Origin of the sequence: Fibrobacter sp. UWR3, from assembly GCF_900143055.1 — a bacterium.
In the GTDB taxonomy this organism is placed as follows: Bacteria; Fibrobacterota; Fibrobacteria; order Fibrobacterales; family Fibrobacteraceae; genus Fibrobacter.
Window position 1 is genome coordinate 286,944 of the sequence record NZ_FRCW01000002.1, and the last position, 56,096, is coordinate 343,039.

Consider the following 56,096-nt stretch of genomic DNA (forward strand, 5'->3'; position numbering starts at 1 on the left):
CGACTCCTCCATGAACGGTAAGGAATTGCGCCTCAAGCAGCAGTACTTCCTGTGCTCTGCCTCCCTGCAGGACATCATCCGCCGCTTCAAGAAGCTCCACGAAGGTGACTGGAAGAAGTTCCCCGAAAAGGTCGCAATCCAGCTGAACGACACGCACCCGGCAATCTCCATCGCCGAAATGATGCGCATTCTCCTCGACATCGAGAACATGGAATGGGACGAAGCCTGGGACATCGTCACCAAGACGTTCGCTTACACGAACCACACCCTGATGCCCGAAGCCCTCGAGAAGTGGCCGGTCAGCCTCTTCGAGAAGCTCCTCCCGCGTCACCTCCAGATCATTTACGAAATCAACGCACGCTTCCTGCGCATGGTCAGCATGAAGTGGCCCGGCGACAATGCACGCCTCGCCCGCATGAGCCTCATCGAGGAAGGCGGCTGCAAGATGGTCCGCATGGCCTACCTCTCCATCGTGGGTTCGTTCGCCGTGAACGGCGTGGCCGCACTCCACTCCGACCTCCTGAAGACAACGCTCTTCAAGGACTTCTACGAACTGTGGCCCGAAAAGTTCAACAACAAGACGAACGGCGTGACGCCGCGTCGCTGGGTCCGCAAGGCCAACCCCGCCATGTCCGAACTCATCACCAAGAAGATTGGCGAAAGCTGGGTCAAGGACCTCGACGACCTGAAGAAGCTCGAGAAGTTCGCCAAGGACGCCGCATTCCAGAAGGAATTCATGGCCGTCAAGAAGCAGAACAAGGAACGCCTCGCCAAGTACCTCAAGGCAACGCAGGGCGTCGATGTCGATACCGACACGTTCTTCGACGTGCAGGTGAAGCGCATCCACGAATACAAGCGCCAGCTGCTGAACATCCTCCACGCCATCCACCTGTACATCCAGGTGAAGGACGGCAAGGAAATCATGCCGCGCACCATCATGATCGGTGGTAAGTCCGCTCCGGGCTACTGGATGGCCAAGCAGATCATCCGCCTTGCCAACGCCGTCGCCGCCATCATCGACGCCGACCCGGTCTGCAAGGGCAAGCTCAAGATGGTGTTCCTCGAGAACTACCGCGTCTCCTTCGCCGAGAAGATTATCCCGGCGGCTGACCTCTCCGAACAGATTTCTACCGCGGGCACCGAAGCCTCGGGTACCGGCAACATGAAGTTCGCCCTCAACGGCGCGCTCACCATCGGAACGCTCGACGGCGCCAACGTGGAAATGAAGGAAGAAGTCGGCGACGAGAACATCTTCATCTTCGGCCTCACCGTGGAAGAAGTCACCGACCTGCTCGCCAAGGGCTACCGTCCGCGCGACTTCTACGAGAAGGACGACGACCTGCGCCGCGTGATTGACCTCATCGGTTCCGGCTTCTTCAGCCCCGACCGTCCGGACCTCTTCAAGCACATTGCAGACAAACTCCTCACCCACGACCCGTACATGCTCTGCGCCGACTTCCGCAGTTACGTGGACATGCAGGCCAAGGTGGCGAAGGAATACCAGAACAAGAAGGCATGGGCCGAAAAGGCTATCCTCAACGTGGCACGCATGGGCAAGTTCAGTTCCGACCGTACCATCAAGCAGTACGCCGAGGAAATCTGGCACGCCAAGCCCTGCAGCATCAAGCTGTAATCGGCCCGTTTGTCATCCCCGGCTTGACCGGGGATCTAAGATGTTCGCCTGCGCGAACATGACGATTGTAGAAAGTCCCGCGAGAAATCGCGGGATTTTTTTTTCTTTTTTTTTGCAAGCGCAAGATTCGTCCTTATTATAAAAACGAAGCTATGCGAAGCAAATGGAAAAATTACTTATTGCCGGGAGGCGATTTTCACGCAGTCCGCCGCAATCCGGGCAATGCGCTTGCCCCAGTCACCGCAGGCTCCGTCCAATAGCTTGAGGAAGAACCTGTGTTCGTTCTCGAGCGAATCCGGGATGTGGGCGATTTCGCCGTTGTCGAGATATCGCGCGAGACTCACGGTGTAATCAGAGCCGGGAGAGCCTCCCTGCCGGCCATAGCTCACGGAAATCGTGCGTACATCTACGTCGCTGTCGCGGTTCACGTAAAAATCCGCAGTCACGCCCTTGTAGGGCCCGCGCGCAACCTTCAAATACAGCCTTGCCCTATCGCGGGATTCGGCAGATGTCTTGAACGAGATATCGACATCTTCATACCGGAACAGGGTGAAGAACAGCCCGAGATCGTGAACCAGCAAATCGAGGGAAACGTCTACATCGCGGCAGCGTTCAGAATACTTGTGCTCGCGCCGGAATTCCAGGCGCACGTTGCCCGCGGGCAGATTATCGCCAGCAACAAACATATCGCCAGCAACAAACATATCGCCGGCACCTAATTGTTTATCGCCGGCATCGTATTGTTTATCGCCCGCACCAAGACGCGCGTTCAGTTCCGCAAGGAAATGCTTGCGAAAGTTCAGGAAAATCGGATTGAAGCATTCCGACTGCGCGACAAAAAGGAGCGTATCGTTTTTCGCAGCCAGGTCTACAAGTTCCTGCGCCTCCTCGCCGGAGATGGCAAGAGGTTTTTCGACAAGCACGGGAATCTTACGTTCCAGAAAGAACTTCGCGTAGGCATAGTGCGTCGATGCCGGCGACGCGATTACCGCAAAGTCTGCGGGCAATCCACCTGCAGTCTCGCACGTTAATTTATCAGTAATCTCGTTAAATTCTTCTTGATTGTCCGCAGCAGCGATAAACTTCACACCGCACGCTTCAAAACGTGCGCGATGCCGCCCGCCCATGGTGCCGTTCCCGACAAGGATTGCATTATACGGTTTCATCGTGCAACCTCGTTGAACGACGCTTTCCCATCAGGCAAGTTCGTTTCATCAACCCGCACACTTCCCGCAAGGTCAACATCTCGACAAACCACCCGATGTCCCTCGGGCATAGCCTTCAAGCAATACGCATGGCAGTAGCGGTCTCCTTCCGTCAGCTGGCAGGCAGGCAATTCAAAGAACCTGTATTCCGGTCGCGGGCCTTCGTGATCGAGCAATATGCCATCGGGCGTCACAGAAAGCGTGAACTTGTCCGGCGAAAGCGCCATCCCGCGCCCGGTCACCTTCATGTAGCATTCCTTCAGCGTCCAGAGCCTGCAAAAAGCAATATCCTGCGCATCGCCTTCCGGGAAAGAACGTATCCACGCATTCTCGGATTCCTTGAAGAAACGCTCCGCAAGGCGGGAACGCCCCGGACGCACGCGCTCCACGTCGCAACCCGCCTCGTAGGGCGAAATAACGCACATCACGCGCGTCTTGGAATGCGAGAGGTTGAAGTGCACCTCCGGCTCATCGCGAAAAGCGGGCTTCCCATTCTCGCCGAGCACCACATGGGCGTCCGCGCCTTCAATCCCGAAATCGCGACAAGCGATACGCAACAGCAGGCCCACCCCGAGCGACTGCGCACGGCCACCCGGGAACTTGAAACGCATCGCCTTCTCGCGGCGGTACTCGGGCACCGTCCCGAGCAGCCTTTCAAAAACTGCGGGGTCATTCAGAGCCGAAATATCTGCCGTGTAGACGAGCGTATCCATACCGCGCAATATAGCAATTTAGGCCTATTGCACGCCATACCGCAAAGATTTATATTTTACCACATGGACATCAAGAAGACAAACGCGGCACGCATTCTCGACCGCCAGAAAATCAGTTACGAGCTCATCCCCTACAAGGTCGACGAGAACGACCTCGGCGCACAGCACGTTGCCGACAGCCTCGGCGAAGACATCAACCAGGTTTTCAAAACCATCCTCGTTCACGGCGACAAGATCGGCTACCTCGTGTGCGTGGTGCCGGGAAATCTCGAAGTGGACCTGAAGGGCGCCGCCAAGGTCAGCGGCAACAAGAAAATCGACACCGTCCCGCTCAAGGACTTGACGCCGCTCACCGGCTACATCCGCGGCGGCTGCAGCCCGCTCGGCCTCAAGAAGAACTTCCCCATCTTTATTCACGAGACGGCGATGCAGTTCCCGTTCATCTACGTGAGCGCGGGCGAACGCGGCCTGCAACTGAAAATCGCGCCTGCCGACCTCGTAAAGGCGACGCGCGCGACCGTCGGCGTGATTGCGAGAGTCCCGCCCGAAGCCCCGCAGGACTAGTTTCTTTACTTCACCGAGATGCTGCGGACGTTCCCGCCCTGCTTCACCAGAAAGATGCCGGAATGGAACCTGGCCTTGATGGCCGTGGTCAAGGCAGCATCGTTTTCCGTTTCAAAGGAACTGAGGAACTTGCCCTGGGCGTCGAATACGAGCGACGTATTGCTGCCGACGGTCACGGAGCGTATTCCCTGGAGAGCCGTGGTCGACGAACTGCTGACCTCAGGAGCAACAGAAGAACTCGACGGCGTATCGCTCTCGATATAGACCTTCGCATAGGGGAAATCATACTCGCCCCTGGCTTTTGCCCCTTCGGAGTTTCCCGCTTCGCCAAGAATCTTTGCCTCGTGCATCTTGCCCATCTTCATGCCGAGTTCTTCCCACTTCTTGAAGTGGGCCGTAATGTCGATGGTACCGCAGTCGCGCTTCGAAGTACGCACACTGAAATACTGCTTGAAGTACTTGTTGTCTCCATCGATGGAATAGGAGGTACGGTCGCCTTCGTAAACCGTATACTTCGCTCCATCAATGTCATAAACACCATGTTTCTTTGCTGAGGATCCCTGGGCCACCCAATCGCCAGGCATGTATTCACTGCCGGTGTTATCGACGATGTACCACTCCACCAGCGGTTCGCGGGTCCAGCCATAAATACCGATATAGGAATACTGAATTCCCGAAAGATTGTTCTTGACCAACTTGAAATCCGCCTTCATGTGGCCAAGTTCGGCATGGGTCTTGTCGCTATTGAAAGAAAGCCCCGCGCGGCAAAGGTAGTCCTTGGCGCCGGTCATCTGGCAGTTGAAAGAACCATCGTCGTAGAACGTCGCGGAACCACCGTTGCCGCCTTCGTTCCAGAGTTCATATCCGATACCGTTACTGAACGAACCCACATTGTTCGTGGAGACCTCCACCTTGGAACCGCTATGGGCGGCAGTGTTGCAGAAATCCTGCGCAAACGCATTTGCAGCCAGGGCGCACATGGCAACCAGGCCATACTTGAGAATAGCTTTCATACAAACATCCTTTTTTCAAGAAATCTACTACAAAAACACGTTTTCGCAGGGAGCATCCACCGCGCCCGTTATTCCAAGTTGGAACATTCAGGGCCCTGACGCAGGAATTTAGGCTATATTTAGAGAAAGCTCAAAAAGTTCGCAGCGCCCCTTGTAATCGTCACGGCAGCAAGTGCCGTCTTTTTCGCATGTTCCTCCGATTCGAGCAGCTCCGGCCCCGCAGAAGAACCGCCCGCGAGCAGCAGCGACAAGATTGCCACGAATTCTTCGAGTTCGCTTCGGCTCAGCTCAGCGAACTTATCATCCTCTTCAATAGACGTTTCCGTCTCCGCCGAGACATCCTCCAGCGACAAGGGCTCTGATAAGGTTGGTGAGCCTGCCGAACCTGCCGAAGTGTACCTCTGGCACGACGAATTCGACTCAATCGACACCGCCACATGGACATTCGAGACAGGAGCGAGCGGCTGGGGCAACAACGAGTGGCAATACTACACCGCGCGCAGCGAGAACACCTTCGTGCAAGACGGCATCCTCCACATCCGCGCGAACAAGGAAGATTACGAAGGCGCAAAATACACCTCGGCCCGTATGATAACCAAGGGCAAGTTCAGCTTCACCTACGGCACGGTAGAGGCCCGCATCGCGCTACCCGTAGGCAAGGGAATCTGGCCCGCATTTTGGATGCTAGGCGAAAACATCGACGCAGTTTCCTGGCCCGCCTGTGGCGAAATCGACATCATCGAGGCGGTAAACGACGAGAACGTTGTCTACGGCACCAACCATTGGCAAGCCGGAGGGAACCAAGCCGACTACGGCAACAACACCAAAGATTACTACGGCACGAGCAAGGAACTCGACATCACGCAGTTCCACAACTACAAGATGGTCTGGAACGAAAAGCTCATCGCGATGTACGTCGACGATTTCAAGTACCAAGAATTCGCCATCGAAGACGCGAAGGACGGGCTGGAGGCATTCCACAAGCCGCAATTCTTCATATTGAACGTAGCCGTCGCAGGCAACTGGCCCGGATTCGAGGTAGACGATTCGCAGTTCCCGAACGAGATGCTCGTGGACTACATCCGCGTCTCGCAGCCGTAAAGCGCGCTATCCCGCGTCTACTCGGTCCACTCGTAATCTGTGTCAATCACCGGGCATTTCCCCGCACCCGGGTCGCGGTCCGCATAAATACGATTCTCGAAGGGCATGCGGTCCATTTCACCGCAGTAGATGAACACGAATCCAAATACCTGGCCCTGGGTACTCCTGCAATTGCTGTCGCGGATATCGAGAACCGTAAGCGTATCGCTTGCAACGCCCACAAGCATGTGCGCGATGGAGCCTTCCTGACCACGCACGTTGTACAGGTACGTTTCGCAGCTCGAATCTTCTGCGGCCGCCTTCTGTGCCTGCGCGATAAGGCCCTTTGCCGATTCCGGGAACACGCTATTCAGGGCCTCGAGCCTGCCGCTCATCTTGTGCAGACCGGGGCTGTTCAGTTCCGTCACAGCACCCTCAACCGGCTGATTACCCGTATCCGAAGAATCATCCGGAGTATGGGGCGGATTCAACGTACTGACGGATTTCGCGGAATACACAACCGCAGAGGCAATGACCGCCTTGTCGAACTGCGCATCCGACACCCCGTAGAAACTTGCATAGTCTTCAAGCCCTGTCGGATTCATGGCGGGCTCACCGGGGCTAACGGAAGAAGAACTGCTTTTCGGTTCCGGCAGCATGGACTCACTCGGCTTTTCCGACGAACTGGATGCCGGTTCATTTTCCGACGAACTTGACAACGGCTCATCTAGTTCCGAACTGGACAGGCGCTCTTCCGGTTCCAAGCAGGAACTGGAAGATTCCAGGGCCAATTCGTTCGGTTCTACAGCGGTACCAGCAAGTTTGTCGGAATCGGAACAACCACAAACAAGCGCAACAGCAAGAACCGCAAGCGCAGACAAAGTAAAATGCAGGCGAACCGCCGAGAATCCAAAAGCCTTATTCATCGTCATTCTCCTTGTCGCTGCAGGCAACGGCATCGCCTTCCTTGATGTTCTTCGTCAGCGGGAAAAGTTGCAGGTTCAGGCGGTAAACCTGCTCGATGTTCTTTTCTTCCGAAGCGAGCGCCACTATCCGACGGAGGCATTCGTCAAGTTCCTTCACGATTCGCCCGTACAGTTCCCTGGATATGCCCATGGTGACGCCCGTGAAGTTGCGTTCATTCACGGGGAGTTCCAGCGCGGGTGTCGCGAGCTTGGACATCTGGCGGTGCATTCCGCGCAGGGCAAGCCTTGTGGCATCGGGCGTTCCGGTAATCGAACTTTCCGTCTGCAAGAAGTTTTCGTCTTCGGTCTTTTTCAGGAGTCCCGACTTCGTGAGGAAATCGAGCGACTCGCGCACCTCGGCGGCACTCACGTCGGCATAGAACTTCTTCGCCATCTCGCCCGGAGTCGCGCCCGGCATCTGCGGGGCAAGTTCGCGCACCACCGGGTTCTGCCACGTCTCGTAAAACTTGAACAGGTCGCCTTCCAGCACGCGCACCTTGTGCACCTTCGCGATGGCGAGCATGTTGTTGTAGGCGGCGACCTTCTTCTCTTCGGATTCCACCTGACCGTATTCCACCATCGCGCGGAAATATTCCATCTCGAACCCCACGAGGCCCATGGCAGCCCCCGTGCGTTCCACGCCAATCCTGCTGAGCTTGCTCTTGCCGTCGCAAACTACCTTCATGTACGAAGAAGAAGTGAAGCCCGCGATTTTCGAGAACTCACGCCACGAAAAGGCGGAGCAGCGCTTGCGCTCCTCGTAAAAATCCAGCATGTACTTGCGGAAATCGGAATATTCGACAATCGGTTTCATCACTCACAAATATACATTCCGCGGTCATCAAAAGCAAGCGTTTCATAGAACAAAATCAAAGTTTTTGTTAAAATTTGGTCATTTTTAGCAAATTTTATCATATTTTTGCCACGTATTGAACATTTTGTTGCATATACGCACGGATGCACGACCCGCATTTTTCTACATTTGGCACCGACTGTTTCAAGGAGCACGCCATGTCTTTTGTCATCGACCTGAAGAACAAGGTTTTGCAAGGGTACGAAATCAACCGCGAAGAGGCTATCCAGCTGCTGGACGCCGACCTCGGCGAACTCACGCAGGCCGCGAACGAAATCCGCGAGAAATTCCACGGAAACGACTTTGACTTTTGCTCCATCGTGAACGCCCGCAGCGGGCGCTGCTCCGAAAACTGCAAGTATTGCGCACAAAGTAGTTACTACCGCACGGGCGCACCCGAATACAAGTTGCTCAGCGCCGACGAAATCGTCGATGACGCGAAGAAGAAGGAAGCGGCAGGCATCCCGCGATACTCCATCGTCACATCGGGACGCACGCTCTCGAACCGCGATGTCGAACAAATTAGCGAAGCCATCCGCAGGCTCAAAAAAGAGACCAAACTTTCCGTATGCCTTTCGGCAGGCCTCCTGAACAGGGAACAGTTCGAGAAGCTCAAGGAGGCGGGCCTCACCCGCTTCCACAACAACCTGGAAACCTACCGCAGGCACTTCCCCGACGTTTGCACCACGCACACCTACGACGACAAGATTGCCACCTTGCATAACGCGCTTGCCGCAGGGCTCGAAATCTGCAGTGGCGGCATCATGGGGCTCGGCGAGACGATGGAAGACCGCATCGACATGTGCCTCGACCTGCGCGGGCTCGGCGTGAAGTCCACTCCGGTAAACGTGCTGAACGCCATCCCCGGCACTCCCTACGAGAACCTCCCGAAACTCACGAACGACGAGTTCTGCCGCATCGTGGCAATCTACCGCTTCATCAACCCGAAGGCGTTCATCCGCCTCGCTGGCGGTCGCGGCGTACTGGGCGATGACGGCAAGCGCGCATTCCAGAGTGGTGCGAACGCGGCCATCACCGACGACATGCTCACTACCGCCGGTGTAAACAGCTGCAAGGACTTCGAACTCGTGAAGGGTCTCGGGTTCGAACCGCACGGATTCATCGGATAGGAAAGCCCAGCCCCCTAAAGGGAGCGCGTTTTAATTACATTTCGTAGCGATGGTTTCGCTTTCGAAAATCGCAGGCTTGATACTGGTCCCGATTTGTGCGGGGCTTGTGTGTTGCGCATTCCCCGAACGCACGGGTTACGACCGTAACATCGGCGACTACAAGCCGGTATCCACAGATGCGGGCGCGGCACAGGCAAGCAATACAAGCGAAGATGCACCGGCAAAAAATGCGCAGGGAGAAGCAAAGGCAGAACCCGCAAGAACTGCGGCAAGGAGCGATTCTAGCCAGCACAAGAACTCCGCGCAGAAAGTCCGCGACGCGGCGACCCGGAAAGAAGCGGCAAAGGCGGCGCCGAAACCCGAATCGAAAGGTTCGCTCGAAAAATACGCAAGCGGATGGATTGGCGCGAAATATGTGTATGGCGCCGCAAGCAAGAGCAAGACCGATTGTTCCGGGTTCGTGATGCAGGTTTACAAGGGTTACTTCAACATAGCGCTAGACCACAATGCAGCAAGCATGTACAAGGACAGCCGCGGGTCAAGCGTGAGCCGCGGGAGCCTGCGCGAAGGCGACCTGGTGTTCTTCGGGAGTTTCTGGAAAATCGACCACGTGGGCATCTACCTTTCGGGAGACAGGTTCATACATGCAAGTTCCAGCAAGGGCGTGATGATATCGCCCATGAACGACAAGTACTGGAGCCACAAGTACCAGGGCGGGAGAAGGTTTAGGTAATTGATAATTGATGATTGATGATTGATAATGGATAATACACGCTGTTTACTATCTTTCACACTATGAAGAAAATCGCATTTCAGGGCCGGCGCGGGGCCTACAGCGAAAGCGCCGCATATCACTTGTTCGGAAACGATATCGAAGTTGTCCCGATGGACACGTTCGAGCAGATTTTCCAGGGCATCGAGACCGGCGCCGTGGATGGTGGGGCTATCCCCATCGAGAACTCCACCGCAGGTTCCATCTACGACAACTACGACCTTCTGTACAAGTGGCGCCACCCTATCGTGGGCGAAGTCAAGCTTCAGATTTCGCATAGCCTGTGCGCGCTCCCCGGAACAAAGCTAGCAGACCTGAAGGAAGTGCTGAGCCACCCGCAGGGCCTTGCGCAATGCAGCCGATTCTTCGGGCGCAACCCGAAAATCAAGAGCACCGCGTTCTACGATACCGCAGGCAGTGCCGAAGAGGTTGCGAAGCGCGGCGATAAAACCGTAGGCGCGATTGCGAGCGCCTACGCCGGCAAGTTCTACGGCCTGGATATCTTGGCCGAAGGTATAGAGAACTTGCCGGGGGTGAACTTCACCCGGTTTTACGCCATCCAGAAGACGGCAAACCCGCTTCCGGAAGAAGGCACAATCAAGACAACGTTGTTGTTCATGCTGAGCGATTCCGGCAAGTCAGGAGCACTGCATGCCGCACTCGGGTGTTTCGCGAAGCGCGACCTGAACCTCACCCGCATCGAGAGCCGCCCGCATCCTGACCGCCCGTGGGAATACATATTCCACCTCTCCTTCGAGGGGAGCCCGAAGGACCCTGCCGTCATCGAGGCGCTCAAGGAACTGCAAAGCTACTGCGACTTCGTGTACCGTCTCGGGAGTTTCCGCGAAGGCACGACGGAGAAACTGAGTTATTAATTGATAATTGATGATGGATGATTGATAATTGGAGCAATTATGGCCTACGAACGTACTGACCGAAAATTCGACGAATACCGCAATCTCAAGATGACCACCGGCTTCATTTCGAGCGCCGACGGTTCTGTGCTCATCGAGATGGGACGCACCCGCGTCATCTGCAACGCGACACTCCTGCCGAAAGTCCCTGACTGGCTTGCCGGACGTGGTACCGGATGGATTACTGCCGAATACAGCCTGCTCCCGCAAAGCACGGGCAAGCGCGTAGAACGCGAACGCAAGGGCGCGAGCGGCCGTACGCAAGAAATCCAGCGCCTGGTGGGCCGCTCGCTGCGCGGCGCAGCCGACCTTGCAGCACTTGGCGAGAACGCAATCGTGGTCGACTGCGACGTGATCGAAGCCGACGGTGGCACGCGTACCGCGAGCATCATCGGCGGCTTCGTGGCCCTTGCCATTGCCCTCAAGAAAATCAAGGAACGCCTCGGCATCACGCAGCAGATTCTGAAGCACGGCATCACCGCAATCTCCGTGGGCGTCGTCTCGGGCAAGCCGCTCTGCGACCTGTGCTATGTGGAAGATTCCGCCGCCGACGTCGACATGAACGTCGTGATGCAGGATGCAAAGAATTTCATCGAGGTGCAGGGCACGGGCGAACACGCGAGCTTTGACCGCAACATGCTCAACACGCTCCTCGACCTCGGCGAAAACGCCTGCAAGGATATCTTCAAGAAGCAGATGGAACTTATCGGCGGCGAATTACCTTAAGCGACCGTTCGCGCCAAACTCAAGTAATGTCGCTCCGGCAAGCGCTCACTCTCGCAACCGCCCCTAGTTAATACTAGGGGCTTTGTTGCTCACAGGACGACCGCTCGTCATTCCAAATAGTAAAGGCCCGTTGATACGGGCCTTTTTCGTTCACGGGGCGACCGCACGTTCTAAACTTTCCAGTCGCAGAAATTCTTGAGCATCGCAAGCCCCACATCACCGCTCTTTTCCTGGTGGAACTGGCTTGCAATCAGGTTGTCCTTGCCGATAAGCCCCTGGAACGTCTGCGTGCCGTAAGTCGTTTCGGCAAACGCATATTCCGCGGGCACTACCGGATGGTAGGAATGCACGTAGTAAAAATCGCAACCACTGCGGATGCCCTTCATAATCGGGTGCTCGCGCGTGAAGTTCACCTGGTTCCAGCCCATGTGCGGAATCTTGAGGCCCGGTTCATCCTTGAATCGAACCGCCTTGCCGGGGATTAGCCCGAGGGTCTTGACACCGCCGTCTTCTTCGCTCTCTTCGAGGATAATCTGGCAGCCGATGCAAATGCCGAGCACCGGGTTTCCCGCCTTCACCACGGCCTTGATGGCATCGCCGATACCCGTGCGGGTAAGCGTCTCCATCGCAGAGGCGGCGGCACCCACACCCGGGAAAATCAGGCGGGGCGCCTTCGCGATTTCGTCCGCATCGCGGCTGGACTTCGCGTCTACCCCGATACGGGCAAGCGCGTTCATCACGGATGTCAAGTTACCGGCGTTGTAGTCGACCACGATTACGGACATAGGGAATTCCTTTTGTTAAACCTGTGCCAAAGATAGAAAAAAAGGTGGCAAGCGCCACCCTGACAGGTTTTGTAAAAGATTATTCTACTTCTTATCCCAATTGGTACACGTTCCACAATTAGTTTTATTCCTATTCTGGACACTCCCTTTACCATTATTATTGCAATTCTTCTCTGACCATTTTTTGCATTCGCTATTAGGCCGATAATTACCGTTGCAGTTTCCGTCTACAATGTCTCCGTCACAGTAATCGTTATCAGCATCGAATTCATGATAATCGCCCAAGCCAACAAAGCCCGTAACGCCTCCTTGTCCAACCGGCGTACCACTGATTACACCAGTACCACCCGTACTTCCCGAACCACCATTTGTCTGCGTCTCATTTGCGGAACTCCCTGGCACTGTACTCGCGGAAGAACTAGCGGAACCCTGAGTTGCGCTGCTCCCAGCACTACTCCCAGCATTACTTCCCGTACCGCTTTCCGGTTCCACCTTTTCGCAAGTACCTCCCGTTTGTTTTTTCTTCGGAGCATCACCAACAGTAAAGCCGGCATTTCTCGCCTTGCCCGGAGGAGCGAACATTCCACAAGCAGAAACGCAGACCCAGCCATACTTGTTGCCGTTGTCGTTCTTAACAGAGGACGCCAGCGCATCGCAATCACCCTGCTGGCTTGAAGTACTCTGCGCAGTCGTGTTTTCGCCTTCCTGCGGGGGCGAGCTTGGGGTCGACGGATTTTCTGTCGGTGTTTCCGCCGGAGTTTCCGGCTTATCCGGAGTCTTGTTCTCCGTCCCCGCCACATGCAGTTCGCCCGTAGTCTCGCACATTCCCTCGACCGTCTCGCCCACTTCGCCCCAAGTAGAAGTCAACATAGCGCACTCCGGCGAAGAAATTATCTTGCGGTAGTCAATTTCGCGTTCACCTGCCGGGTCTATCACGACAGCCCACGCACTCCCCGTCACGCAGGAATTCAGGCCCGCACGGCTCGTCGCCTGCCAGCCCGGCATGTCCGGTTCCATCTGGTCAAAAACAATCGTCCCGTTGATGCAACCGCTGTAGTCAAAATACTCCGTCTGCCCGTTCCCGGGAGCACCGTACCCGATGTTCTTCCAGCTGCCAATGCCGTTGTTTTCGTGCAGGTAGGCGTTCTGCAGGCTCACGTATGTACCCGCAGCAACGGGAACTTCAGAAGCTCGCGCCTTGGCGATAACGCCAAACAACTTGGGCACCCCCACCCCAGCGAGGACACCCAGGATGACGACCACCACCATTATTTCTACGAGAGAAAAGCCCTTTCTCATACACCGGCCTCTTATCAATTGTTTTCCAAACATAAAAATACATCGTTTCGGCTATAAAGTCAATAGATTTGCGACAAAATGTAAAGGAAAATAAACAAAAAGTGTCCAAAAACGCACATTTTTGGACACTGACAATAAAATTCTATGGAATTACTGGTTCAGAAAATCGAGCGCCTCGCCAGCAAGTTCCACGCAACGATTGCACGGAATGACCTTGTTCGGCCGGATTTCAGCGCACTTGGTAAAGTTCTGCGCACCGCGTTTGAAAAAGTCCTCGATGGCATCGGCATGGTCGGGCTGCATCATCTTGGCCGCATAGAGCGCACCGCAGGCGCCGTTCGGGGCCTTGCCTCCACCGAATGCGCGGAACATCTCCGCCGCCTCAACGGCTTCCGCCTCGGATTTGCCCGTGGCGCGGGCATAACCGTAAGCCACCGACATCGCGCAGTTCCCGCGCTTGTCCGCATGGAATTTCTTCGAAATTTCGGAAATCTTTTCTGCCATATAGAACCTTATTTAACCCTGATGACCTTCGACGCAAGCAGCTTGTTGCCAGCCATGAGCCTTGCCACCATGGTTCCGCGGTGGAGGTTCTCGAGGTTCACACGGGCCTGGGCCCCTTCGAAACTCTGTGCCAGCAGCTGGTTGCCGAGCATGTCGAAAATCTTCAAGGTCTTGGTGCCCCGGGCGTTTGTCTGCATGTAGAGCGTGTTGCGGCTGAGCTGCATCTGGGTGTCAAGTCTCTGTGCGACTCTCACAAAGCCTACGCGGTCGTCGGTAGTATTTGCGGGGCCGTAACCCCACAGTAGCTTACCCTTGTCACGGACGACGATGTAGGGATTCTGAGGCGCTTCCTGAATATCGCCTTGATCCTTGTCCCAATCCGGTGCGCCTGCGTAAGCGGGAGCATCCTTGCTGGCCTCGTGCGCGGTAAAGCTCCAGCCTTCCGTTACCTTGACCTTGGCGGGAGTGCGAAGCGTTTCGCACGTATTACCCTCCTTAATACCGGAAGATACGCCTACGTCCATTCGGATTCTAGTTCCAAGTCCGATACTTCCGACATAAATGGGTTGTACCCATGTGTACGTCTTTTTCTCTTCGTTGTAGGTGTCTTCAACCTTTTGAGGTCCATGGCTCCTCATATAGTTTCTTATTTCCGAATCGTTACTACAAGCCTTGATGAATCCGGCCATATCGTAAGTTGCGCATAGGTCTTGATCGAATATGACCCCGCACGCATCCACATCTTCTTCGGTTGCGTCAAAGTAGATATAGGCCATAACGCTGTCAACGTCTTTTATGGTTTCATTGAAGATTTGAATATTGAACATGTCCATGTCTGTCCACGTATAGTGATATGCCGTTGCGTAGACCTCTTCAGAGAATGGATTGATTTCGCCGGTCTTGCAGTTGTCGCACTTCTTTTCGTAGTAGTCACTGCCACCATTGCTTACAAGGGTGAGGGCCGACAGCAGCGTCGCAGAGGCGTCAAGGCAGGTTTCAGACAAATGATAATCTTCCCAACTCATTTTGCTTTCCGGAACCAACGAGCTTGAATCGCCAGGAACAGTCCCACCAAAAAGGGCTCCTACGGGGCAATTATACTTGTAGTTAAAACCCGGAGAGGTCTTGCCTTCGGGGTTAGAAGCACGGTGATGCGGGTGAGCGTCGTTCTTATCGCCAATGCCGTACACAAACGAAACGTCCCACGGATTCACGCCGAGCATGTAGTTCAGCTGGTTGATGCCGAGCTGGCGCATTTCACTTGCCTTGAGGCCCGTACTTGCCATAGCCGGGAGCGTGGCGCCCTGCTTTTCGATATCGGCGGCTACATCGGCGTATGCCAAAACTTCAAAGATGTTTCCCGCTTGATAACGGTTGAAATTCCATTTCTGGTCGGTAAGCATCGTGTACCAGATGGGGTTGTACTTTACCGTATTGCCTTTGAAGGCGACGCCACCTGCCGGAAGCACAACCGATTCGCTCCCGATGCTTCCGCTTACATCACTGAGGTTCGCAATCATGTCGGCAAGGCAGTCTTCAATGGCCGCGAGGCGTTCAGCTTCGGTAAGTCCATATTCAGATGTTGCCTTGGTCTTGTCGGCAAGAATCAACTTGTACAAAGCGTACAGCGCGAAACTATGGGCGTTAGCCCAGCTGGTGTTCTTTACGTTTTTGAGCATGCCACTCGCATCGGCAGCGAACCAACCGCCACCAAAGAAGCCTGCGCCGTCACGGATCTGTTGACTTGCGAACAATTCCGTCGTGCGGATCATGTCGTCGGCGTAATCTTTTTTGCCTGTAGCGTACAGGAGCGCTACCGAAGCGAGCGCCAAGTCGTCGGTAAACTCATTGTTGCCGTTATAGGCGGGAGAACTGAAGGTAGTCTTGTTGTTCTTGAAAGTCTTGCCTTGGGCCAAATCCTTCGCAAAGGCATACATCTTTTCGGCAACCACCAAGCAACTGTCTGCAAATTTCTTGTCGTACTTGGCGTAGTCCTTGGAAAGAATTGCAAGGCCTGCTGCGATGTCACTGGAAATGTTGGCGCCGAGTTCTCCGAGTCGCACGATTCTGGCTGCGGGACCACCACGGTCTGTGGCAACGGAAGAATTGTCTGTCGGAAGATAATCCTGAGCTTCGGGGCGTCCCCACCAGCCGTGATCACTACCGAAGCTGCCTACAGAAACAGGCATGTCGTCAACGACGCCCTTGGCGAATTCGTACGCTTTCAAGAAGAAGTCAGCACCATGCTTGGCCTCGCGCAAGACATCGGGCACGCCATCGGTCTTGACAAATTCACCCTGGTTGTAATCGTAGTGGTCCACGTCTTTACCGGGGTTGGTGGCATGCATCACGGCAAGGGTCATGAAGGCGTACGCCATGGTCTGCGATTCCTTCAGGTGATCACCACAGTCATACCAACCGCCTGCCAAAGAACCTGCCCTAGATGCGTCAAAGGAAGAGGTAGTATCTCCTGCCGTAGTAATCGCGCCACCGCCGTCTTTGGTATGGCTCGGTCCGTGGAACCAGGACTCGGAGTTTCCGCTGCGCTGGATGCCGAAGAACTTGAGCGTGGCATCCTTTGCCATGGTGTAAACGTCGTCGCTCACAATGAAGGTGCTAGAGATTTCGTCACCGACCTTGATGCGCAGGCGCTTTTCGGTAGGTACGTTCTGCGGGATGTTTCCAACCTGGATAATGCCGGAAGGACCAGTGAATTCAACTTTGTAGCGCTGTTGATCATTTGTTGTTGCGTTTGTGCCGGCAACAATGGTCCAGTTGCTCGCCGTTTCGGTGGTGGTCGTGGTAAAGAGACCGGTCACCTTAGTGCTGAGCGACTTTCCGTCGGCATCCACAATTTCAAAGTCCTTGGCCGCACCCACAAAGTAGAACTGGCGAACTTTGTCGCTCTTGAGGTAGCCTGCCTGGTTCACGCGGATCGGCGAAATCTTGGTGTTGATGGCATCAAAGTAGGCCTGGTCCAGGGTGTCGGGCATCATCGCCCCCGCCTTAAAGCTTGCAGGCGTTGCGGGAATATTCAGAACGCCAATCTTCTTGGTGACCGTCGTGTCAAAGTTTTCGAACACTTTTGCGTCCCAGCTCAAGGGCCAGGTCGGGCGAATCAGGTCGTATGGCGTGGTAGCGGCCATTGCCGTAGAGGCTGAAATGGCGGCCAGGGTAGAAATTGCGGTTAGTACCCCAAAATTCTTCATAATCTTCCTCCTTTTAGGATAAGTTATAATAAATATAATACACCGCACCCCCATTTGCAAATATTTATGCACAAAAGTTTGGTAAAAGCCCCCCCCAGCAACACACCCAAAACAAGGCAATCGAAGCAAAATGAATCGCAAAAAAGGCCCTGCAAAAAGCAGAGTCTTTATAAAAAGCAGGAATTTGCGCAAGCGCAAAAAAAGCCTTTAATTAATAAACTGTAATTCGTCTAGAAACGAGCAAGACAAGAAACGCGAGCCGAAGCTGTATAAGACATACAGCGAGAGCTCGCGTGACGCAGTATTGCGAAGTTTATCGACGAATTACTTATCCGTGAGGAATGCGACGCCCGGCAGCACCTTCCCTTCGAGGAGTTCGAGAGAAGCGCCACCACCCGTAGAGGTGTGGGTCACCTTCTTGTCGGCACCGTACTTCTTGGCAGCCGTTGCGGTATCGCCACCACCGATCACGGTGATTGCGCCGGCAGCGGTAGCTTCGACGATAGCGTCGGCCATAGCCTTGGTAGCCTTTTCGAAGGCTTCGAATTCGAACACGCCTGCAGGGCCGTTCCAGACGATGGTCTTTGCAGACTTGATAGCGTTCACGAAGAGCTTGGTGGATTCGGCGCCCACATCGAGGCCCATCCAGCCAGCCGGAATGCCTTCGGCGTCAGTGACAGCCTTCGTGGCGGCATCGGCAGCGAACTTGTCGGCAGCGATGTAGTCAACCGGGAGGATGATTTCCTTGCCGGCAGCCTTGGCCTTGGCCATCAGATCCGGAACGAGCTTGGCACCTTCTTCGTCAAACAGAGAAGAACCGATTTCGATGTTGTTCAGAACCTTCTTGAAGGTGAAAGCCATGCCACCGCCGATGATGATCTTGTCGGCCTTGTCGAGGAGGTTGTTGATGAGCTGGATCTTGTCGGCGACCTTGGCACCGCCGAGGATGGCGAGGAACGGACGCGGAGGATTGTTGAGCACCTGGTCGAATGCCTTGAGTTCCTTGTTCATGAGGAAACCGGCAGCGCGCTGCGGAAGTTCAACACCAGTCATGGAAGAGTGATCGCGGTGAGCGGTACCGAAAGCGTCGTTCACGTAGACGTCAGCGAGCTTGGTGAGGCTTGCGCGGAAGGCCTTGACGGCTTCCTTGTCGGCCTTTTCCTTAGTTTCGGTGCCATCGGCGTTCTTGATCTTGCGCTTGCCTTCTTCTTCGATGTGGAAGCGGAGGTTTTCGAGGAGGATGATTTCACCCGGCTTGATAGCGGCGCAGGCAGCTTCGACTTCCGGACCCACGCAGTCGGAGAGGAACTTCACCGGCTTCTTGATGAGTTCTTCGAGCTTCTTTGCAACCGGAGCGAGAGTGTACTTCATGTTCTTTTCGCCATTCGGACGGCCGAGGTGGGAAGCGAGCACGACGGCTGCACCGTGATCGAGAGCGTACTGGATGGTCGGGAGAGCGGCTTCGATACGCTTGGTGTTGGTGATTTCGCCAGTCACCTTGTCCTGCGGAACGTTGAAGTCAACACGGATGAACACGCGCTTGCCGGCGAGTTCGAGATCTTCGATAGAGAGCTTTGCCATTATGGATTCCTCTTTTAGGGTTAAAATTTACGGGCTAAAAAGTAGAATTTTTCGTGCCGAAATACCATATAAATGGCAAGAAAGATTGTTCTACATCATAAAATGGGGTTAAAAGCCTCAAAAAAACTTATTTTTTATAACATCTCCCCTTTTTTTTATATATTTCGTTGAAAAGCAATTCCGTATTGGAGTACAAAATGAAGCGTTTCTTAGTGGCATTCTGCCTTTCCATTGCAACGGCTTTCGCCGGCTCTTACGATATTGAAGAATTTACCGCAACCGACGCCGGCACGCCCGACGAATACATCACCGCCGAATTCGGTGGCCAGCTGAAGACCGCTCCGGCAGACGAGGTCAGTTCCCTCCAGGACGGTCGCCTGGTTGTCCGCCAGAAGTTCACCGACCCGTTCGGCGAGACCCCCACGGCCTACCAGCTCTACCAGGGTGGCAAGGGCGACCTCTCCGGACTCGTGGCCCTGACTGCAGAAGGTGTCGATTATTCCAAGCTAGTTACGACCCGTATCTACGCCCGCAGGGGCATGCCTATCGAGGAAGACGTCGAGAAGGTCTATTTCGACGGCAAGGCCGTGTATGTTCCCGGTCTATCTTCCGCTATTGCATTCGTTGACGGCAGCATGGTGCAGTTGAAGGGCGACGAATCGGCAGCACCCGCCGAAGAAGAAGCACCTGCACCCGACGTCGCCTCCAGCGAAGAGGAAGAATGCGACGAGTACGATCCGGACTGCGAGGACGAGGAAGAAGACGAAGATATCGACGTCAAGGGCGACCTCGACGAATCCAACTCCCGCGCCGATGAACGCGACTACGCTATCAGCGACGCTTCCGAAAATGCGACCGACCGTTTCGGTATTGCTGACGAAGTCCGCTTCTGGACTGCCGTGGGCCTTTCCGCCCTCGCCGTTACCGGCGCCGTTGTCGGCGTAATGCAGCAGATGGAAGCCAACAAGGCCAAGGACGCCTACGACGACCTCGACGAAGTCCATTCCGGTATCATGGCCGGCATCACGAGCGCCTGTGCGGCCGACAAGGAACCCGCGGCCTGTGAAGTGGCAATGAAACAGTACGCCACCTACAACACGACCGAAAAGTACACCCTTGCCGACCTCGAAGCCCGCATGGACACCAACAAGAAGACCCAGGATTCCTACACCTTCGCCCGCAACCTCTGGTTCGGCGTGACGGCGGTATCCCTGACTGCAGCCATCGTGCTCTTCGTATGGTAGTCGAAACCGGCAAAATTTCGCTAAAAGACCTGACGTTCGATTGCATTATCGGAACGCTCCCTTTCGAGAGAGAAAAGGAGCAGCCGATTGTATTGAACATTTCCATCTGGCTTGACTTTACGCAGGCCGCCCGTAACGATGACCTGGTGCATTCCATTGACTACGCCCAGCTTTCCGACAACCTCAAGGAGTTCATCCGGGGGGCGAAGTTCCAGCTCGAAGAGACCCTCGTGCTGGAAACGGCGAAGTACATCCTGGGGAACTACCCCAAGGCCCTGGCGGCCGAAGTGCGGGTAAGCAAACCGAACGCCATCCCGAATTGCGCAGGCGCCGAATCCAGCATCCGCATCCGCCGGTAAGGTTCCGCGCTCAAAGCGCCACCCAAGTTCTAGAAAAGAGGCCGCAACGACGCGGCCTTTTTTCGACAGTCAGTTGATTGTCCTGTAACGCAGGGCCTCCGAAATGTCCACGACTTCCACATTCGGCGCCTCCCGCATATCCGCAATGGTGCGCGAAACCTTCAGCATGCGGTAGAACCCGCGGGCACTCAGGTTCATCCTGTCGGCGGCAGAAACCGCAAAGCGTTCCACTTCGGGCGACATGCCCGCAAACTTTTTCGCGCATTCCGACGACATCTCCGCATTGGACTTGAACGGCAGGTCCTTAAACCTCTGGCGCTGGATGGCACGTGCCGCACAGACCCGCTTGCGGATTTCGGCGGAACTTTCGCACTTGCGGTTATCCACGAGTGCGCCCGCCTCCATGGGCGGCACGCTCACCTGGATGTCGATGCGGTCCAATAGCGGGCCCGAAATCTTTTCGCGGTAACGCTTGCGCGCATCGGGCAGGCACGTGCACACGCGCTTCGGGTCCATCGCAAACCCGCAGGGGCACGGGTTCATCGCAGAGCCCATCATGAAGCGTGCGGGCCACACCACGGTCCCGCTCGCACGGCTTACCGAGATGAAGCCATCTTCCATCGGTTCACGGAGAGCCTCTAGAACAGTCCGATTGAATTCCGGGAGTTCATCCAGAAAGAGCACGCCATTGTGCGCGAGGCTCGCCTCGCCCGGCAACAGCCGGGCACCGCCGCCCACCAGCGACACCATCGAGGCGCTGTGGTGGGGCGTGCGGAACGGGCGAACGACCACCGGCCTGAATTCCGCGGAGTCGCCCGAGCGGCGAGCGCACGAATGTATGCGAGTCGTCTCGAGGATTTCCTCGTCAGTCATATCGGGAAGGATTCCCGGCAGGCAGCGCGCACACAGCGTTTTGCCGGCGCCCGGGGAACCCACGAGCAAAAAGTTATGCGCCCCCGACGCCGCCACCTCGAGCGCGCGCTTCACGCCCTCCATGCCAACCACGTTCTTGAAGTCGGGAACCTCAAGGGAAGGGGGTCGGGGCCTCGTTTGTATACCGGACGCGATTGATGGTTTCGAGCCCACGCCCCCTTCTAGAAATTCTACGCATTCCCTCAGGGAATCCGCACAAACGTAATGAAGACCTTCCACCAGCAAAGCCTCGGAAGCATTCGCCCGGGGAATCACCAGGATGTTCTCGCTATCCCGCGGTAAACCCATCGCGATGGACAAAACCCCTCTCACTGGCTTCAACAATCCATCCAGCGAAAGTTCACCGACAAAGACATAGCGCTCCACCTCCTCTACATTTATCTCTCCTGTAGAAACGAGCATCCCGATAGCCAGTGGAAGGTCTAGTGCACTCCCCTCCTTCCGCAAATCCGCTGGCGACAGGTTTACCGTAGTACGGAAACCCGTCACCACCTTCCCGATGGAACGTATCGCCGAAACGACGCGCTCTCGGGATTCCCTCACCGCATTGTCCGGGAGGCCGACCAGAGTAAATCCAGGCAACCCCTGCGAGGCGTCAACCTCTACACTCACAGGGACGGCCTTTATACCAAACAAGCAGTAAGAACGGATTCTGCGGAACATTTGCACCTACTAAGCTACGGCAGCCTGGTACTTTTCCAGGATGCAATTTTCAATGTGCTCACGCAGCTGGCGTGTAATCGGATTGCAGATGGACTTGAAGTCCTCGCCCTTGTAGAACGGATCGAGCGGGTAGCTCACGAAGAGCCCGTTCACGCCATCCATCACGCGGAGCCCGCGAATCACCATCTGGTCGTTCAGCACAATCTGCGCGAGCCCCTTCAGATGCCCGAGGCTCGGACCTTCCTTGAACGGGAACACCTGCACCTGCGTTACCGCAAGGCAGTCGAAGGCGGGATCCACCTTCTGCTGGGCAGCATTGCCTGCTGCATTCGTATTTTCTGCCATATTATGGCCTCCTATATTTTGTGTTAAACCGCCTCCACGACAACCCATTTGCCGCTTCCGACGGGCACCCCTATAGTTGCAATTTCCGTGCCAATTTTAAAATGCCGTTTTTCGCAAAAATTCGCCATATCGCGACACCCCTACCTAGTGATTAATCGATTAAATCACTGATTTATCTATTTTAATCACTATGCTATTAAAACCGAATATGAACTGGAAAGCGAACCAGGGAATCCAGACCCCGACCGTGATGGCGAACGTCTCGGAAGAACGTGAATTTGTACAGATTGACTTCTACGTCGAGGAACCGCTCGACTGCTTCAGGGCCGAAGTCATGGAAGACGGCGGGCACAGCTGGGAAGATTCCTGCGTCGAGGTGTTCCTGCAGAACCCCGCAAACGCAGAAGAGTACTTCAACTTCGAGGTCACGAGCCGCGGGGCACTGCTCGCCGCTCGCGGTACCGGGCGCGAGAACCGCACCGTACTCAGTGAAGTAGCGCTTTCGCAAATCGCGCGTACCAAGCAACTCGCGAGCATCATCGGGGAATTTATAAGCTGGGGCATAAGCCTGCGCATCCCGGCGAGCATATTCGGGCTCGACGCCTTCGAGGGCGGTCACCTGCGGGGGAACCTGTACAAGTGCGCCGACAAGGCGAAGACCCCGCACTACCTAAGCGCCTTCCCCATCGATACCGAGAAGCCGGACTTCCACCGCCCGGAATTCTTCCAGGAACTCGCATAGGCATTCCGGGTAAGACATGTCTACCGTAATCCTCTTCAACAAGCCGTTCGGCGTACTGAGCCAGTTCACGCCCGAATCGGGCCACCCGGCGCTCGATACCTTCGCCTTCCCGCCGGGAGTGTACGCGGCAGGCAGGCTCGACCACGACAGCGAAGGCGCATTGCTCCTTACGGACAACGGGAAACTCATCAAGAAGTTGCTGGACCCGCAATTCGAGCACCCGCGCACCTACCTGGCGCAGGTCGACGGGCAGATTACCGAAGAGGCCGTGCAGCGGCTCGCAAAAGGAGTGGACATCAAGGGTTACCGCACCAAGCCCTGCAAGGCAGAGATTGCCGAAGAGCCCGACTGGCTTTGGCCGCGCAACCCTCCGGTGCGGTTCCGCGCGAACATACCCACAAGCTGGGTGCGCCTCACCCTTATAGAAGGCAAGAACCGGCAGGTGCGCCACATGACGGCCGCGGTCGGGTTCCCCACGCTACGGCTCATCCGCATACAAATAGGAAACATCCCGCTGGGCGAACTGAAGCCCGGCGAGTGGAAAACGGTTACCGATAGGGTAATTTGATTTTTTTAAAGCAGGCCCTTCTTTGCCGAACGCATCAGGTTCTTCACCTGCTTGTTCGTGAGCTGCGGGACTTCCGCGTCCTTCTGGGCACGGGACTTCGGGGCGCATTCCTCGCAGTAGTGCTTGAATACGGTCCCGAAACTGGCGGCACCGTCCATGCGGTCCGTCTGGCGGCTACGGAAGGCTCGCACCATGGTTTCCTTGTGGCACTTGTCGCACACGCCCATCTTGGGGGCGGCAGGCTGACGCGGACCGCGGTCCTTGTTCCCATGTTCCGTAGTCATGTCCCAGGCACGTCTCTGGGCTGCAATCTTTCTGGCAAAACCATCATCTAAAAGACTCATATCAGCTCCTTATTTATCTTCTAACTCTCTTAATATACAATCTTGCAAGAAAAGCGATTCGAGCGTAATGCACAAAGAGGTGGGTTTTGCGTCTTCCGAATACAGACTGCGGGCAAATTTGCCCCTTTCCAGTTGCTTTTGCTTGAAAATATCCGCATGCCCCGCGAAATCGAACACCTTCACCCGCGAAGGGAATGCAGTTTCGAACGCCCGGATGGCATTGTTGAGGATTTCCGCCTTGTCGCTCACGCCGGGCACGGAATCGGGAGGAACCGTCACCACGAAGATGCCGGACTGAGTCTTGTTGACAAGTTCACGCACGAGGCTCGTGTAGTTCTCCGCCGTAAGGAACCCCGAACCCGAATCCTTCTTGAGGTCGGTCAGCCCGAGGCCGAGCACGATGCGCCCCGCCTTCTTGCCGATAATGTCGGAAGCAGCCCGCGCCAAGAGCTGTGGCAACGAAAGCGGAACCGGAGAATTGATGGAAAACTGCATGGGCCGCGATGGTTCCCGGCACAGGAGCATCTCGGCCACGCGGGAGGCCACCTCGCCCTGTTCTCCGAAGAGTTCGTCGCCGATTATGAGAATCCTGTTTTCCATGCCTTTAATTTACTTACTATCGAGGGGTTTGACCACTGAAATTTCCCAAAAACCGTCTTTTTTTTCGCGAGAGAGTATGCTACAGCCGTCCGCAACCAGCGCTCCGGGGACATTCTCGATAGGGGAACCCTCGTCGAGATCAATCTTCAGCACGCGCCCGCGGGGGTAACCCGACATCACGAGCCTCGAACGGGCGGCATTGCCAGGACAAACCACGCCCCGAAGGTCGAGCACGTCGGGAACTTCGACCGTCACTCCGGGCAGGGGCTCGCCAGACTTGGCCTTCTCGCAAAACGCGGCTATTTCCTCGCAATGACGTTCCGGATGTTCGAGCCAGCGACCGACCGGATATGCAGGCAGGTCCGCAAGCATCACCCTGGAAAGGGCATCCTCGGGCGCAAGTTGCACCCCGAACGTCACGCGGAGCCACTCGACACACGCATACGAGATAAGCGATTTCAGTGCATCACCGAAACCGGCATCGTCCCTGTGCGAAAGCATCCATTTGACTACCGAAGACGGTTCGCCCGAATTACGTTCATCCATATTTTTTACCTAAACATACAATTTAATTGCACTTCGTCGCAAAAATGCGAAAAAACGCGATTTTTTGTAAAAAAGTTAAGTCCGTCACTCTTTTTTCCATAAAAATAGTAACGAAACATAGCAAAAAGAGGCATTGATTTCTATATTTGCGCCCAAGCATTTGATTATGCAAAAGGTTTTGTAAACGATGAATACAGTTCTCCTCTACGCAATGTTCGTAGTCTATGTCATCGCCGGCGTGGGATTGGTGATTTACGGGTTCAGTTGCTACTACAGCATATATCTATTCCTGAAGAATAGCCGCCATACTAGACTATCAGACCGCAAAAAAATTCTCAAGTTCTACCGCGAGCATTCTATCAATGACCTCCCGCAGGTCACGACCCAGCTCCCCGTATTTAACGAGGCGAACTGCGTGGAACGTCTGCTCGACGCGGTCTGCGCTATCGATTACCCCAAGGACAAGCACGAAATCCAGGTTTTGGACGACTCCACCGACGAATGCTACGAAGTGGCGAAGAAGAAGGTGGCCGAACTTGCCGCGAAGGGTTACGATATCAAGCTTATCCACCGCACGAACCGCCAGGAATTCAAGGCCGGCGCCCTCAAGGAAGCCATGGCCGTCGCGAAGGGCGATTTCCTCGCGATTTTCGACGCCGACTTCGTACCGGAGAAGGACTTCCTGTTAAAGACCATCCCCTACCTGGTGATGGACGACCAGATTGGCCTCGTTCAGGGCCGCTGGGGCCACCTGAACCGCACGGAATCGGGCCTTACGCTCGCCCAGTCCATCGGTATCGACGGCCACTTCGTTATCGAGCAGTCCGCCCGTAGCTGGGGCAAGCTGTTCATGAACTTCAACGGTACTGCAGGCGTGTGGCGCAAGCAGGCCATCTACGGCGGTGGCGGCTGGGAAGGCGACACCCTGACCGAAGACATGGACCTCTCCTACCGCAGCCAGCTCGCCGGATGGAAGATGAAGTTCGTGTTCGACGTGATTGTGCCGGCCGAACTCCCGAACGATATCAACGCCTACAAGGCACAGCAGTTCCGCTGGGCCCGCGGTTCCATCCAGACGGCCATCAAGATTTTGCCACGCGTGTGGAAGGCGAAGGTCCCGCTCCGCATCAAGATCGGCGCGTTCCTGCACACCACGCACTACTCGATTCACCCCTGCATGCTGTTTACCGCCCTCTGCGCCTGGCCGCTCCTCGCGTTCTTCGAACCGGTCGCGCACTTGCCCAGCTGGGCATACACCGTCGGTTTTAGTTTCATTTTCCTCGCCGCAATCGCACCTTCCGTTCTTTACTTCGTTGCACAGCGCTGCTCGGGCTACACCGGCTGGAAAATTCGCATGCTCAGCCTCCCCATCTTGATGGCGCTTGGCGTGGGCATCGCCGTGAACAACACGCGTGCCGTGTTCGGTGCCGTGACCGGCGTGAAGGGCAGCTTTGTCCGCACCCCGAAGAGCGGCGGATCCAAGAAGAAGGCGAAGAGCCACTACGCACAAAAGTTCCCCTGGATGGCTGTCCTCGAACTCGGCGTGGGCGTGTACTGCATCTTCGGTCTTCTGGAATACATCGGCGCACAGAAGTTCATTATCGGACCGTTCCTCGCACTCTACGCGGTGGGCTTCCTCTCCGTGGGCGTGCTCAGCTTCATGCACTTTATCGGAAACATTATCGAAGTGCACAAGGCCCGCAAGGAACACGGCAACGTCGAAGAGCAGGAATCGTAATCCGCTACAAACGATTTGCATCAGGGCATCCGCGAAGTTCGCGGATGCTTTTTTGCATGGTATGGATATATTCAGTCGAGCGGGAATCGTAGGCGGCAAGGATGTGCACGTATTCGCAGTGAAACATGCCGTAGAGCCCGAGCGCAGACGAAACAAGGATGCCCGCGACCGCGAGCGCCACCATGAGTTCCATTAGCGTGAAGCCTTTTTGCATCGGGTGAGCCTCCTGAAAGTATAGTCGGGCGTGCGGATTTCGAGCCACTGGAGCGATGTGGCGGGAACGGGGGTGATGGTTATTGCGGGGGAATCGTTTGTCGCGAGTTGATTGTTTATTTCGGGGGGATCGTTTATTGCGGGGTGGCCGCTTATTGCGGGGTTGCCGTTTATTGCGGGCGGAGTGTTTATTGCGGGCGGGTTGCGGGTTAGGGATGCGCGGCGGGTATAGACGGTGTCGGCGCAGGGCGGGAGAGAAACTGCAAGGGAATCGATGTACGCGGCTGCAACAAGCGCAGAATCCGAGCGGGAGAACTCGAGGGCAGAGATGCGCCGGAACGCCCCCAGGTACAGCGAGAGGGAGGCCGCCCCTGCGGCAAGAACCGCAAGCGCGACGAGGACCTCGAGCAAAGTAAAGGCTTTTCGTTTATCGCAGGCGAGATGTTTATCACAAGGTGCGAGTCGCTTATCGCTGGAGGCAAGATGTTTATCGCTAGTAATCACTGCGCGGACCTCCGGAATACGACTTTCTCACCGTCGAAAAACGCAGGCAGAAGGGCATGGGACGAGTCGCGCACGGTTCCGGGAAACGCAGCACCCGCGAGGCTGTCGGGTTCATCGAGTTCAACCATGCCGCCCGGCGCAGCGAGCACGCCCGCGAAGGAGGCTTGATTCAGGAAGGCGATGCGCCCGCTGCCCGACCCGAGCGATACGGCTACGCTCGGGAAATCTGCCCGCACACGGTCGCGGATGGTCACAACATCTCGGGCATAGAGCAGGCCCGAAAACCTGAAGGAGGAATGCACCTCCAGCGACGCGCCGGAATAGACCTCGAGATGCGCGACCGTGACTTCGCCACCGAGGGTTACTTCGCCCTCGGAATAGATGCGCAGCGTGTCGAAACGCGCCCGCCCCTTCACGTTCACGGAGCCATCGACCAGGAAGGCGGCGGAAGGGACTCGTGTATCGAAATCGAGCGTGAGGTCGCCATCGCTCACATGCAACGCGATTGCGGTATCGAGCCGGAAGATGCGGCGATTGCCGGACATAACGCGGAAGCCCCTTGCCGTCGTGATGGACTCGCGAAGGGCGGCACGGTATTGCGTCATGGCGGTGTACCAGTCATCAAACCGCAGGCGGGAATATCGCGTGCCGTAACTTGCGCAGAAACTGCGAGAAGAATTTGCAGACAAAGAAAGCGAAATATTTGCGGGTATAGAATACGAAATATTTGCAGGTACAAGATGCCCGCCGACCAGTAGCGGGGCACAGATGCGACCCCACGGGCCAACAGCCTCGGCACTTACCGGCGGGAGCCCCGCAAAGAACCCGTCAGGGAATCCCGATAGGTTCGCAATAATTGCCGATTCCGCATCGTAGACCGCCTGCACTTCGCGCGCGTAGTGGTTTGTGGAACGCAGCACGCCTCCCGGCACCCGCAAAAGGCAACCGAACAGGATGGTGAGTGAAAGGATAAGCGTGAGGACAAATCCCAAAACGAAACCGCGCTTACATTCCATTGCGGACCTCCCGAATTTCACCCCCGCAGGCAAGCTGCACACGTTCCTTCCCGATAGAAACGACTTCGAAGGGCCCGAGGGAATCCCCGAGGCTGTACCAGGAAGGCAATGCGCCCGCAATCGATGCGCTGAAAATGCGACCCGCCACGACGCCGTGCAAGCGAACAGGAGGGAGGTCGCAACCAGGCGCCGGTTTGTGAGTGCCGCGGGCATCGCCGATTTCTGATACACCGCGAACGTCGCTCTTAAACGGCGCGCGCTCTTCGTTAAACTGCGCATAGCCCTCATTAAACTGCGCGACCGCCTCTTCGCTCGGGCGCATCTCCGGCGGAGGCGTGAGCGCCGGAAGTTCCGCGCCTGCAGGCGATATTACTTCGGGTGACGCGCCCGACAAATCGCCCGAAAGAACGTTCCACCAGGTACTAACCGCAAGCAACAGCGCCACGCCCGCAGCAAGCGCAGGCCATACTAACTTCCCGCGGGTTCGTACCCGCCAGAACGGATCGCTCCCCGCACGCCTTAACCAGCGGAGCCTTTCCGGTTCCTGCACGTCCCCTACGTCCATAAACGCGCAGTACCATTTTTCCGCCCGCGAAAACAGGTCGTCGTTCCGGAGAAAAACGTCAAACCGCCCGAGACGTTCCTGCACGCTTTCTTTATTATTATACTGAGGTTCCTCGCTCCAGTGGCAAAGCCTTCCTTCAAAGAAGACGAGGATGTACAGCCAGCCGTTGTCCAGAAATGCGAAGCGGCAGTTTCCGCAACTTTCGCGCAGGCTGCACCCGCAATAAGCGCTTTCGCACGAATCTTCCTCGCGCATTAGTTTGTCTGCACACCCGTAGAGCATCGCCGTCCGGGGCAAGATGCGCTCGCCTCGCCCGCGATATTTCGCAGGTTCCTTTTCTGATTTGCGCTCGTTCGCAAGCATCACCAGGTAGCGGTGCTTTCGCCCGTCCGTGCTGTTGAAGCTCACCATTTCCCGGAACACGGGTTGCGCCGTGCAAGAGCTTTCTGAACACGACTGCGCGACACTCGGGAAATCCTCGGCAAAGCGCCTGCGGAGCGTCAGCGGGTCCAGCACGCCATCGAAGCCTGTCACCACCTCCCAGGTCCAGAGCCGCGCCTCCACAAAAGCCGTTCTCGCCCACATCAGAATTCCACCTCGGGCGTGATGAAGATGGCCAGTTCGCTTTCGTCTTCGACCTCGCTCACGTAACTGAAAAGCCTGCCGATAAGCGGGATGCTCCCGAGGAACGGAACCGCCGTGCGCACCTCCGACTTGCCCTTCCGTACGAGGCCGCCCAGGCAAAGCGTCTCTCCGTTTTTCAACGTGACGGTCGTCTTCAGGTTGCGCGTGCTGATATCGCGCGGGCCATCGCCGCTCGAGCGCCCCGCCGTCTTGATTTCGGGCGAAATGTTCAGCGTGATGCTCCCGCCCTGCGTAACTGTCGGGGTGATTTCCAGCGAGATTCCGTCATTGAACGAGCGGTAATCCGTAATCGGGTAGCCGTCGGCGGATACCTGGCTCACCAGGTAATAGACCGTATTCGTCACGTTCAGTTCCGCCTTGTTGCCGTTAAGCGTCGTGAGCCGCGGGCGCGCAAGGACTTCGGCCCTGTTGTTCTCTTCCATCGCGGAAAGTTCCATCTCGAAACGCGCCGGCAGAATCCCGATTTTCCCGAACGCGCCCGAAGCGGAAACGTCCTTCCCCATAAAGTCCCAGAACCCGCGCACGCCCAGGTCGTTCTCGCCCGTCTTGCGCGTAGAGCCGCTGTGGAGCCCGATTTCGAAATTGCGCCCGCGCTTGAGTTCCACAATCACGCACGAGATGGTCACCTGCATGGCGGGCCTGTCCAGGTTTTCGAGGATGGCGACAGCCTCCGCAATTTCTGCGGGCGAGCCGCGCAGCATCAGCGCGTTCTGTTCCTTCACTTCCGACACGACAAGCCCCGAACCCGGCAACAGCTTGGAAAGTTGCGGCACGAGAGATTCCGGCGTCGTCGCCTTCAGCGGGTAAAGTTCCGTTCGCGAGAGCACGTTTTTCGCCCCGCGTTCTGTTACAAACAAAGTATTCGAATCGAGCGCATAGGTGTAGCGGCTCCCGCGAAAGAGCGACTGCAGGAGATTCGCAAGCGGTTCGCGTTCAAAACGCATCTGCAAGTTCTCGCGCACGTCTCCGTACAGCACCAGATTGAGGTTCGATACCCGCGAAAGCTCCTTGAGGAACATGTCCAGCGGGGTGCCGTCCAGTTCTACCGTATAGAGAGAGTCGTCCTGGGCTATATCCGGCACGGAGTTTGCGCCCGCGGGCGAAGCGCCGTTCGCACCAGCGCCGTTCGCACCCGCGCCACCCGCGGGCAAATTGCGTGTGCGTTCCACACGGAAGCAGTCAGCATCGCGCCTCACGCGGAAACCGTGCGATTCGAGCAGCACCCGGAGCGCTGTCCCGGGCGGTACGGATTCCAGCCGGCCGCTCACAGGGCCCGCGACATCGGGCGAAGCTACCACGTTCAGGCCCGTATTCGCGGAAAAATCCCGGATAAACTCGCGAACGTCGCGCTCCCGCACATCGAGCGACACGAGCGAATCTGCTACCCGAAAAAAATTCTCGCCACGTTCCAGGCGCTTGCGGATATGGAAAACCGTCCCGTCGCGAATGAGTTCTAGCCCGAGGGTAGAACACAACGACGTGAGCCCCTCCAGCAGCCCGACGCCATCGAGGTGGAACGTGACACGCGCCTCCGCACCGACGTCCACAAGCACGGGCACCCCGTAGGCAAGCGACACCGAGCGGGCGACATCCTGCAGGCTCGCATCCACGAAATCGAGCGAAACCTTGTCGGGCACGTCGCGCTCAGCGCACCACGCGCGCCCCAGGCAAAGAAGTAAAATAATAACGAGGCAAGCTACCGCGGGCATAAAGCATCCGCGACTTTCCTCCGCATTTTTGCGAGGCACAATCGTCCCCTAGATTTTAACACTATAATAAAAGGGCGTCACTCGACAGCCGACACAACCCGAAAAACGAGTTGAACATAATCTACAAAATTAAAAACGGAAAAACCAGCAATTAGAGAATTTTTTCAAATTCTTTCAGGAGGGCTCGGCCTTCTTCCCATTCGCCGAGGTTCGAAAGCGCATTGATATGCCCCTTGCGGCCCACGTCAAAGAACATCGAGCCCCACGCATCCGCAAAAACACACGCACGCTCGATAGTCACATATTCGTCGTTCTCGCTCGCGACAACACACGAGGGCACCGGCAACTTTTCCAAAGGCATCGGAGCAAAGTCCTCGACAATGTCAATCACGTCGATATCCGCAGGCGCAACGAGGAACACGCCCTTGACTTTTGCCGGAACGGCACCTTCCCTCGCCTTCTGCATAAGCCAGAGGACCGTCGTCGCGACCCCCAGACTGTGCGAAACGAGAACCGTATCGGACTCGAGCGCAGCCACCGTCCTGTCGAGCGTATCGACCCAATCCGCCTTGTGCGGGTGTTCCCAGTCGTGCTGTTCAACGCGGCTTGCATCGGGCATGTTGTTCGCCCAATAAGTCTGCCAGTGAGTGGGGCCAGAATTGCTGTAACCGGGAACAATCAGATAATGCATCAAGAACCTTGTTGAATTACATGCTCACGAACTTGCGCATGCTTAGGATAGCAGTGAGTACGCTGAAAGCAAGACTTACAAACAACGTAACTACAGGAATGAATAGCCCAGCCAAGAACGTCTCGTGGAACAGCTGGACCAGGAGGAGCAGCGGGACTACAACGAAAAGCGAGATGTGGGCCGCGGCGCGGACCGTCTTTACGCGGAGCGAAAGCATCAGCGAGAACGATGTCGTGAGGAACACCGCCGAGAGCGCGCCGAGAATAGAAGCGAGCGCCGCGACGGTCGAAATATCGGGATGCGACGCCCAGTAGACGAACTGCGCCAGGAGCGCGAAACCCACCGGAAACGGAACAATCGCGAGCAACTTGCCCCAGAAGAGCCTCGCAGGCGCGATGGGAGAAAGCTGCAACAGTTCAAGCGAGTTGCGTTCGCGCTCGCCCGCAAACGAATCTCCGGCCAAGGGAGAGCCCATGGGCGCCATCAGGCAACCGAGCAAAAGCATCATGTAGCCTTCCATGCCTTCCATAATCTGCCCGCCGTACCGCGAAACCGCAATTCCCTGGCTCGCCGCGAGAATCACCGGCGGAATGATGAACGGAACCCAGAATCGCGGATCCCGGAATATCAGGCGAAGTTCGTGTCTAAAAACGTGGAGCATGAGTGAAGCGGCTTCGCCGCAGTTATTAGTCAATAGTTAGTAGTTATTAGTTGACTCAGGTTACGAGATGTTTATCACAAAAATACAATTATTCGAACAAAGAGCGGGCTAACATGCGCCAAAAACATTTATTTTCACTTGCTGAATGGCGTGAAATTGGGTATATTAAAGATTATGAAATTTGTGGCAGTATTTATTCTAAGCCTCTCTTTGCTTGTTTCCAGTTCTTTTGCGGTGTCACTTACTCCACCACTTGTTCTAAAGATGCAAGAAGACCGAAGCATGGCGACAGACATAGACACTACTACTAATGAATCCTTTTCTTTCCTCGATGCATTTATACTTAGTATGTCTATTCCGTTATTTATCAGCGGATTAGGTTTGGTAATGGTCGGTCACGCACAAAAAGGAAATGACGACTACAACCAATCCGATGCAAAGTTGAGCATCGGGGTAGGCACCGGCATGACCGTCTTAGGAGCGGGCGGGTTGATTTATATTATTTACTTCTAAAATTTGTAGTTGTCATAATTTGACACTCTAAAATTTTATATTACTCAACGTGGGGAGCATTTGGCGACATCCCGCAAACTGCCAACAGGAAATTTTGCTTAAAAAAGCGGAATTTTCCATCAAAACATATTGACTTTTGATTATAATATATGTATATTATGGATATAAAAGTAAGGTTTGACGAAGAAAAAGCCGCCTTTATCAGCGGAGGTACGAAAATGGAGAACTCAGAATTTGAGCCAATGGACGAGGAAGAAAGACTCCTCATGGAAGCCATTGAACGAGGCGACACAGAACCTCTTCCCGAAGAAGAGGTGAAACGCATCAAGGCAGAAATTCGCGGATCTGCCCACAACATCACTATCCGGATGAAGGATGCCGACATCGAAGGCATGAAGGTCAAGGCCGCTCGACTTGGAACAAGTTACCAGACGCTCATCAATAGCCTTGTACACCGCTACCTGAATGGCGGCGTCACAATAAACGAAGCGTTTTAAAAGATTCCTAACTTTTAACCATGGACGACATATTTGCTTTCATTGGCGGGCTCTACCTGGGGATTCATTACACCCGCACCAAGAAAATTGAGTACGTCTTCAAGATTCAATGGAAAGAGCAGCCCGTACTTTTCGGCATCATCATCCTTCTCTTCTGGTTTTTCGCGCTGGACAGTTTTTACGACACACTCGACCTATTCGGACTCTCTCCCATTTCCGGGAGACCGCTGCAACTCCTGGACATCATCACATTCTTCGCAATATTCTTTGTCGCAACCATCGCGAGCATTTTCACGAAGCAGGTCGAGATAAGGAAAAAGATTTACACCTGGCAAGACAGGCCACTAACCAGAAGTTCCATTCTGGTCATTTGCCTACTCTTGACAAGCATTTTCGTGAAAGAACTGCTGGAGTTCTTCGCAATTTTATAATTAAATAGATCCCCGCCTACGCGGGGATGACATAAAGAATGGCGGCTTCCTTCGACTGTCGCTCAGGACAGGCTCTAGCCGCCTTTTTGATTACTGTCTCGTAAGAGTCTTGTACCTGATGGGCTTCGGGTTGTCGGCATCTTCGCCGAGGCGCTTGCGGCGGTCGGCTTCGTATTCGCTCCAGTTGCCTTCGAACCACACAACCTTGGAATCGCCTTCGTAAGCGAGGATGTGCGTGGCGATACGGTCCAGGAACCAGCGGTCATGGGAGATAATCACGGCGCAGCCTGCGAACTTGAGGATAGCCTGTTCCAGAGCCTGCAACGTTTCGATGTCGAGATCGTTCGTCGGTTCGTCAAGGAAAAGCACATTGCCCGGTTTCTGCAGGTTCTTCGCCATGAGCACGCGGTTGCGTTCACCGCCCGAAAGCGTCGTGAGCTTTTTCTGCTGGGCAGCACCCGTGAAGTTGAAGAGTCCGCAGTAGGCGCGGCCGTTCATCTTGCGGTCACCCACCATAATCTCGTCGTTGCCGCCGGTGATTTCTTCCCACACGGTCTTGCTGTCGTCGAGGCTGTCGCGGCCCTGTTCCATGCTGATGATTTCCACGGTCTCGCCAATCTTGAGCGTACCGCCATCGGGCTTTTCCTGGCCCATAATCATCTTGAACAACGTTGTCTTACCTGCACCGTTCGGGCCGATAATGCCCACGATGCCGGAGCGCGGCAGGTTAAAGTTCAAGTCGTCGAACAGCACCTTGTCGCCAAAGGCCTTCTGCAGGTGTTCCGCCTGGATAACGATATCGCCCAGGCGCTTGCCGTTTGCAATGTGAATCTGCGCCACCTTGATCTGTTCGCGGGAATCTTCGGCCAAGAGTTCCTCGTAAGCCTTGAGACGGGCCTTGCTCTTTGCCTGGCGGGCCTTCGGGCTCTGCTTGACCCATTCCTGTTCGCGGGCCAAACGCTTCTGCCTGTCGGATTCGCCCTTCTCTTCGCCACGGAGGCGTTCCAACTTCTGGTCAAGCCACTGAGCGTAATTGCCTTCCCAAGGAATGCCGCGACCGCGGTCAATTTCCAGAATCCAGTTCGTTACGTTGTCGAGGAAGTAACGGTCATGCGTCACGAGAATTACGGAGCCCTTGTACTCACGGAGGTGGCGTTCGAGCCAGGCAACCGTTTCGGCATCCAGGTGGTTCGTCGGTTCGTCGAGCAACAGCAAATCCGGTTCTTCAAGGAGCAGACGGCAAAGGGCCACGCGGCGCTTTTCACCACCGGAGAGGTTCGTTACCGGCCAGTCGCCCGGCGGGCAACGGAGAGCGTCCATCGCAATTTCGATATTGCGGTCGAGGCTCCACAAATCCTGCGCGTCGATGATGTCCTGAAGCTTCGCCTGTTCGTCGAGGAGCTTGTTCATCTCGTCGTCTTCCATGGGTTCCGCGAACTTCATGGAAATCTCGTTGAAGCGATCGAGCACGGCCTGCTTCTTGGCAACGGCCTGCATCACGTTTTCCTTGACGGTCAAGTTCGGGTCGAGCTGCGGTTCCTGCGGCAGGTAGCCCGCGGTGCGGCCCGGTTCAATCCAGGCTTCTCCCTGGAATTCCTTGTCGATACCCGCCATGATGCGAAGCAAGGTAGACTTACCGGCACCGTTCTGGCCAATGATGCCAATCTTTGCGCCGTAGTAGAAACTGAGGGAAATATCCTTCAGCACCTCCTTGTTAGGCGGGTAGGACTTGGTCATCTTGTACATGTAGAAAACGAATTTTTCTGCTTTATTCTGTTCGGCCATATTCAAGTTCCAGATATCAGGTTACAGGTTTTTATTTCTCCGTTCAATAATACAAAAAACGAGCACCCGCCCGGGCAAACTACGCACCCAATATTGATATATTTGACGCATGGAAAGCAACATCCTAAAGCGCCTGCGCGAGTGGTTCAAGAAAAATGCGGCAACGCTCCCGTGGAGGCCCGCAGATTTGGACGCGCCACGCGACCCGTATGCGGTATGGATTAGCGAGACGATGTTGCAACAGACGCAGGTCGCGACGGTACGCGACTACTACATAAAGTGGATGAAGCGCTTCCCGGATATCGAGACTCTCGCCAAGGCGAACGAGGAGGAAGTGTTCCGGTACTGGCAGGGGCTCGGGTACTACAGCCGCGCAAGGAATATTTTAAGAACCGCAAAGACTGTGAGTGGATCCTATCGGCCTGCGGCCTCCAGGATGACAAGCGAAGGTGCACAAGCGCATATCGCGCGTTGCGAGATGCCAAATGCCCGTTGCGAGATGCCCGATGCAAGCGTCCGTTGCGAGATGCCGCGGACACGCAAGGAACTGGAAGCATTGCCGGGAATAGGCGCGTACACCGCAGGGGCAATACTGAGCCTCGCCTACCACCAGAAAGAAGCGATTCTGGACGGGAACCTGGTACGCATCTTTGCACGTTTCTACGCGCTCGATTTTCTGCCGACAGACAAGGCGAGCGCCGGCAAGAACGCAACCGGAAAGAACGAAAGTTGTGCCGAGGCCTACTGGAAATACGCCCGCGAGGTCGCAGACTCTCCCAAGGCATACATGCACAACGAGGCCCTGATGGAACTCGGGCGCACCGTATGCAGGAGCAAGAATCCCGACTGTGCAAACTGCCCGCTAAACGGCGGATGCCGTGCCAATGCCGAAGGGCGCACCGGAGAGTTCCCGCCCAAACGCGAGCGCACGCAGTGGGATTGGCACGGCACGGCGCTTGTCGTAGAAAGCGCCGACGGCAAGCTACTTGCCGTATCCGCCGGGCAAGCCTTCCTTGCGGGGCAGGCGACGCTCCCGCATTTTGAAAGCCCGAGGAACGCCACCGCGGGTTTGCCCGCAGAAGCGGAAGCCTACCTTAACGCAGACAACGTTGTACATACACGCGAATGCGGGAGTTTCCGGCACAACATCACGGTGCATAAGATTGAATGCAGGGTATTGCACGTAAAACTTTCGACAAAAGCGAGCAAATGCGTCGCCAGTTCGGGCAAGAAAATTGACCCGCGGTTCAACGCAACGTGGGTCAAAAAGGAAGATGCCGCGAAGGCGTTCGCGAATAGCTTTAGTTTGAAAGCATTAAAAATTGCTTTATAGATCCTCGCCTTCGCGAGGATGACGAAGGAAGCGAGGATGACGATGTGGGTTCTAAGATCCTCGCCTTCGCGAGGATGACGAAGGGGGCGAGGATGACACGCGCTTTAATTAAAACGTCTTCTTGACGGTGCAGACGAAACGGATGCGGTCGTAGTCGCCGTTAGGCACCTGCACCACCTCGTCGGCAAGCACGTGGATGAGCGTACCCGCAAGGTAAAGTCCGAGCTTCGGGAACTGCTGCTCGAATGTAGCGTCCCAGTACCAGTCGCCCTTCACCACGAGCGGGTCGTGTCCACGCAGGTTCCACTGGGCATCGCTCCTGTAGCGCAGCGAATGCGAAACGCGGAAACTCTTGCGGATAAGCCAGTCGCCAGTAAACGCGACAAAGAATTCCGAAGGCGTGACCTCGAAGCGTTCCGTAGGCCCGTCGATGCGTTCAAAGCCCGCGAGCGCACGGAACTTGAACATATCCTCGTACCACGCGTCAATCCAGAGTTCGCCCGTAATGCCCTTGATCCAGGAATTTATGCGGGCAACATCTCCATAGCGGAACTCGAAGGCGTCATCTTTCACGAAACCTTCCACGTCGAACGTCTCGGCACCGTGTTCCTCCCAGAAGCTAGCGCGCCCGCCCAGCGAGACGGAAGCGATCGTATCGGCAAACGCGAGGTATCCCTGCACCAGGTTCATCTGGCCATCCGGTGCAAGGTCAATTTCGTCATTCACTCCCTTCATGTTGAAATATTCAATATCATCGGCAAGCGGGTTCAAGCGCGTACCCGAAATATTCTTGATACCGAGCGTAACGCCCATGCCCTTCACGAGAACGGGCGCACCCATCTCTACGCTATCCTGCACGAGCCAGTCAGAATCGTTCATGCCGAACATCACGTCGGCGCGGAGCCAGCGGAGCGGCTGTACACGCAACTGCATAAACGGCCAAAGCACGCGGTCGTTATCGAGCCCAGTATAAACGTCGCCGTCATCGCTCACAAAGCGGAAGGCCAAGCCTCCCGAAATCTGGAAAACGCCCTTCTGGCAATCTTCGCCGCACTTGTAAAGCACGGAACCGCTCACCTCGTCGCGCTCGCCAGATTCACCGACTCGCTTGTTCTGGTATTCCGCGTGCTCGTAAGCGGCAGTCAGCGCGAAGTTCCAGAAATCCACACGGCCTTCCACACGGGGCGCCATGTGTACCGGAATCCAGCGGGACGATTCCATGTATTCCCAGATGTATTCCTCGCCCGCAAGCACGGAAGCGTTCACAAAATCGTTCGTATAGCCCAGCCCGCCGTAGATGGAACTGAACATCGGGTAGTTCTCGCCGAACAGCGAGAACTCGTCATCGACCATCTTCTTGCGATAGCTTGCTGTCCGCGCAGAATAGTGGTCGTCCTGGAAACCGCGGGCAGTTGCCCAGAATCCCTTGAAAGCAGGCGTCCTGAAACCACCTTCGAGAATGGGCGTGCGGTTCGTGGGCCTGTCCGTCTCGGTAATCACGTCCTGGTAAATCATGTCGCCGAGTTCATTGCCCGTCTTGACCCACACGGAAGGTTCCATCGGTTCCCACGAGGGCAGTACCGACATGCGGTTGAACAGGAGGCGATTGCGCAATTTTTGCGGAGTCCAGAGTTCACTTTCGGAGTGGATTCCGCCCGCACCGAGAATGCGGTCAAAGAAATATGTAGGCCCGCCGACAAGGAATGTACCGTCGTCACGGCTAACCGGCTCCATCCCTTCCATTTCGGGGTCAATCGCCGCACTTGCATTTACCGCAAGCAGGGCTATAGACAACGTTGTCAACAAGGAGGAAAACTTCATTACCAGACCCTCCTTTCAATGTAGAAGCCCACGGTGAGCATATTCGACCTTTCTGGGAGAGTCCACAGCTGTTCCCAGAGTACGTTCAGGCCCGCCGTAAAGTCCTTGAAGTAGAGGAACGGCATGTTCACGCGGGCAAACCACCCGAATTCCGTCTCGTTATCGAGAAGCATGCCGCCACGGCCCTTCAAATAGTCCTCCTCGCCATCGTAATCGGCACGCGTCCAGTTACAGGTGAAGCCCGCACCCACGGCCAGCGGGCGGATGCGTTTCCAACGCCAGTCAAGCCCGAGGCGACCCACAAACTGGTGCACGCCCGGGAACGGAATCCCTTCGGCACGCACCTTCACGTAGGCATAGTTGAAATGCACAAAGCCGTCAAAGTCATCCCAGTAGCTGTAACGCAGCCCGACACCCCCATAGAACGAATTTTCCACGGCATCCTGGAGGTCGCCGAAGGGGTACATCTCGCCACCCTCGATAGACACGTACGCTTTCGAGAAAGCGGAATCCGCAGGGTTCGCCTTAACAGAATCCGCAGGAGTCTGTACAACGGCCGAATCAGCAGTCTGCGCAAACGGAACCGTCGCAAGGCACAGAACTATTGCAGATAAAATAAGTTTCAGTTTCATACTTTTTTCCGTTCCAAAGCCTGTGCAAAAAATCCGTCAAAACGATTATCCTGCGCGCCGGGGAGCACATGTTCGCCACGCTTGGCAAATTCAGGGTGGGCCTTCAAGAAGCGGTTCACGACCTGGGTCGTTTCTAGCGGGTCGGGGCTGCACGTGGCATATACGAGAACACCGCCTTCCGCAAGGTGATTTGATGCGGATTCAAGAATTCCGTACTGCAGTTCGGCAAGTTCCTTCATGGAATCTTGCGTAATACGATACTTTGATTCGGGCCTGCGGGGCATAACGCCCATGTTGCTGCACGGCACGTCGAGCAAGATGCGATCGAACTTCGACTGCTGCGGCGAAAGCGCGTCGATGCATTCCAGCCGCACGTTCTTGAGGCCCAGGCGGTCCACCACGTCGTGCATCTTTTCTACGCGGAATGCGGAAACATCGCTTGCGAGAATATCGAGCGAACTGTCCATCTCGCCCATCAGCGCGGACTTTCCGCCGGGAGCGGCACACGCATCCCAAACCCTCTGGCCGGGCTTCAGGTCGAGCAGTTTCACGACCTCGTACGCGGAAGGGTTCTGCATGCTGAACTCGCCCTTCGCGAAGGATTCCGATTCGAGAATCGGCTTGAGTTTTGCATCTTCGGGAACCTGGATGTAGCGGTCGTAGAGAATCGAGGCGCCCGTAAGCCCGAGTTTCTGGGCAAGTACCGGAGCGGAAGTCTTCTGCAGGTTCACGCGAATCCATTCCACCGGGCGCTCGAGCGTCGCCTTCGCAAGCGATTCTGCACGGTCACCGCCGTAAATATCGAACCAGCGACGCACCAGCCATTCGGGCACCGAACTTTCAATCGAAACGCGGCGCACGCGCTGTTGCGGAAGTGCGGGCAGCCCGGACCTCCGCGCGGAATGCAGCACGGCGTTCACGAGCCGCGCGGAACCTTCGCCAAGGTTCGCCGCCTTCACAAGTTCCACGCTCGTCGAAACGGCGGCGTGGTCCGGGATTTCCATAAAGAACATCTGGAAGATTCCCATTTCAAGCACGGTCGCCACTTCAAGCGAGGGCATTTTCTTTACGAGAGTCTTTAAAAAGTATTGCAGGTACAGGTGCCTGCGGCACACGCCCAGGGCAAGTTCCATCGCGAAAGGAGAAAGCCCGCTTTCTTTAATAAAGCTGCCGTCCTTCTGCCACAGCAGAAGCACGCGGTATGCGTCCATGCGCTCTTTCAGGGAATCGTCTAGCAAAAGCAAAGTCCTTCGCGCTTCTGGATTCCGCGCATGAAGTCGGCGACAGGCATCGGCTTCTTGCCTTCGGCCTGAATCTCGATGACCTCGAGCAGGCCCTCGCCCGTACCCACGTAAAAGCGATTGTCCTTGAATTCCACTGCACCCGGAGCAAGCTTCGGGCCCGCCTCCGGAGTATCCGTCTTACGCAAGTAAACCATACGGCCGCCCAGCTTCCCGTAACCGCCGGGCCACGGGTTGAATGCGCGAATCCTATTGTGGATTACCGCAGCAGGCAGGTTAAAATCGATAAGGCCTTCTTCTTTTTTCAGCTTCGGCGCGCCACTTGCCTGCGCGTGATCCTGCGTCAAGTCCTTCTCGCGGCCTTCGAGCAACTGGTGAATCGCATCGTCCAGCGCGTCGCAACCGGGTGCAACCATCTTTTCCAAGAGCGAAGCCGTCGTATCCTGATGGTCAATCGCCACCGTGCGCTGCGCAAGAATCGGGCCGTGGTCCATCTTCTCGTCCAGGCGGAAAACCGTCACGCCCGTTTCGGGAAGGCCATCGGCAATCGCGCGCTGCACCGGGGCTGCCCCGCGGTACTTCGGCAAAAGGCTCCCGTGAACGTTCACGGCGCCGAACTTCGCGACACCCAGGATGTTCTTCGGCAAAATCGAGTATGCAACGACCACGAACAGGTCGGCTTCGAACTTGCGCAAATCCGCCTCGAATTCGGGCGACTTCAGGTCGGTCGGCTGGAGTACGGGCAGCCCGTATTCGAGGGCCAGTTGTTTCACTGGCGGCGGCGTTAACACGCGCCCACGCCCTGCCGGCCTGTCAGGTTGCGTCACCACAGCCACCACGTCTGCAAAGTCCGATTCCTTGAGATGCTTCAAAAAACAAGCCGCGAATTCCGGCGTTCCCATAAATACGATTTTCATAACTTGAAATATAGAATATACTTTTCTACATTTGCACCCGTCATGAGAATACCGCTCCAACTTGCCGTGATTTTCGCTATTTGCGTCGCCGGGGAATTCCTCCACCGCATCGTGGGCGTGCCCCTCCCGGGGAACATTATCGGCATGGTCCTGCTGCTCATATTACTTTGTACTAAAGTCATCAAGCCGGAACAGATTTCGGGCGTCTCGAGCTTTTTCCTGAACCACCTGGCACTCTTCTTCTTGCCGCCTAGCATCGCCATCATGGCCGTCGGCGACGACATCCTTTCCAAGTGGCCGCTACTCCTGTTCCTCTGCATCGCCTTCACGCTCGTGGCCATTGCTGCCGGCGGCCGGGTCACGCAGTTTTTTATCCGCAGGCAGGAATACCGGGAAAACCTTGCCCTGCGTGCAGAACGCCTTTCCAAGCGTGCAGAACGCAACGGCACAATCGGGGGCGAAAAATGAACGCCATCATCAACTCTCCCCTGTTCGGCATATTCCTCACGCTCGTCGCTTTTGAAACCGGCGTGTTCATCAGCAAGAAGTTCAAGTATTCCTTCCTGAACCCACTTCTGATAGGCAACATCCTCATCGTCGGATTCCTGCTCATCACGGGCATCAGCCTCGAAAGCTACAACGTGGGCGGCGACTATATTTCGGTGATGCTCTCGCCCGCGACAGTCGTGCTCGCCGTGCCGCTCTACAGGCAGATTTCCAAGCTCAGGCAATTCTGGAAGCCCATACTCGCGGGCATCTTCGCGGGTAGCCTCACCTCGATTGCGTGCGTGATTCTTTTCAGCAAGCTGCTCGGGCTGAGCAACACGCTCATGCTCTCGTTGCTCCCGAAATCCGTCACCATCCCGATGGGGAGTGTCATCTCGTCGCAAATCGGCGGCATTCCTTCCGTCACCATCATCGCCATCACCGTCACGGGAATCACGGGTGCGGTCGCGGCCCCCGCCGTATGCAGGTTCTGCCACATAAAGCACAAGGTAGCGCAGGGAATCGCCATCGGTACCGCAAGCCATGCGCTCGGCACCACCCGCGCCATGGAGATGGGCGAAGTACAGGGCGCCATGAGCAGCCTTGCCATCGGGATTGCAGGGCTATTCACCGCAGTCGTCGCACCGTTACTGACCGCGCAGTTCTAGACCCACCCACTTCCGATTTAACATCGAAGGCTTCGGCTCACACTAACTACTCGAAATTATTATATTTAAGCCATGGCTTACGTACTCTTGATTCTCGCTACCCTTATCGGCCTTGCCATCTGCGCGTACTTCTTGCGCAAGAACATTCTCGTAATCCGCGAGAAGAACAAGAACGAACCGAAGGCGTACAAGCGCGGGCTCAACTACGTGCTCACGGGCCTATGGTACGGCTACCTTGCCGTATTCTTCATCGGACTAACTGTTAATAATATAGGCAATTGGTAAAAGATCCCCGGTCATCCCCGTCAAGCGAGGACAGGCGCCGGGGATGACAATCGCATCAGTGGTTCAAGCTACTTGCGGGCCTCTAGCCAGCGTTCGTACAGGAACAGCGCAATCAGGTTCTTGCCGTCGATAAACTTGTGGGCGGCTTCCTCGTAGGGCAACACTACCGTCCTAATCCATTCGTTCTCTTCGACATACGTCTGGTTCTTGCCGTCCATCGCCTTCAGCTGTTCCGGCGTCACGTCGCGCTCGATGGCGTACAGGCGAATGCGTTCGTCCAGGAGTCCGCAACTGCCCGCAAAGCCTTCCGTCATGCCCTTCCACCAGAATTCGGAAAGGTCGATGAGTTCCGAATCTTCCGCCTTTATCTGCGCTTCTTCTTCAAGCTCAGAAAGCGCCACCTTGCGGTAATCGCCGCTCCAGTCCAGAATCCCCGCGGGTATTTCGAGCGAGGCTTCCTCGGTAATGGCAAGCCTCGGCTGGCGAACCAACAGCAGGTACTTTTTCCCTTCGCAGCGGAGCACCACGAGCACGCCCACCGCATTCCCGCGCAAGAGCACCACGCCGTGCACGGGCCTGCCATCGGGCAATGTCGCCGTTGCGGTAATCTTGATGAACAGCGGGCGGTGAACACGGCTAAAGTAGTCGACCGAATCCACATGGATGTGCGTTACCGCAAAATCCTTGCGCGCCTTCGCAATCCAGTCCTTGAAAAACGGGCAATCGACGATTATCTGGTAGTCACTTTCGGGAATGTCCGTCGCGAACGAGTATTCAATATTATCTTGCAGCATCTTTACTTCCAATAGGTTCCGCGAAGAATACGACATGCAAACGATTTACTTTGCCGGCGCGACCTTCGCGGATTTCCAGGTACCGTAGAGCGAATCCGCATCAAGGGAATCCGGGAACACGCGGTTGCGGCCCATGTCATAGATAAACACGTCCTTCAGTGCAGAAGGCCCGCAGGCGCTCTCGGACTCGTCGGGAACCATAAGTTCACGGATAAAGTTCACGTTCTTCCCCAGCGCGTATCCCGCCACCCGGAAAGAATTCATCGTGGCACATTCGGGAATCTCCTCTACATAGTAGAGGCTCGTAAACCACACGGTATCGGCGCGTTCCTGCACAGGCCCGACCGCAGAAGAATCGTTCACCCAGCGGCTCGCCACGCAGTAGGTGGAATCGTCGGACGCGCACGCCTTGCGGATAGGCACGAGGGCCGTATCGGTAAGGCTCCAGGCCATCGGGAACAGCGTATCGTTCACGACTGAATCGCACATGTCGATGCGCAGTTCACAAGAAGATTGCATCGCGCGCCAGTAAAACACTCGCGGGTTGAGGCTATCGAGCACCTTCAAGACCGAGGGAGAATCCTTGGTGCGGAGCGGGAGCGAAGATACCGTATCGAAGAGGCTGTCCACGTAGATGGCGAAAGTATCGAGTTCGAACTTGCCGCGACGCAAAAGAACCGTATCGAGAACGTTGCCCTCGTCGTTACGCACGCGCAAAACAGACGCATCCCCAAATTCTTCGGCAGGGGGCAACAGCTTGATTACCGTATCCGGGTGGAGGAACGGCGACGGGCAATCCTTACCATCGGACTCGATGATTATCTTCGGGAAAAACACGAGAGCGTCACCTTCGTGCGAGGTATCGATTTCGATTCGCTTGAGCGCGCAGTTGGAATAGCTCCAGAGGCTGTCTATCCGCAGATAGAGCGTATCGGACACGAGATGGATAAGCGAGTTGGAATCGAATTCGGCAATGCGGAAAAAGCCCGTACCCACGAAGGAATCGTCTTCTGCAGATACGGGAATCGCGCCATCATCGTCGCGGGTACACGCGGACACGCAAAGCATGGCCGCGACCGCAGCAAAAATCCCGATGATAAACGACTTGCGCACCTGCTCTCTCCGAAATCAAACCGCCCTAAACCTAGAGCTCAATCTTCTGCAGGAATTTAGCAATTTCCGCGCTGTCGAGCGGGTGCGTCTGCGAATACAAATCGGCCCAGCGCACGAAAAACCCGTTGTGCCGCACCGTAAGGTAGAACGTCGCGCTATCCCTGGGAGCAAGGCGCCCCACGATGGAATTCATGTCGAGATATTCGCCCTCGAGGAACGGGAGCGTATCGGCAGGGTTCACCGGGTACATGCCCGACATGCGCGAGGTCACGTTGTTGCCATGATCCAGTACGACGAACTGGCCCAGTGAATCCTTGCCCGACGAAAGTACGATTCCGGGCAGAATCGGATGTATGGGAGCCTCCCCGATTCCAAGCATCGCGTCCATCGCGAGGAGCGATTCCTGGCCCTCGAAATCGAAGTCACCCGTAATGGTAAGCGCCGACCAGTCCAGCGGCTGCCTCGGGCATAGTCCGGGATAGCGGCACCCGTCGGCGATATCGACCCAGTAATAAAGCGAATCCTGACCCCTCACGTGAATGAAGGTACGTACAAGCGAATCTTCCACCTGCACGAGAACCGCTTCGGAAAAACGGTCGCGCGGGGCAACCCAGTGAAGTTTCGGGTGCTTTGAATTTGTCTGTGATGCTATGTAGCGCAAAAAATCGTTCGGCAGGTAGAACACGGAATCCGAGACGACCCAGGAACACTGGCCAAGACCGTTCTTGAGTTCAAAGGCCTTGCCGCGCATAGTTTCGCACCGGGATTTCCAGTCGCTTGCCTCCACAACAGTCGAACCCGGCAACAGCTGCACGACCTTTTCGGCAAAGCCAAGACGCACGAAAAGCACCACGGCCACACAAAAAAGGAGAATGCGCACTACGGGGTAATTGTAGCGCTTGGGCTTGTATCTTTTTTTACAGCGATGTTCCGAAAAACCTTCAGACATCCTTCAATCACATCAAGAAGAAGGCCGCAAGGCCACCGAGAACAAGAAGGACGAGGATGATGAAGAATACAGTTTTTCCCGACGAGGATTCCTCTTCGAACGGCATGTTCATGCCCTTCGAGGCAAGTTTTTTCTCGTCTTTCACGACAGCGTTGAAGCTCTTGGTGAACCTGCGGTTGTGGCCCGTACGGCGCTCGGAACGGAACTCGCCCGACATCGAAGGAGCCTGACCGCCATTCTGCGAGGCGACAGGAGCCGCTTCGGGTTCCGACGGAGCGGCAGGAGCCTGCTCACGGGGAGGCAGTTCTACAGGATCGTGGCTATGCAACGAGAAAGTCATCATTTCGGCTTCGGCACCGAACACCTTGAGCGTACGGTCGAGCCCGGCCTTCTTCAGACCGTCAGCGATGGTCGCACTGTTGCTGAGGAGCGCAAGCATGCCTCCCTTGCCCGAAAGTTCACACTGGAACTGGACAAAAGCATTGTAGGCATCGCTGTATACAAAATCGAGACCCATGAGGTCGACCGCGACGAACTTGTCGTCGGGGTTGTCGTCTATCAGCTTGCGGACATCTTTCTTGAACTGTTCGGCGTCAAACGCCCCTATAGGGTTGAGAGGGGCAGACAAAAGGTCAAAAATGCCAACTTCACGATAGTTCTTCAATTGCGTCATGGTAAGAAATATAAACTAAAAAATGGTTGATGTGCAAAAAATCACAGACAAAAGTTAAAAAAAAGCGAAAAAACGGCTACTCCTCCCAGTACACGCCTCCAGAGGGCGCGGTTTCAAGAACCTCGTCGGAAGATTCTTCCACTACGGGCGCCTGCGGGGCGGGAGCCTCAGGGGCTGGTCCGGCAGGCTGGCCGGTTGCCTGGCTAGCCTGTTGTCCGTCGGCTTGGCCCGCGGGTTGAGCGGCATCCTGGGACGCGCCTTCCGGAGCGATTTCATCGGGGGCGTCGGGTTCGGCGCCAAGCAGGCTGCTACCCGCACTGCCACGCCTTGCTGCTTCAGGTTCAGGCTTGGGCGCATGCGCAAACAGGTAGGGGCTCACGCTTATGCTCACGCGATGCACCGGAGAGAGAACCGGGTGCGACTCGAACGCGTAATCGACCCGCAGGAACTTCGCTATGGTAAGCCCGGCACCCGCGGTCACGCTCTTGAAGGTGGTAAAACTCGATAGGCCCGCACGCACGCTGAGCCCGAAATCAAAGGCGAACTCGATACCGCCGCGGCCACCCGAAAGCCAGTCGAGCGGGCTTTCCCAGATGCGGCCACCCACATCGTCATCGGTCTCGTACCCGAGCGCGCGCGCCTCGCGGTGGAGCAGCCCCGCACCCTGCCAGTAAAGGTTCAGCTTGCCATACAGGTAGGCGACAGGCAGGGAGTAGCTCGCCGCCAGGTAGAACTCGGGCGCGGAGTACTCGAACTCGCCCGACTCCCATGTAGTCGCAGAAGAAGTCCAACCCTTGAGGAGGCCCGCGACATACAGTTCGTCAACTACGCGATACCGGAGGGAAGCATCGCCCCGGAAGCCCCAGCCCGTCTGGTCCATGTCGCGGTACAGCAGGTGGAAGCCCACCCCCAGGTCAAAACGGTTGAACAGGCGCCTGCCCCAGGTTGCAGAAAACATCCAGTCATCATAGGAAAGCGTATTGTAGTCGCTCCCCTCGGGGAGCGGTTCGCCCTCGCGTATATAAGGAATGTCGTCGGCGCCAAAACGCGCAAAAGAAATGCCCAGGCCCTGCCCCTCGGAAATCGGGATAACCGCAGACGCAAAATCATAGCGGGTATCCTCGTAGTATGCGGTATGCGAGAACGACGCCCAGAGGTAGCGTACCGAAGACAGCTGGTGCGGGTTCGAGACAAGCCCGAGGTAATCGCCGTCGACCGCCATCGTAGCAGAACCGAGGGCTGCAGACCGCGCTCCGGGTTCCATGTTCATGGTCTCGTTCGCGCCCGCCACACGGTCGGCGGCAAGGGATGCGCCCGCAAACAGCAGGGAGGCCGCCAGAGCGACCACCGCCCGACGGCACGCAAAAGCGACCGCCGCCCGAAAGCGGCAGTTCACAAGAGCACGTGTGTCTAAAATGCGCGCGAGTCTCATACCTTGTCCATAAAATAGATTTTTCGCCGGAGCAAGACCAACCGAAAGCTCCCTTATTATGGTCATTTGTTTATTAAATTATGCGACATGAACCTTCCGGAACACATAGAGCAGTTCTTGCAGTACATCGCGGAGAGGCGGCGCTTTTCGCCCCGCACGGTAGACACCTACAAGAAGTCACTCGTGAAGTTCCTCGAGCACCTAGGCGGCGCGCCCATACCCGCGGGCAAAGCGCGCGTCGAGAATGCGCCGGAACTTTCCGCATTTTCCGAGATGAACGTGAAGGGCTTCGTGTGGGATTTGAAGATGAAGCAGAAACTTGCACCCACGAGCATCTGCGAGCACCTCGCCGCATTAAAGAGTTTCGGCAAGTACCTGGTCCGCTCGAAAGTGCTGGAAACAAATCCCGCCGAAGCAGTCCCCATGCCCAAGCGCCCCAAGAGGCTCGTGAACGTGCTCGGGCAGAAGGACCTCGCCGAAGAAAAATTCCCGGAACTGCCGCCGGATGCCAAGCTCCCGCAGGTGCGCGCCCGCATCCTGCTCGAACTCATCTACGGTTCGGGGCTGCGTATCTCGGAATGCCAGAACCTCACGTGGGACCGCATCGACGTTAACGCGAAACTCGTGCGCGTGCTCGGCAAGGGCAACAAGGAACGCATCGTGCCGCTCACCGAAAGTTTCATCGACCGCATCGCGAACTTCAAGCAGATGGAAGCGGAAGCGGGCCACCTCCCCACCGCAACGGGATACGTATTCCTCAGCGAAGACGGCAAGCCGTTCGGGATACGCACACTCCGGAACGACATCCACGACCTGCTACGTGAAATCGGCTGGGAGGGCAAGGCGAGCCCGCACGTGCTGCGCCACAGTTTCGCCACGCACCTGCTCGAAAACGGTGCCGAAATCATGAGCGTCAAAGAGATGCTCGGGCATTCAAACATCTCCACCACCCAAGTCTACACGCATGTAAATGCAGAACGCCTGCGCGCCGCCTTCAAGAAGACGCACCCGCGAGCATAATTCCCGCGAGCTTAGAAGAAACTTCCCTTGATGCCGACGGCGATGGTCCACTGCTGCAGAATGTCGCCCCAGTCGGGAGCGTTCCATTCGCGCATCGGAGATTCATCGTACTCGTCGCTCGGGTCGGCCGCGTTCGCCTTGTCGTGTATGGGCACGGAGAGCGCAAGGAACACCGGGAAGTCCGCATCCGAGAACTCGATACCGTAGGCAAGCGCCACGGACCACGCCTGGTGATCGGGGTCGGGGCGCGGGTCATACGTACCCGCCTTCTCGGAACTTATCCAGGCAACACCCAACGGCACGGAGAAGTTCAGGCCAAAACTCTGCACTATACCCGGACGGCCGCGATAGCCATAGGCAACAGACGCGCTCACGGAAGGCGGAGTGAAGGCACCCAGGTCGTTTTCGCCATACGGTTTGAAGCGGTATTCAAAACGGTCGCCATCGTGTTCGATGTTCTTCCAGTAACTGTCGTTGAACTCGTTCTCGCCCGAAATCAGGTGCATCGCGAACGGGTACGTGAACGTAAGCCCGTAGAGCCAGATTCCCTTGTCGGTATCACGACTGTAGTCCCAGCCGAGAGTGAGCGAATACAGGCCTGAGCCCTTCTGGAAACTTGCGGGCAAGATTTCTTCGGAAGCATCGGTACCGCGCTTGATGTCGTACTGGCCGGTAGGAATCGTGAGCGATGCAGAAAGCGACGCCGCTCCCCCACTGCCAATCGTCTTGCTAAAGTCAAAAGAAATATCGCCGAGCCCGCCGGTACTGCGGTCGGTCGGAGCCTGGTTACTGCGGTACTGGACTTCGCCCTGGTGCGAAACAAACGGTATGGACACGCCGAGTTTCGTGGACCATGTAGGCTTGATGGAAAAATGCGGGGTGAGCGTGAGGCCCGAGAAATTCTGGCCGACGCTGTACTTGGTAAATACTTCCGTTTCCAGGTAGCCGCCCGAAACGCCCTGACCAATCCACTTGATGCCATCGCTCGCACCGCCACCGGAACCGCCGGCACCGCACCCGCCAATGGATTCCCAGGGGGTAGCGGGTTCGACCGGAGCGTTGTATGCCGCAAGGAACGCGCAGGTAGCGACAGCCGCGAGAGATGCGACCGCACCGAATTTTTTGCCAAATTTTTTACCGGACTTCAATAAGGAATTCTTCATCGTCCACCTCACGGAAGTTCCAGCAAATAGCCGTAGTTTGTACCGGTGGCAAGGAACCTGCCATCGGGAGAGCGCCCGCCAATCATGGGAATGGAGGCGATTTCACGAACATCTCCGACCCACTCTACCGCAAGGTCGCTCGGGGCACCCGCATTCAGGCGAACTTCGCGCATCACCGTGCGGCCCACGGAACCGTCCTGCACGGATTCCTGCGTGAGGTCGTTTTTGTTGAGCATCTGCGAGCCCTGCGGGAATTCCGTCCACACCACAAACAGCCTGCCACCAAACGAGAACCAGTGCGGCTGTGCGGGTTCCGAAAGCGAGTTCTGCCCGCGTTCGATTTTTACCGGCGAAGAGTTCGCGGAAAGTTCCTGGATGTAGGCTTCCCACGTCGTCGGATTCTCGAGCACGTTATAGACAATGAAGTTTCCGTCCGGCGAAATCATCGGAGCGTCAATGCTCCAGCCGGACTTGCCGGAAGGCCTTGCAAGCGTCTTCGCCTTATCGAGCCCGCCGTTCGCAAAATCGACAAACACAATCTTGTCTTCGTCGTTCACGTAAGTCAGGCGCACCTTGTCGGTGCCAAAGAAGCCTTCCACCGTGGAATCCGCGGCATCCTCATCAACGGAGGCATCCGGCGAAACCCACAGGTGCGGGGATGCCGTCTCGATAATATTCTTGTCGTAGAACCAGAACCTCTTGCTATCCGACATGCGCACGGCGAAAATTCCGTAGTCAAGATTCTCGCAGGCCTTCTTCCCGTCCAAGTCGTAGGCACGGAGCGCAACGGCGTAGTCGGCGTGCGTACTCCATTCCGGGTCCTGGAACTGGCATTCGCCCGCAGACGTATCGCGCATCATGTACCAGAGCACATTGCCCGAAGTATCTGAAATAGTCAGGCGGTCATGCTGGATTACCCCGCTTGTCGTAAAGCCAGAATCCGGCGGAGTCACCTTGAGCGTACCGCCAAAGTTCAGCCAGAGCATCGCAGCAGGATAGTTCGCCGTATCCTGGGATACGGAAGGGTTGCAAATCTGCTTCTGCGTGTTCACCGGGAAGACCGTCCCGATATCGGACTTACCACTGGACGCGGACTCGACCGATTCGGCCTCGAAAGGTTCCGGCGAGTAGCACGCAACAAGCAGCGCGGGCAGGAGTAATTCAAACAGTTTTTTCATCGACACGTAAATATTTACAGAGTGACCTTCACTTTTTCGCGCATGGCCATGACCTGCGCCTTGGCCTCTTCCACCGTGTCGCGGCGGGCAAGCAGCACGCCCAAGCGGCGGTGGCCCTTGAGTTCGGGCTTGCCGAACAGGCGAAGCGCAGTGTCAGGTTCTGCAAGCACATCTTCCAGGCCACCGAACTTCACGTGGTCGGAATTGCCGTCCACGACGATTGCCTTCGAGGCGCTCGGGCCGTGGAAAGCGATGTTCGGGATAGGCAGGCCCAAGATAGCGCGTGCATGCAGTGCAAATTCAGACAAATCCTGCGAAATCAATGTCACCATGCCGGTATCGTGCGGGCGCGGAGAAACTTCGCTGAAGAGCACCTGGTCCTTGCACACGAAAAGTTCCACACCGAAGATGCCGCGGCCACCGAGAGCGTCGGTAATCTTCTTCGCGATGTTCTTCGCCTGTTCCAGGAGTTCGGGCTTCATCGGCTGGGGCTGCCAGGATTCCTGGTAGTCGCCGCCCACCTGATGGTGACCCACCGGTTCAAGGAAGCTGGTTCCGCCCACATGGCGAACCGTAAGCAATGTAATCTCATAATCGAACGGCACGAAACCTTCCACAATCACGCGGCTGGCATGGCCGGTGCGGCCCTCGTGCTGGGAAATGTCCCACGACTTCTGGATGTCGGCCTCCGTCTTGATGACGCTCTGACCATGGCCCGAAGAACTCATCACCGGCTTCACCACGCAGGGGATGCCGATTTCCTTGACGGCCTTCTGGAAATCCTCGAAATTGTCGGCAAAGCGGTACGGGCTCGTCTTGAGGCCCAGTTCCTCAGCGGCAAGGCGGCGAATGCCCTCGCGGTTCATCGTGAGCTTGGTGGCCTTCGCGGTCGGGATGACGTTGAAGCCTTCCTTTTCGAGTTCCACGAGCGTGTCGGTCGCAATCGCCTCGACTTCCGGGACGATGTAGTCGGGCTTCTCCAGTTCAATCACGCGGCGCAGTTCGGCACCGTCAAGCATGTTGATAACGTGGCTACGATGGGCCACCTGCATGCCCGGGGCGTTAGCATAACGGTCCACGGCAATCACCTCGACTCCGAGACGCATCATCTCGATGATGACTTCCTTGCCGAGTTCGCCGGCTCCGCAAAACAGCACCTTGGTGGCGCTAGAACTTAGAGGTGTACCGATTTCTGCCATAAAAAACTCCTTGGTTTAGGAATAATATAAATATAGTTAGTCCTTGAGGCAACGGACTGATAAACTGAAGTTCTCGTCAGCGAAGCTGAGGGTCGCACCGATCGCATTCAAGTACCAGTAGTCAGCGGAATGGTTATCATACTCAGTAAACTCAGCGGCACTCCAGAAGCGGGCGTAACCGCCGACATCGAGAAATTCGCCCCCGAGTTTGCCGCCGGCAGGAAGCGCGGAGAACCCGTACGCATCGGTTGCATCAGGCCAATTGTCAAAGCCCTTCGCCTGCATGGCATTCGACGATTTGCCCATCACGCTATACAGCGTTCTCCATTCCGTAGAATCCGGGATATGCCAACCTTCCGGGCAAATACCACGCGCAGGAGTCTTTATGGTACATTCTACGTCATAGCCACAACCCTTGGCATTATCCGAAAATACAGCTGCACTGTCCATGGCATCCGCCCAAGTGTAATAGCGACCGTACTTGGCACAGGAATCCATGTAGCAAAGGCTATTCGCCGTTTCGTAATTGAGGTTCTCAGCCATCCACGTCTGGGTGCCGATGGTCACATACTTATAAGCCTTGCCATCACGGGTATCACAAAATTGCCTTTCCGGATCATAAGGCTTAATTCCGCACATAGCCTTGTAAAGAACTGTTCCATCAGGACCGCACCACAAAGTAACAGTTCCGATTCCATCATCAATTAGATAGCAACCTTCGCTCTCGCCGTCTTCGCCCTTGTCGCCTTGTTCTCCTTTTTCGCCGTTCAGCACAACGCCGACGGAATCTCCGCCACAGATGACCTTGAATCCGCTGCTATCGGGCAAGGACTCCATTGTGCAAGAAGTACCAGCTTCACCAGTGTCCCCCTTTTCTCCAGATTCGCCCTTGTCGCCTTTGACTCCTTGGTCACCCTTATCGCCTTTCGCACCATCTTCGCCGTCTTTACCGTCACGGCCATCCTTACCGTTGAACGAAGTCCATTTGCGGTTGATGCAGGCGTACGACGCAGCAGAATCCAGCGCATAAACCATCGTGCCTTCGTTTTCCGTGGTGCACTCGGGCAACTTCTCGCCCTCTTCGACAATCTTCATGCCGGTCTCGTGGACTTCGGTCACTTCGGTGACTTCATCGCCGCAGGCTACAAGGAGCGTGGCTGTTAACGCAAGGAAGATCCCCGCCTTCGCGGGGATGACGAGAGAAGTCGCGGGGATGACGAGAGAAGTCGCGGGGATGACGCTTCGGGTTAAAGAGTGTTTCAGGGACATGGGTGCTCCTTTGAAGGGGTTAGCTTCTTTTAAAACTTCGTATCGACCGGGTTGAAGGTGAACTTCACGCCGGAACGCAACCAGCCGTCGTAACCGTCGTCGCCCTTCACATGCGCGAGGTTTTCGTACTTGCGGAAACCGCCTCCCACGTAAAAGCCGAACCAGCCGTTCACCTTCATCTTGTAGAGCGCATCTACCAGGTACTGGGCCTCTTCCACGCCGGAGGGGGAATTCTCTCCGCCGGCGAGGGCCACGTTGTAGTCGGTGTACATTTCCTTGTCGCCCTGGCGCAGCCATGCGAGAGTGAGCGCGAGCGAGTGCTTGCCGTACTGCCAGCCGAAATCGAACCACAGGTCGAGAGCGTCGGCGCCACGGCGGTAGCCTATCGGGTAATCCACAAAGTAGGCGTCGGCGTAATCGGGGTCGTCCTGTTCGCGGTAGTTGCTGCGGTAGTTGCGGCGGCTCGTGTACTTGAGGAGCGGGAGCCTGCTGTTGCCAGCCACGGGGTCGGTGCGCACCACGTCGAGCCTCCAGCTGAACTTGCCGTAGAGCGCGGTCGAAAGTTCGTGATAGTAACCCACGAGGTAGTTGATTACGGAACGGCTCGTGCCCTTGTCATCGTCCTCACCCACCGGGCTGTTGATGTCTTCCATGTTTATCTGGCTATAGAACTTCGCGCCGTTGCTCGTCTTGTAGCCGAGTTCCACGGAGGTCGCCGCCGACGTGTAGCCGGTCGCGTAGTTGTCGTGCCAGTATATGAACGGGCTCATGGAGCGGAACTCGGGAGCCTTGCCGCCTATCATGCTCTGCTCTGCGATGTAAATCCAGAACTTTTCGGTCTCGATGCCGAACTTGTGGAACATGAAGGTCTTGATGTTGTCGTCGTAGGTGCGGTTGCGCTGGTTCGCCACCTGGTTGTCGCGCTCGGTGCATTTTTGCGCGTAGGCCTCGGTACCCACGGGCGGGCAGCCGGTCGAATGGTCTATCACGTCGCCGTAGAGCCAGGCGTTGAGCGAACTGAACAGGAAATCGTAGCGGAACATGCCGGCAGCGAATTTCCAGCGCAGGCCGTCGTGGTAGGGTGCACCGCCCACCAGGATGTCGTTCCTGGAAACTTTCAGGTCGTCGAGCGCGAACCGCCCGAACTGCACGTAGCCCACGGGGTTTTCCCACACGGCGTAGGCGTTGTTCGGCACGTTTATATCGAGTTCGCTCGGGTCGTACGTGAAATTCTTGTGAAGGTCATCCTGGTACCAGGCCTCGAGATCGCGCCGGAGCGGGGCTTCCAGAAGCACGTGGAAACTCTTGTAGCCCGCGCGGAAACTGAGGGTGAAGAACGGGTCTATGTGGTCCTCGTAACTGCGGGCGGTTTCGAGCGGAATCTGCAGGCCGCGCCAGTTGCCCCCGAACCAGTCGGCGGTATCTACCGCGAAGGTGGGGTCGGTGGGGCCGCCGTTGAACCCGAAATCGAAATCGGTGCCTATCTGGAAATAGCCGCGTTCGCCCGACTGCGGGGGCGCCGGGTATGCATGGCACAGGGCCGCAAAAGCGAGCACACCAAAAACGAGGGTGTGAATACAGTTCCTCATGTTAAGCAAGATAGTAAATAAAAAAAGGAGATCCCCGGCGAAGCCGGGGATGACATAAAAAACGGGCAATATACCC

General features: G+C 56.1%; 58 protein-coding genes (1 of these 58 only partly in view). 20 read left to right on the forward strand and 38 right to left on the reverse strand.

Annotation, left to right across the window (positions count from 1 at the left end):
• A protein-coding gene (locus tag BUA44_RS03355) for a glycogen/starch/alpha-glucan phosphorylase (protein WP_072808564.1) crosses the window boundary here: on the forward strand, positions 1–1,633 show its 3' portion. The gene continues 842 nt to the left of window position 1, outside the view; only the last 1,633 of its 2,475 coding nucleotides appear in the window; its start codon lies beyond the left edge, outside the window; it ends in the stop codon at positions 1,631–1,633.
• Between the two features lie 176 nt (positions 1,634–1,809).
• On the opposite strand, the gene BUA44_RS03360 is transcribed toward BUA44_RS03355, so the two are convergent.
• Together BUA44_RS03360 and BUA44_RS03365 are read right to left on the reverse strand one after the other, a co-directional pair.
• A complete protein-coding gene (locus BUA44_RS03360; RefSeq protein ID WP_072808566.1) occupies positions 1,810–2,799 on the reverse strand; it encodes a Gfo/Idh/MocA family protein in 990 nt (329 codons plus the stop codon).
• The gene (locus tag BUA44_RS03365) at positions 2,796–3,551 is read right to left on the reverse strand and encodes a 4'-phosphopantetheinyl transferase family protein (protein WP_072808568.1); all 756 of its coding nucleotides are present in this window, start codon (positions 3,549–3,551) and stop codon (positions 2,796–2,798) included. The genes BUA44_RS03360 and BUA44_RS03365 overlap by 4 nt, the downstream gene beginning before the upstream one ends.
• A 63-nt stretch (positions 3,552–3,614) precedes the next feature.
• Here BUA44_RS03365 and ybaK point away from each other — a divergent pair, with 63 nt between their 5' ends.
• Positions 3,615–4,115 (forward strand): Cys-tRNA(Pro) deacylase, encoded by a 501-nt coding sequence (gene ybaK / locus BUA44_RS03370; protein WP_072808570.1) that lies wholly within the window; start codon positions 3,615–3,617, stop codon positions 4,113–4,115.
• A gap of 5 nt (positions 4,116–4,120) precedes the next feature.
• On the opposite strand, the gene BUA44_RS03375 is transcribed toward ybaK, so the two are convergent.
• On the reverse strand, positions 4,121–5,128 hold the full coding sequence (locus BUA44_RS03375) for a glycoside hydrolase family 11 protein (RefSeq protein WP_072808572.1): 1,008 nt from the start codon (positions 5,126–5,128) through the stop codon (positions 4,121–4,123).
• A 119-nt stretch (positions 5,129–5,247) separates the two neighbouring features.
• Positions 5,248–5,481, reverse strand: coding sequence for a hypothetical protein (locus BUA44_RS15890; RefSeq protein ID WP_072808574.1), 234 nt, complete (start codon positions 5,479–5,481; stop codon positions 5,248–5,250).
• Between the two features lie 40 nt (positions 5,482–5,521).
• Between BUA44_RS15890 and BUA44_RS03385 the strand changes: the two genes are divergently transcribed.
• Positions 5,522–6,229, forward strand: a complete 708-nt coding sequence (locus BUA44_RS03385) for a glycoside hydrolase family 16 protein (RefSeq protein WP_255370444.1) — start codon at positions 5,522–5,524, stop codon at positions 6,227–6,229.
• A 17-nt stretch (positions 6,230–6,246) separates the two neighbouring features.
• Here the strand turns inward: BUA44_RS03385 and BUA44_RS03390 are convergent, their stop codons facing one another.
• A complete protein-coding gene (locus BUA44_RS03390; protein ID WP_143151846.1) occupies positions 6,247–7,134 on the reverse strand; it encodes a hypothetical protein in 888 nt (295 codons plus the stop codon).
• On the reverse strand, positions 7,127–7,987 hold the full coding sequence (locus tag BUA44_RS03395) for a TIGR02147 family protein (RefSeq protein WP_072808580.1): 861 nt from the start codon (positions 7,985–7,987) through the stop codon (positions 7,127–7,129). The genes BUA44_RS03390 and BUA44_RS03395 overlap by 8 nt, the downstream gene beginning before the upstream one ends.
• 197 nt (positions 7,988–8,184) lie before the next feature.
• Between BUA44_RS03395 and bioB the strand changes: the two genes are divergently transcribed.
• The 4 genes from bioB (at position 8,185) to rph (ending at position 11,568) form a co-directional block, all read left to right on the forward strand.
• Entirely contained in the window at positions 8,185–9,156 is a 972-nt protein-coding gene (bioB, locus tag BUA44_RS03400; protein WP_072808886.1) for a biotin synthase BioB, read from the forward strand.
• A 49-nt stretch (positions 9,157–9,205) separates the two neighbouring features.
• Positions 9,206–9,889: a C40 family peptidase gene (locus BUA44_RS03405; protein ID WP_072808582.1), complete on the forward strand. Its 684-nt coding sequence runs from the start codon at positions 9,206–9,208 to the stop codon at positions 9,887–9,889.
• A gap of 62 nt (positions 9,890–9,951) precedes the next feature.
• Positions 9,952–10,803: a prephenate dehydratase gene (locus BUA44_RS03410; protein WP_072808584.1), complete on the forward strand. Its 852-nt coding sequence runs from the start codon at positions 9,952–9,954 to the stop codon at positions 10,801–10,803.
• Positions 10,804–10,842: 39 nt separating this feature from the next.
• A complete protein-coding gene (gene rph / locus BUA44_RS03415; RefSeq protein ID WP_072808586.1) occupies positions 10,843–11,568 on the forward strand; it encodes a ribonuclease PH in 726 nt (241 codons plus the stop codon).
• A 170-nt stretch (positions 11,569–11,738) separates the two neighbouring features.
• Here the strand turns inward: rph and hisH are convergent, their stop codons facing one another.
• The 5 genes from hisH to pgk all read right to left on the reverse strand — a co-directional run bounded on the left by hisH (position 11,739) and on the right by pgk (position 18,946).
• Positions 11,739–12,353: an imidazole glycerol phosphate synthase subunit HisH gene (hisH, locus tag BUA44_RS03420; RefSeq protein ID WP_072808588.1), complete on the reverse strand. Its 615-nt coding sequence runs from the start codon at positions 12,351–12,353 to the stop codon at positions 11,739–11,741.
• An 84-nt stretch (positions 12,354–12,437) separates the two neighbouring features.
• Complete coding sequence (locus BUA44_RS16060; RefSeq protein WP_072808590.1) at positions 12,438–13,652, reverse strand: pilin; 1,215 nt, start codon at positions 13,650–13,652, stop codon at positions 12,438–12,440.
• 150 nt (positions 13,653–13,802) lie between these two features.
• Positions 13,803–14,156 (reverse strand): hypothetical protein, encoded by a 354-nt coding sequence (locus BUA44_RS03430; RefSeq protein ID WP_072808592.1) that lies wholly within the window; start codon positions 14,154–14,156, stop codon positions 13,803–13,805.
• 8 nt (positions 14,157–14,164) lie between these two features.
• Positions 14,165–17,365 carry a glycoside hydrolase family 9 protein gene (locus tag BUA44_RS03435; RefSeq protein ID WP_072808594.1) on the reverse strand — a complete coding sequence of 1,067 codons (3,201 nt, stop codon included), beginning with the start codon at positions 17,363–17,365 and terminating at the stop codon, positions 14,165–14,167.
• 324 nt (positions 17,366–17,689) lie between these two features.
• The gene (pgk, locus tag BUA44_RS03440; RefSeq protein WP_072808597.1) at positions 17,690–18,946 is read right to left on the reverse strand and encodes a phosphoglycerate kinase; all 1,257 of its coding nucleotides are present in this window, start codon (positions 18,944–18,946) and stop codon (positions 17,690–17,692) included.
• A 197-nt stretch (positions 18,947–19,143) separates the two neighbouring features.
• Here pgk and BUA44_RS03445 point away from each other — a divergent pair, with 197 nt between their 5' ends.
• Entirely contained in the window at positions 19,144–20,190 is a 1,047-nt protein-coding gene (locus BUA44_RS03445) for a hypothetical protein (RefSeq protein WP_072808888.1), read from the forward strand.
• Positions 20,184–20,549, forward strand: coding sequence for a dihydroneopterin aldolase (gene folB / locus BUA44_RS03450; RefSeq protein ID WP_072808599.1), 366 nt, complete (start codon positions 20,184–20,186; stop codon positions 20,547–20,549). The genes BUA44_RS03445 and folB overlap by 7 nt, the downstream gene beginning before the upstream one ends.
• A gap of 69 nt (positions 20,550–20,618) precedes the next feature.
• Here the strand turns inward: folB and BUA44_RS03455 are convergent, their stop codons facing one another.
• Both BUA44_RS03455 and BUA44_RS03460 read right to left on the reverse strand, forming a co-directional pair.
• Positions 20,619–22,145: a YifB family Mg chelatase-like AAA ATPase gene (locus BUA44_RS03455; protein ID WP_072808601.1), complete on the reverse strand. Its 1,527-nt coding sequence runs from the start codon at positions 22,143–22,145 to the stop codon at positions 20,619–20,621.
• A 9-nt stretch (positions 22,146–22,154) separates the two neighbouring features.
• Positions 22,155–22,490 carry a SpoVG family protein gene (locus BUA44_RS03460; RefSeq protein ID WP_254794687.1) on the reverse strand — a complete coding sequence of 112 codons (336 nt, stop codon included), beginning with the start codon at positions 22,488–22,490 and terminating at the stop codon, positions 22,155–22,157.
• 190 nt (positions 22,491–22,680) lie between these two features.
• Between BUA44_RS03460 and BUA44_RS03465 the strand changes: the two genes are divergently transcribed.
• The gene (locus BUA44_RS03465; RefSeq protein ID WP_072808603.1) at positions 22,681–23,232 is read left to right on the forward strand and encodes a carbohydrate-binding family 9-like protein; all 552 of its coding nucleotides are present in this window, start codon (positions 22,681–22,683) and stop codon (positions 23,230–23,232) included.
• Positions 23,233–23,248: 16 nt separating this feature from the next.
• On the forward strand, positions 23,249–23,800 hold the full coding sequence (locus BUA44_RS03470; RefSeq protein WP_072808605.1) for a pseudouridine synthase: 552 nt from the start codon (positions 23,249–23,251) through the stop codon (positions 23,798–23,800).
• A 5-nt stretch (positions 23,801–23,805) separates the two neighbouring features.
• Here BUA44_RS03470 and BUA44_RS03475 read toward each other — a convergent pair whose 3' ends face one another.
• From BUA44_RS03475 to BUA44_RS03485, 3 genes are read right to left on the reverse strand one after another with little or no spacing between them, the layout of a single operon-like run.
• Positions 23,806–24,144 carry a hypothetical protein gene (locus BUA44_RS03475; RefSeq protein ID WP_072808607.1) on the reverse strand — a complete coding sequence of 113 codons (339 nt, stop codon included), beginning with the start codon at positions 24,142–24,144 and terminating at the stop codon, positions 23,806–23,808.
• 9 nt (positions 24,145–24,153) lie between these two features.
• Positions 24,154–24,744, reverse strand: coding sequence for an SGNH/GDSL hydrolase family protein (locus BUA44_RS03480; protein WP_072808610.1), 591 nt, complete (start codon positions 24,742–24,744; stop codon positions 24,154–24,156).
• Between the two features lie 9 nt (positions 24,745–24,753).
• Entirely contained in the window at positions 24,754–25,290 is a 537-nt protein-coding gene (locus tag BUA44_RS03485) for a sulfurtransferase TusA family protein (protein ID WP_072808612.1), read from the reverse strand.
• Between the two features lie 187 nt (positions 25,291–25,477).
• Between BUA44_RS03485 and BUA44_RS03490 the strand changes: the two genes are divergently transcribed.
• Complete coding sequence (locus tag BUA44_RS03490; RefSeq protein WP_072808614.1) at positions 25,478–27,028, forward strand: glycosyltransferase; 1,551 nt, start codon at positions 25,478–25,480, stop codon at positions 27,026–27,028.
• A gap of 4 nt (positions 27,029–27,032) precedes the next feature.
• Here the strand turns inward: BUA44_RS03490 and BUA44_RS03495 are convergent, their stop codons facing one another.
• The 7 genes from BUA44_RS03495 to BUA44_RS03525 form a co-directional block, all read right to left on the reverse strand.
• Complete coding sequence (locus tag BUA44_RS03495; RefSeq protein WP_072808617.1) at positions 27,033–27,242, reverse strand: prepilin-type N-terminal cleavage/methylation domain-containing protein; 210 nt, start codon at positions 27,240–27,242, stop codon at positions 27,033–27,035.
• On the reverse strand, positions 27,221–27,745 hold the full coding sequence (locus BUA44_RS03500) for a prepilin-type N-terminal cleavage/methylation domain-containing protein (protein WP_178348733.1): 525 nt from the start codon (positions 27,743–27,745) through the stop codon (positions 27,221–27,223). The genes BUA44_RS03495 and BUA44_RS03500 overlap by 22 nt, the downstream gene beginning before the upstream one ends.
• Entirely contained in the window at positions 27,742–28,761 is a 1,020-nt protein-coding gene (locus BUA44_RS03505) for a hypothetical protein (RefSeq protein WP_072808621.1), read from the reverse strand. The genes BUA44_RS03500 and BUA44_RS03505 overlap by 4 nt, the downstream gene beginning before the upstream one ends.
• Entirely contained in the window at positions 28,751–29,911 is a 1,161-nt protein-coding gene (locus tag BUA44_RS03510; RefSeq protein ID WP_072808623.1) for a hypothetical protein, read from the reverse strand. Before BUA44_RS03510 ends, BUA44_RS03505 begins: the two co-directional genes overlap by 11 nt.
• On the reverse strand, positions 29,911–31,680 hold the full coding sequence (locus BUA44_RS03515; protein WP_072808625.1) for a type II secretion system protein GspD: 1,770 nt from the start codon (positions 31,678–31,680) through the stop codon (positions 29,911–29,913). The genes BUA44_RS03510 and BUA44_RS03515 overlap by 1 nt, the downstream gene beginning before the upstream one ends.
• 151 nt (positions 31,681–31,831) lie before the next feature.
• Positions 31,832–32,371, reverse strand: a complete 540-nt coding sequence (locus tag BUA44_RS03520; RefSeq protein WP_072808627.1) for an RBBP9/YdeN family alpha/beta hydrolase — start codon at positions 32,369–32,371, stop codon at positions 31,832–31,834.
• Between the two features lie 16 nt (positions 32,372–32,387).
• Positions 32,388–33,065 carry an ABC transporter permease gene (locus tag BUA44_RS03525; protein WP_255370445.1) on the reverse strand — a complete coding sequence of 226 codons (678 nt, stop codon included), beginning with the start codon at positions 33,063–33,065 and terminating at the stop codon, positions 32,388–32,390.
• A gap of 141 nt (positions 33,066–33,206) precedes the next feature.
• Between BUA44_RS03525 and BUA44_RS03530 the strand changes: the two genes are divergently transcribed.
• The 3 genes from BUA44_RS03530 to BUA44_RS03540 all read left to right on the forward strand — a co-directional run bounded on the left by BUA44_RS03530 (position 33,207) and on the right by BUA44_RS03540 (position 34,473).
• Complete coding sequence (locus BUA44_RS03530; RefSeq protein ID WP_143151847.1) at positions 33,207–33,545, forward strand: hypothetical protein; 339 nt, start codon at positions 33,207–33,209, stop codon at positions 33,543–33,545.
• Positions 33,546–33,763: 218 nt separating this feature from the next.
• On the forward strand, positions 33,764–34,042 hold the full coding sequence (locus tag BUA44_RS03535; RefSeq protein ID WP_072808891.1) for a hypothetical protein: 279 nt from the start codon (positions 33,764–33,766) through the stop codon (positions 34,040–34,042).
• Between the two features lie 20 nt (positions 34,043–34,062).
• Positions 34,063–34,473 carry a hypothetical protein gene (locus tag BUA44_RS03540; RefSeq protein ID WP_072808633.1) on the forward strand — a complete coding sequence of 137 codons (411 nt, stop codon included), beginning with the start codon at positions 34,063–34,065 and terminating at the stop codon, positions 34,471–34,473.
• Positions 34,474–34,563: 90 nt separating this feature from the next.
• Here BUA44_RS03540 and ettA read toward each other — a convergent pair whose 3' ends face one another.
• A complete protein-coding gene (gene ettA / locus BUA44_RS03545) occupies positions 34,564–36,258 on the reverse strand; it encodes an energy-dependent translational throttle protein EttA (protein WP_072808636.1) in 1,695 nt (564 codons plus the stop codon).
• A gap of 109 nt (positions 36,259–36,367) precedes the next feature.
• Here ettA and BUA44_RS03550 point away from each other — a divergent pair, with 109 nt between their 5' ends.
• Entirely contained in the window at positions 36,368–37,591 is a 1,224-nt protein-coding gene (locus BUA44_RS03550) for an A/G-specific adenine glycosylase (protein ID WP_072808638.1), read from the forward strand.
• Between the two features lie 108 nt (positions 37,592–37,699).
• On the opposite strand, the gene BUA44_RS03555 is transcribed toward BUA44_RS03550, so the two are convergent.
• From BUA44_RS03555 to fmt, 4 genes are read right to left on the reverse strand one after another with little or no spacing between them, the layout of a single operon-like run.
• Positions 37,700–39,412 carry a hypothetical protein gene (locus BUA44_RS03555; protein WP_072808641.1) on the reverse strand — a complete coding sequence of 571 codons (1,713 nt, stop codon included), beginning with the start codon at positions 39,410–39,412 and terminating at the stop codon, positions 37,700–37,702.
• Positions 39,412–40,044: a hypothetical protein gene (locus tag BUA44_RS03560; protein WP_072808643.1), complete on the reverse strand. Its 633-nt coding sequence runs from the start codon at positions 40,042–40,044 to the stop codon at positions 39,412–39,414. Before BUA44_RS03560 ends, BUA44_RS03555 begins: the two co-directional genes overlap by 1 nt.
• Positions 40,041–41,288, reverse strand: coding sequence for a transcription antitermination factor NusB (locus BUA44_RS03565; protein WP_255370446.1), 1,248 nt, complete (start codon positions 41,286–41,288; stop codon positions 40,041–40,043). The genes BUA44_RS03560 and BUA44_RS03565 overlap by 4 nt, the downstream gene beginning before the upstream one ends.
• On the reverse strand, positions 41,276–42,202 hold the full coding sequence (gene fmt, locus BUA44_RS03570) for a methionyl-tRNA formyltransferase (protein WP_072808645.1): 927 nt from the start codon (positions 42,200–42,202) through the stop codon (positions 41,276–41,278). The genes BUA44_RS03565 and fmt overlap by 13 nt, the downstream gene beginning before the upstream one ends.
• A 42-nt stretch (positions 42,203–42,244) precedes the next feature.
• On the opposite strand from fmt, the gene BUA44_RS03575 reads away from it, so the two are divergent.
• The 3 genes from BUA44_RS03575 to BUA44_RS03585 all read left to right on the forward strand — a co-directional run bounded on the left by BUA44_RS03575 (position 42,245) and on the right by BUA44_RS03585 (position 43,641).
• Positions 42,245–42,670 carry a CidA/LrgA family protein gene (locus BUA44_RS03575; protein WP_072808647.1) on the forward strand — a complete coding sequence of 142 codons (426 nt, stop codon included), beginning with the start codon at positions 42,245–42,247 and terminating at the stop codon, positions 42,668–42,670.
• The gene (locus BUA44_RS03580) at positions 42,667–43,356 is read left to right on the forward strand and encodes an LrgB family protein (protein ID WP_072808650.1); all 690 of its coding nucleotides are present in this window, start codon (positions 42,667–42,669) and stop codon (positions 43,354–43,356) included. The genes BUA44_RS03575 and BUA44_RS03580 overlap by 4 nt, the downstream gene beginning before the upstream one ends.
• Positions 43,357–43,428: 72 nt before the next feature.
• Positions 43,429–43,641 carry a hypothetical protein gene (locus BUA44_RS03585; RefSeq protein WP_072808652.1) on the forward strand — a complete coding sequence of 71 codons (213 nt, stop codon included), beginning with the start codon at positions 43,429–43,431 and terminating at the stop codon, positions 43,639–43,641.
• 68 nt (positions 43,642–43,709) lie between these two features.
• Here BUA44_RS03585 and BUA44_RS03590 read toward each other — a convergent pair whose 3' ends face one another.
• The 5 genes from BUA44_RS03590 to BUA44_RS03610 form a co-directional block, all read right to left on the reverse strand.
• Positions 43,710–44,435, reverse strand: coding sequence for an NUDIX domain-containing protein (locus BUA44_RS03590; protein WP_072808895.1), 726 nt, complete (start codon positions 44,433–44,435; stop codon positions 43,710–43,712).
• A 45-nt stretch (positions 44,436–44,480) separates the two neighbouring features.
• Positions 44,481–45,548: a hypothetical protein gene (locus BUA44_RS03595; RefSeq protein ID WP_083579454.1), complete on the reverse strand. Its 1,068-nt coding sequence runs from the start codon at positions 45,546–45,548 to the stop codon at positions 44,481–44,483.
• Between the two features lie 31 nt (positions 45,549–45,579).
• On the reverse strand, positions 45,580–46,497 hold the full coding sequence (locus tag BUA44_RS03600) for a hypothetical protein (RefSeq protein WP_072808654.1): 918 nt from the start codon (positions 46,495–46,497) through the stop codon (positions 45,580–45,582).
• A gap of 7 nt (positions 46,498–46,504) precedes the next feature.
• A complete protein-coding gene (locus BUA44_RS03605; RefSeq protein WP_143151849.1) occupies positions 46,505–47,170 on the reverse strand; it encodes an STAS domain-containing protein in 666 nt (221 codons plus the stop codon).
• Positions 47,171–47,246: 76 nt separating this feature from the next.
• On the reverse strand, positions 47,247–48,602 hold the full coding sequence (locus BUA44_RS03610; RefSeq protein WP_072808658.1) for a PorV/PorQ family protein: 1,356 nt from the start codon (positions 48,600–48,602) through the stop codon (positions 47,247–47,249).
• 87 nt (positions 48,603–48,689) lie between these two features.
• Between BUA44_RS03610 and BUA44_RS03615 the strand changes: the two genes are divergently transcribed.
• Complete coding sequence (locus BUA44_RS03615) at positions 48,690–49,622, forward strand: tyrosine-type recombinase/integrase (RefSeq protein WP_072808899.1); 933 nt, start codon at positions 48,690–48,692, stop codon at positions 49,620–49,622.
• Between the two features lie 11 nt (positions 49,623–49,633).
• On the opposite strand, the gene BUA44_RS03620 is transcribed toward BUA44_RS03615, so the two are convergent.
• Genes BUA44_RS03620 through BUA44_RS03640 form a run of 5 tightly spaced genes read right to left on the reverse strand, consistent with a single transcriptional unit; the run spans position 49,634 to position 56,020 of the window.
• The gene (locus BUA44_RS03620) at positions 49,634–50,785 is read right to left on the reverse strand and encodes a hypothetical protein (protein ID WP_072808660.1); all 1,152 of its coding nucleotides are present in this window, start codon (positions 50,783–50,785) and stop codon (positions 49,634–49,636) included.
• Between the two features lie 8 nt (positions 50,786–50,793).
• Positions 50,794–51,963, reverse strand: a complete 1,170-nt coding sequence (locus BUA44_RS03625; protein ID WP_072808662.1) for a hypothetical protein — start codon at positions 51,961–51,963, stop codon at positions 50,794–50,796.
• A gap of 14 nt (positions 51,964–51,977) precedes the next feature.
• On the reverse strand, positions 51,978–53,162 hold the full coding sequence (gene purT / locus BUA44_RS03630; protein ID WP_072808664.1) for a formate-dependent phosphoribosylglycinamide formyltransferase: 1,185 nt from the start codon (positions 53,160–53,162) through the stop codon (positions 51,978–51,980).
• Positions 53,163–53,198: 36 nt separating this feature from the next.
• On the reverse strand, positions 53,199–54,431 hold the full coding sequence (locus BUA44_RS03635; RefSeq protein WP_072808666.1) for a fibrobacter succinogenes major paralogous domain-containing protein: 1,233 nt from the start codon (positions 54,429–54,431) through the stop codon (positions 53,199–53,201).
• A gap of 29 nt (positions 54,432–54,460) precedes the next feature.
• The gene (locus BUA44_RS03640; protein WP_255370447.1) at positions 54,461–56,020 is read right to left on the reverse strand and encodes a hypothetical protein; all 1,560 of its coding nucleotides are present in this window, start codon (positions 56,018–56,020) and stop codon (positions 54,461–54,463) included.
• Positions 56,021–56,096 lie beyond the last annotated feature (76 nt).

Coding starts and splice junctions, on each gene's coding strand:
- BUA44_RS03360 (WP_072808566.1), bottom strand. CDS start 2,799: ATGAAACCGTATAATGCAATCCTTGTCGGGAACGGCACCATGGGCGGG.
- BUA44_RS03365 (WP_072808568.1), bottom strand. CDS start 3,551: ATGGATACGCTCGTCTACACGGCAGATATTTCGGCTCTGAATGACCCC.
- ybaK (WP_072808570.1), top strand. CDS start 3,615: ATGGACATCAAGAAGACAAACGCGGCACGCATTCTCGACCGCCAGAAA.
- BUA44_RS03375 (WP_072808572.1), bottom strand. CDS start 5,128: ATGAAAGCTATTCTCAAGTATGGCCTGGTTGCCATGTGCGCCCTGGCT.
- BUA44_RS03390 (WP_143151846.1), bottom strand. CDS start 7,134: ATGAATAAGGCTTTTGGATTCTCGGCGGTTCGCCTGCATTTTACTTTG.
- BUA44_RS03395 (WP_072808580.1), bottom strand. CDS start 7,987: ATGAAACCGATTGTCGAATATTCCGATTTCCGCAAGTACATGCTGGAT.
- bioB (WP_072808886.1), top strand. CDS start 8,185: ATGTCTTTTGTCATCGACCTGAAGAACAAGGTTTTGCAAGGGTACGAA.
- BUA44_RS03405 (WP_072808582.1), top strand. CDS start 9,206: ATGGTTTCGCTTTCGAAAATCGCAGGCTTGATACTGGTCCCGATTTGT.
- BUA44_RS03410 (WP_072808584.1), top strand. CDS start 9,952: ATGAAGAAAATCGCATTTCAGGGCCGGCGCGGGGCCTACAGCGAAAGC.
- rph (WP_072808586.1), top strand. CDS start 10,843: ATGGCCTACGAACGTACTGACCGAAAATTCGACGAATACCGCAATCTC.
- hisH (WP_072808588.1), bottom strand. CDS start 12,353: ATGTCCGTAATCGTGGTCGACTACAACGCCGGTAACTTGACATCCGTG.
- BUA44_RS16060 (WP_072808590.1), bottom strand. CDS start 13,652: ATGAGAAAGGGCTTTTCTCTCGTAGAAATAATGGTGGTGGTCGTCATC.
- BUA44_RS03430 (WP_072808592.1), bottom strand. CDS start 14,156: ATGGCAGAAAAGATTTCCGAAATTTCGAAGAAATTCCATGCGGACAAG.
- BUA44_RS03435 (WP_072808594.1), bottom strand. CDS start 17,365: ATGAAGAATTTTGGGGTACTAACCGCAATTTCTACCCTGGCCGCCATT.
- pgk (WP_072808597.1), bottom strand. CDS start 18,946: ATGGCAAAGCTCTCTATCGAAGATCTCGAACTCGCCGGCAAGCGCGTG.
- BUA44_RS03445 (WP_072808888.1), top strand. CDS start 19,144: ATGAAGCGTTTCTTAGTGGCATTCTGCCTTTCCATTGCAACGGCTTTC.
- folB (WP_072808599.1), top strand. CDS start 20,184: ATGGTAGTCGAAACCGGCAAAATTTCGCTAAAAGACCTGACGTTCGAT.
- BUA44_RS03455 (WP_072808601.1), bottom strand. CDS start 22,145: ATGTTCCGCAGAATCCGTTCTTACTGCTTGTTTGGTATAAAGGCCGTC.
- BUA44_RS03460 (WP_254794687.1), bottom strand. CDS start 22,490: ATGGCAGAAAATACGAATGCAGCAGGCAATGCTGCCCAGCAGAAGGTG.
- BUA44_RS03465 (WP_072808603.1), top strand. CDS start 22,681: ATGCTATTAAAACCGAATATGAACTGGAAAGCGAACCAGGGAATCCAG.
- BUA44_RS03470 (WP_072808605.1), top strand. CDS start 23,249: ATGTCTACCGTAATCCTCTTCAACAAGCCGTTCGGCGTACTGAGCCAG.
- BUA44_RS03475 (WP_072808607.1), bottom strand. CDS start 24,144: ATGAGTCTTTTAGATGATGGTTTTGCCAGAAAGATTGCAGCCCAGAGA.
- BUA44_RS03480 (WP_072808610.1), bottom strand. CDS start 24,744: ATGGAAAACAGGATTCTCATAATCGGCGACGAACTCTTCGGAGAACAG.
- BUA44_RS03485 (WP_072808612.1), bottom strand. CDS start 25,290: ATGGATGAACGTAATTCGGGCGAACCGTCTTCGGTAGTCAAATGGATG.
- BUA44_RS03490 (WP_072808614.1), top strand. CDS start 25,478: ATGAATACAGTTCTCCTCTACGCAATGTTCGTAGTCTATGTCATCGCC.
- BUA44_RS03495 (WP_072808617.1), bottom strand. CDS start 27,242: ATGCAAAAAGGCTTCACGCTAATGGAACTCATGGTGGCGCTCGCGGTC.
- BUA44_RS03505 (WP_072808621.1), bottom strand. CDS start 28,761: ATGGAATGTAAGCGCGGTTTCGTTTTGGGATTTGTCCTCACGCTTATC.
- BUA44_RS03510 (WP_072808623.1), bottom strand. CDS start 29,911: ATGTGGGCGAGAACGGCTTTTGTGGAGGCGCGGCTCTGGACCTGGGAG.
- BUA44_RS03515 (WP_072808625.1), bottom strand. CDS start 31,680: ATGCCCGCGGTAGCTTGCCTCGTTATTATTTTACTTCTTTGCCTGGGG.
- BUA44_RS03520 (WP_072808627.1), bottom strand. CDS start 32,371: ATGCATTATCTGATTGTTCCCGGTTACAGCAATTCTGGCCCCACTCAC.
- BUA44_RS03530 (WP_143151847.1), top strand. CDS start 33,207: ATGAAATTTGTGGCAGTATTTATTCTAAGCCTCTCTTTGCTTGTTTCC.
- BUA44_RS03535 (WP_072808891.1), top strand. CDS start 33,764: ATGGAGAACTCAGAATTTGAGCCAATGGACGAGGAAGAAAGACTCCTC.
- BUA44_RS03540 (WP_072808633.1), top strand. CDS start 34,063: ATGGACGACATATTTGCTTTCATTGGCGGGCTCTACCTGGGGATTCAT.
- ettA (WP_072808636.1), bottom strand. CDS start 36,258: ATGGCCGAACAGAATAAAGCAGAAAAATTCGTTTTCTACATGTACAAG.
- BUA44_RS03550 (WP_072808638.1), top strand. CDS start 36,368: ATGGAAAGCAACATCCTAAAGCGCCTGCGCGAGTGGTTCAAGAAAAAT.
- BUA44_RS03555 (WP_072808641.1), bottom strand. CDS start 39,412: ATGAAGTTTTCCTCCTTGTTGACAACGTTGTCTATAGCCCTGCTTGCG.
- BUA44_RS03560 (WP_072808643.1), bottom strand. CDS start 40,044: ATGAAACTGAAACTTATTTTATCTGCAATAGTTCTGTGCCTTGCGACG.
- fmt (WP_072808645.1), bottom strand. CDS start 42,202: ATGAAAATCGTATTTATGGGAACGCCGGAATTCGCGGCTTGTTTTTTG.
- BUA44_RS03575 (WP_072808647.1), top strand. CDS start 42,245: ATGAGAATACCGCTCCAACTTGCCGTGATTTTCGCTATTTGCGTCGCC.
- BUA44_RS03580 (WP_072808650.1), top strand. CDS start 42,667: ATGAACGCCATCATCAACTCTCCCCTGTTCGGCATATTCCTCACGCTC.
- BUA44_RS03585 (WP_072808652.1), top strand. CDS start 43,429: ATGGCTTACGTACTCTTGATTCTCGCTACCCTTATCGGCCTTGCCATC.
- BUA44_RS03590 (WP_072808895.1), bottom strand. CDS start 44,435: ATGCTGCAAGATAATATTGAATACTCGTTCGCGACGGACATTCCCGAA.
- BUA44_RS03600 (WP_072808654.1), bottom strand. CDS start 46,497: ATGTCTGAAGGTTTTTCGGAACATCGCTGTAAAAAAAGATACAAGCCC.
- BUA44_RS03605 (WP_143151849.1), bottom strand. CDS start 47,170: ATGACGCAATTGAAGAACTATCGTGAAGTTGGCATTTTTGACCTTTTG.
- BUA44_RS03610 (WP_072808658.1), bottom strand. CDS start 48,602: ATGAGACTCGCGCGCATTTTAGACACACGTGCTCTTGTGAACTGCCGC.
- BUA44_RS03615 (WP_072808899.1), top strand. CDS start 48,690: ATGAACCTTCCGGAACACATAGAGCAGTTCTTGCAGTACATCGCGGAG.
- BUA44_RS03620 (WP_072808660.1), bottom strand. CDS start 50,785: ATGAAGAATTCCTTATTGAAGTCCGGTAAAAAATTTGGCAAAAAATTC.
- BUA44_RS03625 (WP_072808662.1), bottom strand. CDS start 51,963: ATGAAAAAACTGTTTGAATTACTCCTGCCCGCGCTGCTTGTTGCGTGC.
- purT (WP_072808664.1), bottom strand. CDS start 53,162: ATGGCAGAAATCGGTACACCTCTAAGTTCTAGCGCCACCAAGGTGCTG.
- BUA44_RS03635 (WP_072808666.1), bottom strand. CDS start 54,431: ATGTCCCTGAAACACTCTTTAACCCGAAGCGTCATCCCCGCGACTTCT.
- BUA44_RS03640 (WP_255370447.1), bottom strand. CDS start 56,020: ATGAGGAACTGTATTCACACCCTCGTTTTTGGTGTGCTCGCTTTTGCG.